Raw genomic sequence first — 53,690 nt, forward strand, 5'->3', positions numbered from 1 at the left:
ACCCGCACCGGCACCGACTTGTACGACGGCGTCCCGCTGTCCACATCGATGTAGTCCAGCGGCACCAGTTGGTTGGCTTCCGGGTAGTAGGCGCCGACCGAGCCGGGGGAGATCTTGTACTCGATGGCGGTGATCCGCTCGTAGCGCATCTTGCGGCCATGGGTGACGGTCTCGATATCCACCAGGTCGCCATGGGCCAGGCCGCGTGCCTGCAAGTCGGCCGGGTTCATGAACAGCACGTCGCGGCGACCGAACACGCCGCGGTAGCGGTCGTCCAGCGCGTAGATCGTGGTGTTGTACTGGTCATGGCTGCGCAGGGTGATCAGGCGCAGGACATCGTCGCCCTCGACCTCCTTGTCCTCGTGCAGGCCCGGGAAGACAAAGAACTCGGCCTTGCCCGAGGGGGTCATCCAGATGCGTTCGGTGGCCGGCAACGGCATGCGGAAACCACCCGGCACGCGGATGCGTGCGTTGTAGTCGTCGAAGCCCGGCAGGGTCTTCTCGATCAGGTCGCGAATCTTGTCATAGTCGGCGGCCAGCTCCAGCCAGGGTACCGGGCTGTCCGGCAAGGTCGCGTTGGCCATGCCGGCGACGATCGCCGGCTCCGAGCGCAGGAATTCCGATGCCGGCGTCAGCTTGCCCGCCGAGGCATGCACCATCGACATCGAGTCCTCGACGGTGATCGACTGCCGCGCGCCTTCCTGCACATCCAGCTCGGTGCGCCCCAGGCACGGGAACAGATAGGTCTCCTTGCCCACCAGCAGGTGGGTACGATTGAGCTTGGTGCCGATATGCACGCTCAGCTCCAGCTTGCCCATGGCGGGGAAGCACAGCCCGGGGTCGGGCAGCGCCACGGCGAAGTTGCCACCCAGGCAGATGAGCGCTTTCGAGGTGCCGGCGATCATCGCCTGCATGGCCTGCACCGAATCATGGCCATGTTCGGTCGGAGGCTTGAAGCCCAGCACCTTTTCGATCTTGTCGAGGAAGTCGGCGGAGGGTTTCTCGGTGATTCCCACCGTGCGGTTGCCTTGCACGTTGGAGTGACCGCGCAGCGGGCAGACGCCGGCGCCGGGCTTGCCGATGTTGCCGCGCAGCATCAGCAGGTCGCAGATCAGCCGGACATTGGCGGTGCCCTCGTTGTGCTGGGTGATGCCCATGCCATAGGTGACGATGGTGGCATTGGACTTGGCGTAGGCTGCCGCGACCTTTTCCATGTCGGCCTTGGCCAGGCCGCTGGCGTGTTCGATGTCGGGCCAGGCAGTGGCCAGCAGGTCGGCCTTGAGCGCCTCGAAGCCATTGGTATGCTGGGCGATGAATTCGAAGTCGAGCACCTGCCCGAGCGAATCCTCCATCTCCAGCAACGACTTCATGATCCCCTTGATCGCCGCCGCGTCACCACCGGCCTTGACCTGCAGGTAGGTCGAGGCGATCCGGGTCGAGCCGTAGGTGGCCATTTCGATCATGTCCTGCGGATCGGCGAAACGTTCCAGCGCCCGCTCGCGCAGCGGGTTGAGCACCATGATCGGCACCTTGCGCCGCGAGATCTCGTGCAGCGTGCCCATCATCCGCGGGTGGTTGGTGCCAGGGTTGTGGCCGATGGAAATCACCAGCTCGCACGAATCGAAGTCGTCCAGCGACACCGACCCCTTGCCCATGCCGATCGAGCGCGGCAGGCCCACGCTGGTGGGTTCGTGGCACATGTTCGAACAGTCGGGGAAGTTGTTGGTACCCAGCGCCCGGGCGAACAGCTGATACAGGTAGGCCGCCTCGTTGGAGGCACGCCCGGAGGTGTAGAACTCGACCTGGTTCGGCTCCAGGCCGCGAAGGATCTCACCGATGCGGGCGAAGGCTTGCTCCCACTCCACCGGTTTGTAGGTATCGCTGGCGTGGTCATAGACCATCGGGTGGGTCAGCCGCCCGAGGTCTTCCAGTTCGTAGTCGGTGCGATGCAGCAGCGTGGCCACCGGGTGGTTGGCGAAGAACTCCGGGGGCACGCGCTTGTTGGTCGCCTCCCAGGTCACCGCCTTGGCGCCGTTCTCGCAGAACTGGAAGGTCGAGCGGTGCTCCTTGTCCGGCCAGGCGCAGCCTGGGCAGTCGAAGCCATCCGGCTGGTTGGTGCGCATCAGGGTGAGCGGTGCCTGCAGCGTGTCCATCTGCTCGCGTACCGCCGTGGCGGTCGCCTTGAGCGCGCCCCAGCCACCTGCGGGGCCATCGTAGTTGCGTACACCGGGTACCTTGCGTCGAGTCGACATGGTCGCTCCTCACACGAAATATATGGATTGGATATAAATCGCTGGTGGCGTAATAAGCCGCTGTACTAGCGGGCCGCTGGTCGGAAAATTGTTAATCCTGGCTATTCAATAGCCTATTGCCTGCCCAACTTTTACTACCGTGGAAGTTGGATCCACGGCCCAAGGGTGCTCCACAGATAATATTCGATTGCCTTGGCCAATCGTGATCTAGAATCTAGCGACACGCTGTTACATGTCAAGGCAATGAGTGGATTCCCGACATCTTCTTGTTGCTTCTCGTTCGCAACAACTGGCGAACTTGCCCAACGCGCGAGGCAGAGAAAGCATGGACACGATAGATACTACAGCCCTTGATCTTGCTCGCTTTCAGTTCGCCTTCACCGTCGCCGTACATATCATCTTCCCGGCAATTACCATTGGTCTTGCCAGTTACCTCACCGTCCTCGAAGCGCTCTGGCTGAAGACTGGCCGGGGTGTATACCGCGATCTTTACGCGTTCTGGGTAAAGATCTTCGCCTTGAACTTCGGCATGGGCGTGGTTTCCGGTTTGGTCATGGCTTATCAGTTCGGCACCAACTGGTCGCAGTTCTCTTACTTCGCGGGCGGCATTACCGGGCCATTACTGACTTATGAAGTACTTACCGCGTTCTTTCTCGAGGCGGGTTTCCTCGGGGTCATGTTGTTTGGCTGGGATCGCGTAGGACGGGGCCTGCACCTGTTCGCCACCGCCATGGTGGCCATCGGCACGCTGATCTCGACCTTCTGGATCCTCTCCTCCAACAGCTGGATGCACACCCCTCAGGGTCACGAGATCATCGACGGCCGCGCGGTGCCGGTGGACTGGCTGGCGATCATCTTCAACCCCTCGTTCCCCTTCCGCCTCGCGCACATGGCGATCGCCGCCTTCCTCGCCACCGCGTTCTTCGTCGGCGCCTCCGGCGCCTGGCACCTGCTGCGCGGCAAGCACACCGAAGCGGCGCGCACGATGCTGTCGATGGCCTGCTGGATGGCCCTGGTGGTGGCGCCGATCCAGGCCGTGGTCGGCGACGCCCATGGCCTGAATACCCTGGAGCACCAGCCGGCGAAGATCGCGGCCATCGAGGGCCACTGGGAGAACATTCCCGGCGAGCCATCGCCGCTGATCCTGGCCGGCTGGCCAGACATGGAGGCCGAGAAGACCCACTTCGCCATCGAAGTGCCGTACCTGGGCAGCCTGATCCTGACCCACAGTCTCGATCGCCAGATCCCGGCGCTCAAGTCGTTCCCGCCGGAGGATCGCCCCAATTCCACGGTGATCTTCTGGACCTTCCGTCTGATGGTGTGCATGGGCCTGCTGATGATCCTCGCCGGGCTGTGGAGCCTGTGGCTGCGCCGGGGCGACCGGTTGCACAGCACGCCGCTGTTTCTCAAGTTCATGCTGTGCATGGGGCCCTCGGGGCTGATCGCCCTGCTGGCCGGCTGGGTGACCACCGAGATGGGGCGACAGCCCTGGGTGGTGTACGGCCTGATGCGCACCGAGCACGCGGTGTCGCCGCTGACCACCGCGCAGATGAGCATCAGCCTGGTGGCGTTCGTGCTGGTGTACTTCGTGCTGTTCGGCACCGGCATCGCCTACATGCTCAAGCTGGTGCACAAGGGGCCCTACCCCCACGAGGGCGAACACCCGGTCGATGGTGGCGCGGGCCAGTCCAAGACCCCCGCGCGGCCGATGTCCGCGGCGGACGATCACTGACCGTATCGAAGGCGTTTGCAACCTGAGGAGCGATTGCCATGGGCGTCGATATCACGCTGATCTGGGCATTGATCATCATCTTTGGCGTCATGATGTACGTCATCATGGACGGCTTCGACCTGGGGATCGGCATCCTCTTCCTGGCCATCAAGGACAAGGAAGAACGCGATGTGATGATGAACACCGTCGCGCCGGTCTGGGACGGCAACGAGACCTGGCTGGTGCTAGGCGGCGCGGGCCTGTTCGGCGCCTTCCCGCTGGCCTACTCGGTGATTCTCAGCGCGCTCTACCTGCCGCTGATCCTCATGCTGCTGGGGCTGATCTTCCGCGGCGTGGCCTTCGAGTTCCGCTTCAAGGCCAGTGAGCGCAACCGTCACTGGTGGGACAAGGCCTTCATCGGCGGCTCGATCGTCGCCACCTTCACCCAGGGGGTCGCCCTGGGCGCGTTCCTCGATGGCATACCGGTGGCCAACAACATGTACGCCGGTGGCCCGCTCGACTGGCTGCGGCCGTTCCCGCTGTTCTGCGGCTTCGCCCTGCTGCTGGCCTATGCGCAGCTGGGCAGCACCTGGCTGATCATGAAGACCGAAGGCCGCCTGCAGGAGGAGATGTATCGCTACTCGTCCTACTTCATCTGGGGCCTGCTGGGCGCCATCGCGGTGATCAGCGTGTGGACGCCGCTGGCCCACCCGGAGATCGCCCAGCGCTGGTTCAGCCTGCCCAACCTGTTCTACTTCTTGCCGGTGCCACTGTTGCTGCTGTTCTGCTTCATCAGCACCCTGACCACCCTGGCGCACCGGGCCACCGCTTCACCGTTCCTGCTGACCCTGCTGGTCATCTTCCTCGGCTACAGCGGCCTGGGCATCAGCATCTGGCCGAATATCATCCCGCCGTCGATCTCCATCTGGCAGGCGGCCTCCCCGGTGGCCAGCCAGCTGTTCGCCCTGATCGGCGCGCTGTTCATCCTGCCGTTCATCCTGGTGTACACCGCGTGGAGCTACTACGTGTTCCGCGGCAAGGTGAAGGTGGGCGACGGCTATCACTGAGCCGGTCAGCTGTTGAAGCTCGCAGGCCGGCGCTGGCAGAAGGCATCCACGCCTTCGGCAAAGTCGTCGCCTGCGGCCAGCGCAACGAACAGCGCCCGTTCCGCGTCCAGGCTGCTGGCCAGGTCTCGCCCCAGGGCGCTGCGCAACAGGCGCTTGGTCGCCGCCTGTGCCGTGGCCGAGCCTGCGGCCAGGTCCCTGGCCATGACCAACCCCGCCGCCTGCAGGCGCTCTCGCTCGACCACCTCGGCCAGCACACCCCACGCGTGGGCCTGATGGGCCGACAGCGGCCGGTTCAGCAGCGCCAGGGCCAGGGCCCGGTGCAGGCCGACATGCCGTGGCAGGTGCCAACTACCGCCGCCGTCGGGGGTGATGCCGATGCCGCCGTAGGCGAATATCAGGCGCGTGTCCTCGCTGGCGATCAGCAGGTCGCAAGCCAGCGCCAGCGACAGACCGAAGCCGGCGACGGCGCCATCGAGCAGGCCCAGCACTGGGCACGGCAGTTCGGTCAGCGCAAGTACCGCCTCGTTCACCGAGCCGACCAGCCTGGCCACGCCCTCATCGCGCAAGGCACGAGGTGCCTGCAGCAACTGCTGGAAATAGCGCACGTCTCCACCCACCGAAAAGTGTTCCCCGGCGCTGCGCAGCACCAACACCCTGGGCAGATCGCTCGCCAACGCGCGCACAGCATCGCGCAAGGCGACGGCCATCGCCTGATCGAAGCTGTTGCGCCGATCGGGCTGGTCCAGGGTGAGAAGCGCGATACCGTCGCTGCGCTCGACATGAACTGACATGAGGATCTTCCCCAAAAGATTGAAATACCCGTACTGGCGCGATCCCCCGTAGCGGATCGCCCAGCCCTTCGGGCTGCGCTGTCGCGCATGGGAGCATCATTCGCTCCCACCCGTGCCCTCTACAAACGTCTCACTCCGTCCTGGGCCGCAAGTTGGCGTCGAAGTCGTCCAGCGAGGCAAACACCAACGGGGGCCGCGCATCGAGCGTCAGCAAATGCTCGCGGTATTGCGCCAGGTACTGCTGTCGCGCCTGTTCGCTGATGTAAGGCACATGAAAGGCCACGAACGGCGGCAGCACGGACAGCCCGACATAGCCCAGCACGCCGCGCTGGATCGGTCGCAGCAGCGTCTCCAATTCGCCATGCACCGCGCCCGGCCCGAACATGTGCGCCTGTCCGCCCAGGGAAAACGCCAGCATCGCCCGCTTGCCCTTGAGTCCGCCGCGGTCATAGATTCGCGTGCCGCCATAGCAATAGCCGGAGACGAACACCCGGTCGATCCAGCCCTTGAGCATGGCCGGCATGCTGAACCAGTAGATGGGGAAATTGAGAATGATCAGGTCGGCCCAGCGGATCTTGTCCAGCTCCCGGGCGATGTCGGCGGCCAGGGTGCCGGTGTTGAAGGCGTTGCGCTGTTCCAGGGCGTAGACCAGGTAGTCGGGGTTGGCGCGCTGACCGAAGTCCGCGGCGCTGGCCACCGGGTTGAAGTCCATCGCGTACAGGTCGGAGACCTCCACGGCATGGCCCTGGCTGGTCAGCACCTCGCACGCGGTCCGCGCCATGGCGCTGCTGAACGATTGCGGTTCGTTGTGGGCGTGGACGATCAAGACGTTCATGGTTGCTCCGTGGCGGTTTGCGGGGTCGGCGGTTCGGCCAGCAGCCGCACGCCGTCGTACTTGAGGAAGAAGTCGTCGGCGTGGCGCACCACGTCGCGGTAACGGCCGGCGAGCGCCATGCGCATCATGTCCAGTTGCAACTGTTCCTGATCGATCATGTAGTCGAGGAAGCGGCCGGCGTCGGCAGGCCCCTGCTGACGCAAGCGCCGCAGCCAGGCCAGGTATTTCGTGGTCTCGTGATGGACCAGGCGCAGCAGCAGGCGCTGCAACGGCCGGGGCACGCTGGACACCAGCCGGGCCTTGAGGCGGGTGAGCGGCCCGGGACGTGGGTCCACGCCCCAACGACAGGCAGCGGCGTGGTAGCGCGGCTGGTTGAAGGCTTCGAGGTCGGCGTAGGCACTCCAGAAGGACTGCGCCGGCTCACTCTGCAATCGGTCCGCCATGCGCCGTACCGCCAGGTAGGCGAAGGCGCGGTTGGCGAGTTCGTGGCGAAAGCCTTTGAGGAAGGTGTGCGATGGCATCAAAGGTTCGATTTTCCTTGGCTGTGGTACATGGAGGATGGTTCCTGCGGGAGCGGGTTTATCGGGGCACCGGTGCCACTGGTCGCGGTGCCTGCTTGGCAGGTAAACCCCGCTTCCACAAGCCATCGAGTGCCGCTCAAGGGCTGGCGATGTAATCGAGCAAGGCCCGGCGTTGCTGTTCGTCGTGTAACTGCAAGGCGATCCCCCGCATCCAGATCGCCAGCTCGCTGGCGTGTTGCTCGCCGCCACGGCTGCCGTCGCTGAACGCCACCAGTTGGCGCTCCAGATAGGCGCGGTCGAGCAGGCGCAGGTTGGGGGTCTTGAGGTGAGCGAAACCTTGTGCCCTAGGCCCGTGACAAGCGGCGCAGGTGCCTTGGTAGAGTGCCTTGCCCTGGGTGTCGGGCAGGTTTGCTGGGCGCTCGGGTCCGGCGTCCAGCCCGGCGAAGTAGCTTGCCAGCAGTGCCAAGTCGCCCTCCGTCAGCCCGGCGGCGATCGCCCGCATCTGCGCCCCGTGGCTGTCTCGCGGGTCATAGCCACGGCGCCCGGCCTTGAAATCGTTCAGCTGGGTGAGCAGGTATTCGGCCTGCTGCCCCGCCAGGCGCGGCGCGCCCAGCGCCGGAATGCCCTGGCCTTGGGCGCCGTGGCAGGCCACGCAGGTGGCGACTTGGCTAGGCGCGGTTTCAGCGTGCGTCGCGAACGTCGCGGCAAGTGCCAGCAGGCCGGCACAGAGGCTTGGCTTCATCGGTCATGTGTCCCTGATCGTTGTTCTGGTGTGGCGATGCGTTGCAGCAACTGCTGGCGGGTAGCCGCCACGTCAGTGGGAATCGACCGGCGCCAGCGCCTCACCTCGGCGCCGGTATAGGGCTGCGAGTCCGTAGGCAGGTGCTCGGCGTCGAAGCGCGCCAGCATCCAGTTGAGCACCCCGGCCAGGGCGTCGTCCGACAACCCCGACAGGGCCGAACCTGGTACCTGCACCAGGTACTCACGCCCTCCGGGCACCCAGAGGAACTTGCCCAGCTGCCCAGGGAACGCTGGCACACCGCGCTGCGGGTTGCCGCCGCCGTCGGGCAGATGACAACCCTGGCAGTGGAGCATGTAGTCGAACTGGCGCGGTTCGGTGGCCCAGGCCGTGCCTGCCAACAGCACGACCAGCGTGAGCGCATGCCACGGTCGGCTGGCCATGCGCTACTCCTTGACCCCGATCACCACCGACAGCGAACAGTGATAAGGCATGTCCGCCTGGCTACCGGAGCACCAATTGAGATCGTTGGAGCTCTGCGGGCGGTACAGCGGCGTGTCGCCCTGGTCGCGCTGACACACGCAGCGACCGCAGTTGCTCTTGCCGCAACAGTCGTTGTACGAGATCACGTAGTCCTTGCCATCCGTGGGGTTGCGGCAGGTGCCGATCCAGGTGATGTCGGAGCGCACGGTACCCGGCGGGCAACTGCTGGCGGTGCCGCCGCAGCAGCCGCAGAGAAAGCCATCGATGGCGCAGTGGCGCCAGTACTCGCAGCTGTTCGGGTCGCCCGACTCCTGCAGCCCAGCACTGGACTGGGCAAAGGCGCCGCCACGGAAGACCGGCAACAGCGGCGTCGCCGCGCTACCGACCAGCAGCACGCCCAGTCCAGCGAGCAGGCTCCGGCGCGAAGTGCCACGGGCCACGCGGCGGGTGAGCAGCTGAGTGGCCTCGTCGAACCATTTGATCGTCATGCGCGTGCTCCCTGCCGCGCGGCGCTGTACGCCTGGACGCTGGCATGCCCCAGGCGCCGTGCCTCCAGCAGGCTTTCCAGATGCTCGCGGGTGTTGACCAGGCCATGGCTGGCAACGCTGCCGCGCTCATCGATCAGCACGGCGTAAGGCAGCTTGCTGATCCGGTAGGCCAACCCCATCTCCCGCGACAACAGGTAGGGAAACGCCTGCAAGCCGTGGGCGGCGATGAAGTTCAGGTGCGCGCCGCGCTCGCCATCACTGGCCAGCACGATGTGCAGGCGCTCCTGCTGGCGCAACGCAGCGAGCACCGGTAGCAGCGTCTTGCACACCGGGCACGTCTCGGACAGGAAGAACAGCAAGGTGCCCTGCCCGCTCGCGCCACCGAGGCTCACCGAGCCGCCGGTCAGGCTCGGCAGCGTGAACGGCGGCGCCGGGTCGCCGGCTTTGATCGCCTGGCCCAACGACAACGCGCCCACCGGCTGGATACGCTCATGCAGCAACCCGACCTGACGCGCGAGCGCCCACACGGCGAGGATCAGCAGCAGAGTGAAAACCCAGGACAACAGGCTGGAAATGATCAGTGCTTGGCTCATGGCTGTTGCCTCAGGGACGCACGGTTGGAAAGCAGCAGGTTCGCCAGCAGGTACAGGGCGACGCTGCTGACGAAAACGAACACCAGGGTGAAGCCGTCGAGCCAGGTCAAGGCGCGCTCGGCGGCGGGAACCAGCAGATTGCAGGCGACCAGGGCCAGCGCCAGATTGCGCCAGACCAGAGCGTGGGTCGGTGGCTGGCGACGGCTGCCGAAGTGGCAGCCACAGTCGTCGATCACCAAGCCCCGATACACGACCACGGCCAGCGCGGTGGCGTAAGACACCAGCAACGCCAAGGCCGGCAGCGCCGCCGATGGCCAGTACGGACTCAGCAATACGCCAGCGGCGGCCAGCACCTCCAACAGCGGTAGCAGATGCACCCAGACCGGCGCCGCACACCAGGGGCCCAGTACTTGCGCGTAACCGCTCAGTACTTCGGCGAACACCTGCGGCGCTTGCAGCTTGTGCAGCGCGGCGCTGCCCAGCAGCAAGACCAACCCGCCAATGCTGGCGGCATGCACCAGGGGATCGCCCAGCAGTTCGAAAATCACCATGGCATCACCACATTGAGGAAGCCCAGGGGGATGTCACCGACACTGCGCAGATGCTCGCCACTGTCGGCGTCGTACAGGTTCACGCCCTGGCGCAGCAACGGGGTCAACCCGGCCTCGCCTTCGGTGAGGTAGATCCACAGGGTGAACAGGCTCGGCATCGGCACGATCCAGTCCAGGCTGTACAGACGCGGCTGCGCGCCCTGGCTGACGCCGATGGCGGTGCTCTGCTCCTTGAGTGGCAAGCGCGCCACCCGCTGTTGCGTGGCCACGTCGAACACCCACACCTCGGTACCGGGCTTCTGGTAGTTCTCCGGCAGGTCCTTGTGCATCAGCACGAACAACCGCCCACTCTGCCGGTGCAGGGCCACGCCGTGATTACCGGCGATGCCCCAGCCATCGGCGCGCTCCTGGTCGCTGAGCAGCGACCACTGCTTGATCGGGAGCACGCCCTCGGCGTTCATGCGCAGGGCATGGGCGTGGTTGTGCTGGGAGACGAAATACCAGGTGTCGCCATCGCGCACGCCGGTGGTCAGCAGCGGATCCTGCAGGGGGTCGAACGCCGGCGCGGTGCGCGCCTGCAAGGCCACCTGCCCCTGCTCGTCCAGGCGCAGGTGAAAGAAGCCGCCGTTGCCGCAGATGGCGTGGAAATCACGCGGGCCTGCCGGGTAGATCGAGGCGCAGCCTGGGATCGGCACCTCGGTCACGAAGCGCCCGTTTTCCAGGTCCACTACCGAGATCGATTGCGCCGGGGTGAAGTTGAGCACCAGCAGGAAGCGCTCGTCATCGGACAGCACGCTGAGGCCCGTGGAAATCAGCGAGGTCATGCGCTTGGCCGGGATCTCGATCTCGCGCTTGGGGCTCAAGGTCCTGGCGTCGTACACCGTGACCACATCGCTACGCTTGCCGCGCACGCCACGGCTGAAATAGATTTCGGTGGCGTATAACTCGTCGCGGCCGCGCGCCATCTGCAGACCGTTGGACCAGATGCCGGTACTCAGCTGGCCGAGGTTGCGACCCTGATCGTCGAACAGGTAGGCGCGGCCATCGACCATGTTGGGCGCATTGCTGCCCCAGATCCAGAACCAGTGCTGGCCGCGATGCTCGCCGAGCACTTCGACAGCGGCCTGCTCCGGCACGAATCCGGCCAGCGCCGGCGAAGTTCCGGCGAGCAACGACAGGCCATACAACAGATGACGCAAGGAACGCTTGAACATAGGGGCTCCGCAACAGGCGATCGGCCTGGGCTTGAGTCTATCGAGGGGCATGTTCGCAGGATTGGCGGGCGGTGACAGTCGCCTTGGCATCCGGTGCCATGCTGAGCACCACGCCAGCGGCGCCGAACAGCAGCAGGTGTCCTGCCTGCGCGGCCAGGGCCGCCAGGTTCAGCCGGTCCTCGCGCTGCCGGCTGGTGAAGTGCGCAACCTGGCTGTCGGAAACCGCCATCAGGCCGGCGTTGCCGACCAGGGCCACGCGGCCATCATCCAGTTGCGTCAGCGCGGTGATCGCCTCACGGCTGCCGCTGTCGAGCACCTGCCAGTGCCGGCCCTGAGGATCGCCCAGCAGCACCCGTCCGCTCATGCCCGCCAGCAGTACCCGACCATCGCGCAGGCCGGTGCCGGTCCACAGCGAGCCGGTGACGCCGGTGTCCAGGGGTTGCCAGGAGGCCCCCTGGTCGGTGGAGCGATAGGCGTGTCCGGCCTCGCCGGCGATGAACAGGCTGCCATCACCACCCCTGAACACTTGGTTGAGGTGGAAGTCATCGCCCTTCTCGCCCACCTGCATCGCCTGCCAGCTGGCGCCACCGTCGGCAGTGCGCGCGGCATAGCCATAGGCACCGACGACCACGCCGTGACGGGCATCGACGAACAGCACCGACAGCAGCACCGGCTTGCCTTCCAGGGTGTGCTGCAACACCCAGTTCTGGCCGCCGTCGATGCTGCGCAGCAGCACGCCGCCGTGACCCACCGCCCAGCCGCGGCGGTCGTCGATGAAGCTCACCGAGGTCAGCAACCCGTCCACCGGCACGCTGCGAGCCTGCTGCCATTGCTTGCCATCGGCGGACACCGCCACCACACCATGGTCACCCACCGCGACCAGCCCCTGCCCCGCCCTGGCCACTGCCACCAGCGGTGCCTGGCGCACCTCGCTCAGGGCAATGGCCGGCGCGGCCCAGACCTGCCCTGCGCACATCAGCCCGATCACCCAGGGCAACACTCGAACAGTTTTCATCGGTCAGCCCTTCTCAATGGGCGACCAGGGGCACGTGTACCGGCCCCCGTCGCGGAACCAGCATTTCCAGAACCACGGCCAGGGCCGGCAGCAGGGTCACCGCCATCAGCATGTTGGCCATGAACATGAAGGTCAGCAGCAGGCCCATGTCGGCCTGGAACTTCAGCGCCGAGAACGACCAGGTGGCGACTCCCACCGACAGCGTGAGCGCGGTGAACACCGTGGCCACGCCCACCTCGCGCAGGGCCTGCTGGAACGCCGCGACGATGTCGCGCCCGGCGGCCAGGTGCAGTTGCAGGCGGTTGTAGATGTAGAAGGCGTAATCCACGCCCACGCCCACGGCCAGCACCATCACCGGCAGGGTGGCCACGGTCAGGCCGATGTCGAGGGCCTTCATGAACCAGTAGCCGAGGAAGGTCGCCAGGGTCAGCGGCAGGCAGCAGGCGAGCATGGCCCGCCAGTCGCGGTACACCAGCCCCACCAGCAGCACGATGGTCAGGTACACGTAGAGCATCATCGGCAGCTCGGAGCCCTCCACCACCGCATTGGTGGCGGCCTGTACCCCGGCGTTGCCGCTGGCCAGGCGCACGCTCACCCCGGGCAGCACATGGCGCTCGCGGTACTGCTCGACAGCCGCGGTTATCTGCTTGAGGGTGCTGGCCTTGTGGTCGGCCAGGTACAGATTGACCGGCAGCACGGTGCAGTCGGCATCGAACAGGCGCAGTGCTTCGGGCACCTGGCGCACGGTTTCGCCCAGGGACAGCTCGTCGACCGGCAGCGCCGCCCACTTCGGGTTGCCTTCATTGACCCCCGAGGCCGCCAGCTTGGCCATGGCCGGCAGCGACTGCGCCGACAGCACCCCGGGCAAGGTGCCCAGGTACCAGGTCAGACGGTCGACATAGGCCATCACGTCATGCCGGTAGCAACCACCCGCCGGGGTTTGCACGGCCACGGTGAACAGGTCCAGGCCCAGGGCGAAATGGCTGACGACCTGCTCCACATCCTGGTTGTAGCGCGAGTCGGCGTGCAGCTCGGGCGCGCCCGGCAGCACATGGCCAATGTGCCGGCCCTGGCTCTGCCACACCGCCAGCGCCATCAGGCCAACGCCGAGCACGGTCACCCGCACCGCGTTGCGCGGTTCGGCGATGCGCCCAAGGCCGGTCATCCAGCGCTCACGGCGGGCCCGCAGGCGCTCCACCTTGGCGACATAGCGCCCGTCGAAGCGGCAGTAGCTGGCGAGCACCGGCAACATCACCAGGTTGGTGACGATCTTGTAGGCCACGCCCACCGACGCGGTGATGGCCAGTTCGCGAATCATCGGGATCGGCACGAGCACCAGGGTGGCAAACCCGACGAAGGCGGTGATCAGGGCCAAGGTGCCGGGGATCATCAGACCGACGAAGCTATGCCGCGCGGCAGTCATGCCATCAGCACCGGCACAGACTTCCTTGGCGATGAAGTTGACCTGCTGCACGCCGTGAGACACGCCAATGGCGAACACCAGGAACGGCACCAGGATCGCCAGCGGATCGAGGCCAAAGCCCAGCAGTGCAAGGGTGCCGAACTGCCACACCACCGACACCAGCGAGCACGCCAGCGGCAGTACGGTAAGGCACCAGGAGCGGGTGTACCCGTAAACGGCGAGAGCGGTGAGCACAAAGGCCAGGGCGAAGAACTCGACCACGCTGCGGGCGCCGGCACCGATGTCGCCCATCTGCTTGGCGAAGCCGATGATCTGCACATCGAAGTCGGCGTCGGCATACTGCGCCCGAACCTGCTCCTCGAGCTGATGATTGAAGGCCAGGTAGTCCAGGCGCTTGCCCGTCACCGGGTCGGGGTCGGCCAGCTCGGCGACCACCATTGCCCCGCGCTGGTCGTTGGCCACCAGTGTGCCGACGAAACCACCTGCCAGCGTCCGCTCACGGATGCCGGCGATTGCCCGGGCATCGAGGTTGCCGACGGTCACATCGCCGCCGACCACGTCTTCGGCCTTCATGCCTTCTTCGGTGATCTGCACCGCACGGGTATTTGGCGTCCACAGCGAGGTGACGCTGCGCCGGTCTACGCCCGGCAGGAAGAACAGCGTCTGGGTCAGCTCGTGCAGGCGGGTCAGCGCCGCCTTGTTCCAGATATCGCCTTGACGTGACCGCAGCACCACGATGACCCGGTTGGCGCCAAACAGCACGTCACGGTACTGGTTGAATGTCTTTATGTAGGGGTGCTGCTGTGGAAGCTGCTTGTCGAAGCCGGCGGACATCTCCAGGCGCATCGCGAACAGGCCCATCACCAAGGTGACCACGGCCAACAGGCCGAGGGTTGTCAGGCGATGGCGAAATACCAGGCGCTCGAGCGCCGAAACCAGGTTGGCCAGCATGAATGTACCTCCCCGCCACGCGCCCGGCTGACGCGCGGCGGCCGGATCAGAACGAGTAGGAGAGGTTGCCGCTGACGAAGTCGCGATCGGCCATCAAGTTGTTGTCACCGCCACCCCAATAGCGCACCCACTGCAGCCCGCCCTTCCAGCGATCGCGGTAGTTGAACAGCAACGAGGCGGTCAGTGACTTGCGCCCCTCCACGAAGGGCATGGCGTTGGGCGTGGTGCCCTTGACGTCATGGCTGAAGTCCACTTGCGGGGTTACGGTCACGCCGCTGTCGAACAGGTTGGGGTAGTTGACGCCGAACTCGGTGACATAGCCCCACGAGGTGCGGTCTGGCAACGAATAGTCCGCCAGCACGTAGGGCACTTCGCCCGAGAGGTCGAGGCCCGGATAGCGCACCACCGCCACTTCGGCCAGCAGGAAGCCGTCGGATGCCCCAAGGGCGCTAGGAATGAAACCTAACGGATCGTTGGCCGAGAAGGTGTAGGTGGCGTTGACGTCGGCCTGCCACTTGCGTTCCTCGACAAAGCCCTTGTTCACCCCGGTGTCGAACACGCTGTAGCGGTTGAAGCTGCCAGTGAAGGCCTGGCCGAAGGGCACGGTAGGGTCGATGGCTACGCTGTCCCGAGGGCGCAGCGACAGCTCGCCGGCCACCGCCACCGGCCCGACCAGGGTGCTCATCGACAAACCGAACAGGTCCTTGTCCTCGCCGTAGTTGATGAAGTAGTCGTCCACTACCAGGGCATCCGGATTGCCGCGCGCCGTGTAACCGACGAAGGGCAGCTTGTCGTGGTAGCGCTGGTAGAACAGGCCGAATTCGGTGCCGATCGACTCGGCCATCCAGCGCAGGGCCACGCCATATTGGCCGCCGTTGCTGGCCTTGCGCTCCCCTCCATAAGGCACCGCCAGGCCGCTGGCGATGATCTGCTCATCGCTCAGGCCGCTGGTTGCCGGATCGCCGCAGCGGCCGCTCGGGGTGCCGGCGCAGATGTCCGGTTGCAGGCCCTCGGCGTAGTTCGTCGGGTAATAGATGGCCCGCCGACCCTCACCGGCGATATCGACCGTAGAGAAATAGCTGCCTACCGGATCCAGATCGTAGGCATTCCACTTGAACTGGTAGTACCCCTCCAGGCTCAGCGTGTCGGTCAGGCCCACGTTGAACGAAGCCATGGGCGCCGGAATGAACACCTCTTTGAGCTGGGTGCCCGGCGTATGATACTTGGGCAGGCTCAGCGCGTTGATCTGGTTGATACCGCCGCTGATGAACAACTCCGCGCCCCAGCTGATCACCTGGTTGCCGACCTTGACCTTGGCTGGCATCTCACCGATGTCAAAGCTTTTCGCCACCCACAGGTCGAGCAGGTCGAAGCGCTTGGTGGCGTCACGCCGGGCCGGGCCTTGCAGGTCGGTGCGACGGGTGTCATCCATCTTGAAGTCGCGGGCCCAGGCGACCCGTCCCAGTGCGCTCCAGCCCTCACCGAAGCGCAGGCTCAACTCATGGGTACCTTTGAGTACCTCGGAGAACACATCGTGCTTGTGGTAGTTCAGGTTGCCATCGTCGGCATTGGCGTAGTTGATGTCGGCATTGGCATAGCCGTTGCCGCGTTCGAGGTTGTAGTAACGGCCCAGCTCGTTGCCCGTGCCGGTATTGCAACCGCCATTGTTGCTACCCAACAGGTGGCAGTCGGATGACTCCAGGCGGCTGGCGAAACCGTATGACAAGGTCGAGTCGAAACTGCCCGAGAGCCCGTCCTCGCTACCGAAGGTGAACGCCTGGCAAGGCTGTGCACCGAGCAATCCGACCGCCGCCAGGGCCAGCGCCGGGCACGGGGCGGCCTTCGCCCATGCCCGCGAAGGGAGTTTGTTCATGCTGTGGTCTCCCGAAGATCAACGCTCGCCGCGACGGCGCAGTTCGTTGGCGTTGAACAGCTTGTCGCTGACCCGACCCTGCAGGCCGGCCGTGAGGTCCAGGGCTGCGCCTTCCTGGGTGAAACCGTCGGCGATGTAACGCCGGGCGATCAGGTCATAACTGACGTACTCGAAGCTGGTGCAGGCCTGGATCCCAGGATCGGCCCACAGGCTGCCCTCCTGCACACGCCAGAGATTGCCTTTGGCGTCATACATGTCCACGTGCAAGAGGCTCCAGCTGTCCTCGTCGAAATAGAACACGCGCTTGGCGAACGAGTGGCGCTTGTCGGCCTTGACCGTGGCCTCGACCACCCACACCCGGTGCTTTTCATAGCGCTGCACGTCGCGGTCCAGGTACCGCTCGCCGATCAGCTTGTCGTAGGTGTTGCGCTTGTCCACCAGACGGTAGGAGTTGTATGGCACCACCATCTCGCGCTTGCCGACCAACTTGAAGTCGTAGCGGTCCAGGGCGCCGGTGAACATGTTGATCTGGTCGACGAAGTACAGGTTGTCGGAGCCAGCAATCGGATTGTCGTAAGCGAAGGTCGGCGCCTGGCGCACGCGGCGCTGGCCGGGGAAGTAGATCCAGGCGTTCTGCGGCTGGTCCAGGCGCGCGTGCACCAGATACATTTCGCCGGCGCGAGAAGATGGCGACTGGATGTCGTAGAGCAGCTTGGCCTCGATGTTGTCGGTGTCCGCTGGTGCTTTTACCGCCGGGTCGTTGTAGGGGTAGTACTCGCTGGCCCATTGGCGGATCTCGGTAAGCCCGCCACCGGACTCGCGGCGCAGGAACGAGATCTCTGCCTTGCGGCCCTTGGCCATGTAGCGCAGCTTGTAGTTCCACAACACCTCGATGCCGCTTTTCGGTTGCGGGAACGGTACTGCCGCCCCGGCGGCGCGCTCCAGGCGCCAGCCATCGGCGCCGATGCTGGCCTGGCCGGCAAATTCCTCAGTGCGCTTGGCCACCTCGGCCGGGATCGCACAGCTGCGGCGGGTCGGGTACACGTCCAGGCGGTAGCCTGGGTATGCCTTGATCAGCGCTACCTGTCCTTCCGGCAACTGAGCCTGGTACTGAGCGACGTTGTTGGCCTCGATCGAATACAAGCGCTTGTCAGCGGCATAAGGGTCGCCATGGCCCGGCGCCCAGCCAGCCGGTGCCTGGGTGAGGCCGCCGGTCCAGGCGGGAATGCTGCCATCGGCGTTACCGGCTTTGTCGGCACCCGTAGGCGTTAGCTCAGCGAATGCCGTGAGAGAGGTGGTTGTACCGAGCAGCGCCAACAGCGCGCCACCCAACAGGGACAAGGGGCGTGGTTTCATGAACTTTTCCTTGCGGGATTCTTGTGGTTATCGAAAGGCAGTTCGTTGCAGGCAGCAGGTGAAAAAGAGGCTGCCCGGAGGCAGCCCGAAAGCGTTTCCGGCTCTGCGTGACAGACAGTATTCAATGGCGCTGGGCAGCGGCTTGACCGCGTGCGCCAAGGGATTTGTCATTCGGCGCCAGGTTTGTAGGCGCGGCCAAGCCCGCGCCCACCCGTCAGGCCTTGAGCCCGCGCTCCTCCCACCAATCCCATGCCTTGAGCGCCTGGCGCGCGGTGCGGCCGGCCCAGCACGACAAAGTGTTGCCCGGCATCGCGATGGCCTTGCGATTGACGATCCAGAAATCGGTCAGTTCGCTTTGCCGCCCCTGCAGCAGGTCGGCGATGGTCCGTCCGTTGAGGTGGCTCAGCGCGACGCCGTGGCCGAAACAGCCCCCGGCATAGACCATGCGCTCATCGCCGATGAAGCTGATCTCCGGCACCATGTCGGCGTTCACCGACACCGGTCCGCCCCAGCGGTAGGCGATGCGGACATCGCGCAGTTGCGGATAGAGCCACTTCAGGTGCGCCTCGCAGTGCGCCCAGGTGGCCGGCGACGGTTGTTCGTCCATGGCACTGGCGCTATAGGCCAGCACATCGCCGCCACCCATGACGATGCGACCGTCCACGGTCGGGCGGAAGTAGTGCAGCATCTGCCGGTTGTCGCCGAACGCCTCCCTGCCCCGCCAGCCCAGGCGTTGCCAGAGCGCCTCGTCCAGTGGCTCGGTGACCACCTGGTAGGTCCACAGCGGGAACTGCCGGCGCTGCAGCGCGCGCGAGCCGGGGACTTGGCGCGAATAGGCGTTGGTGGCGATCACCAGCTTGTCGGCGCTCACCTTCGCCACTGGCGTGCGCAGTACGATGCCGGCACCGCTGCTGTCGATATCGAGCACCGGCGTCGCTTCATGGATGCGCACTCCCGCGCTGGCCGCCAAGCCCTTGAGCCCGCGCACCTGCTTGCAGGGGTCGAGGTATCCGCTCTCGGTCTCGCGAATGCCGCCCAGCAGACGCGGCGAGTCGTACGCCTGGCGCAACGCGCCGCCATCGAGCCACTGCATGTCCGCCGCCAGGCCCAGCGAGTCATACAGCTCCAAGGTCTTGCCCAGCCGAGCCCTCTGCCTTGGCGAATAGCTGACCCGCAACAGCCCGGCATGGCGATAGTCCGCCTCGATGCCATGGCTGTCGATCACCTCGCGGGTATAGGCCACGGCCTTTTCCAGGTAATGGTGGGCATCGATCATCTGCTGCCGCCCCCAACGCAGCACCACCAGCTCCGGCTCCAGGCCGAACAGCTTGGTGCTGAAGCCGGCATTGCGACCGCTGGCGCCGAAACCGATCTGTGCCGCTTCCAGCACCACCACGCGGGCCCCTGGGTTGTCGCGCTTGAACTGCCAGGCCGCGTTCAAACCGGTAAAGCCCCCCCCGATCACCGCCACATCGACCTTGAGGTCTTCGCTCAGGCGGCCGTTGGGCGCATAAGCGCCGTAGCCGAGCTGCCAGAAAGAGCGGTGTTCATGCACTGCGTCGTTATTGTCGTTCACGCTGGATCCTCGGATTTCGCCCTTGAGAATGCGGTTGCATTCAGGGTATCGAGGGGCCAGGACAGGTGGATTGGCCGGGGGTGCCAGATTTTCAGCAAGCCATGCCAGAGGCCCGCTCGGCCTGGCGGAACTGCTGCGGCGATTGTCCGGTCCAGCGACGGAACGCGCGGGTGAACGAACCGGACTCGGCGTAGCCGAGCAGCAGCGAGATCTGCGTCATCGAATAGTCCGAATGCTTCAGATAGCCCAGGGCCAGGTCGCGCCGCACCTCCTCCACCAGTACCGAGAACTCGATGTCCTGCTCCTTGAGTCGACGCTGCAAGGTACGCCGGCTCAGGCCCAGGCGCTCGCTGATTTCGTCCAGCGCAGGCACGCCGCTGGCCATGCCCAGGGCGATCATGCGGGTGACCTGGGGCAGCAACTCGTCGCTGATGCTGCGCTGCTCGCGCTCCTGCTGCAGGTACGGTTCCAGCGCCTTGAACAGGCGTTCGTTGCCGTGCGCCACCGGCAGCGCCAGGACCTCGCTGGACAGCGTGATGCGATTGGTCGGCTGACCGAAGAACAACGGGCACATGAACAGTTGCCTGTGCATCGACACGTCCGCCGGTCGCGGGTGTTCGAAGTCCACCCGTAGCGGGCGCACCGCACTGGCGGTAATCAGTTGCAGCTGACGCAGGATCGCGGCGATGGCGAACTCGGCGTCCTGGCGCCGGTTGACCACCGTGGTGTCGGTGACCTGATAGCTGATGCGCAGTTGGCGGCCCTCGCAGCTGTAGTCGATGGACGACTCCTGAGCGAACACCACGATGTAGGTGTGCAGGGTCATCAGGGCCTTCTCCACGCTCGGCGCGCAGTGCAGGGCGTGGCCCAGGGCGCCGATATCGTCGGCTTCGGTCTGGCTGCCCAGGGTCAGGCCGACGGCGGGGTTGCGGTTGCCAGCGGCCTCCCAGAGGGCGACGTACTGGTCGCCGGGGATTTCGATATCAGCGCGGTCCAGCAATGACAGGTCGATGCCGAGGGCGTCCAGGTGTGGCGCGAAGATCGCCTTGAAGCGGCGGAAGAAGTTTTCCGAGAGCACGGTACGGACGGATTTCATGGTGTTCTTCGCAGGTGGGTTTTATGCCGAGATCCTGAACGGGCGCCGCCATGCGGCGCATCGCGGGCAGCGCCCGCTCCTACAGCATGAAGTCTACCCATGCGTGTAACCGATTGTTACTGAGATAGGGGTACATGCTCAACCTGCGAACGCCCGCACAAGATGCTCGATCACCGCTCGCACCCGTGCCGTATGGCGCAGGTCCTGGTGGGTGACCATCCACACTTCGTAGGGCTGGCTGCGCACGCACTGCGGCCAGACCCGCTGCAATCCGTCGCGCTGCCCCAGTTCCACGGGGATTTCCCCCAGGCCCAGCCCGGCGGCGATGCCCCGGCGCAGCATCATGCTGGCATTGGCCGCCAGCACCACCCTGCCCTCGCCCATGGGCACATCCACCAGGGTCGGTTCGGCGCGATCGCGCCAGTACGGCTCGTACACCACCAGGTCGTGGCCGGCGAAACTGCCCGTCTCCGGTACGCCCCGACGCGCCAGATAGTCCGCCGAGGCGAACAGGCCCATCTGCCAGCTGGCCAGCTTGCGCAGCACCAGGTCGGGGCTGTCCGGGCGCTGGTTGCGGATGGCGATGTCGGTCTCGCGCTGCGACAGGTTGACGATCTCCGAGCTGCCACTGAGCACCACGCGCACCTCCGGGTGCTCGGCGTGCAGTTGGCGCAGCGCCGGGATGACGAACTCCAGGGCCAGGGAGTCGGTGGTGGCGATACGCACTTCGCCGGCCTGCTCGTTGTCGGTGCCACGGGTACGACGGGCCAGTTCCAGCGCCGCCTGCTCCATCTTCTGCGCCAGTTCCACCGCCACCTCGCCGATGGCGGTCAGCTGATAGCCGGCCGGCGTGCGCAGGAACAGGGTCGAGCCCAGGTCCGCCTCCAGCGCCGCCACGCGCCGGCCCACGGTGGCCTGGTCGACCCGCAACACCCTGGCGGCGCGGCGCAGGGTCTGTTCGCGGCTCAAGGCCAGCAGCATGCGGGCGTCATCCCAGTTCACTCGGTGTACTCCATTGGCAAGAAACGCATTCATCGTATGGGGGAGAAACTGTCTTGCCCGCTCCCACAGGGATCGCGCCAGATTCTAAAAATTGAGCAAGGCGGTCGCTCCCATGGCCGTCGTGGCTGAAGAAAATCTGCGGCGCGGCATCGCAAAATCGCCGCGCGACCTGGCTTCGCTTGTTTCATACCCTGTGACGCAACGGCCCGAAACGGCCCTTCTTCAGAATGACAGAGGTTCGCATGCGTCACATTCCCACGCACATGACTGCCATCGACATCACCCAGCCGGGTGAACCCGAGGTGCTGCAACCGGCCATCCACGCCACACCGCAGCCCGCCCCACGAGAGCTGCTGATCCAGGTCCACGCGGCCGGCGTCAACGGCCCGGACCTGCTGCAACGCAAGGGCCTGTACGACCCACCCGCCGGCGCGCCGGACATTCCAGGCCTGGAAATCGCCGGCAAGGTCGTGGCCATCGGCGAGCAGGTCCAGGGCTTTGCCGTCGGCGACGCGGTCATCGCCCTGGTTCCAGGCGGCGGCTACGCCGAATACGCCGTTGCCGATGAACGTACCACCGCGCACCTGCCGGAAAACCTGTCGATGATCGAGGGCGCGGCCTTGCCGGAGACCTTCATGACCGTCTGGGTCAACCTGTTCCAGCGCGGCGGCTTCAAGGCCGGCGACAGCGTGCTGATCCATGGCGGCGCATCGGGCATCGGCACCACCGCCACGCAACTGGCCAGGGCCTTTGGCGCGGCGCGTATCTTCACCACGGTCAACGGCGCCGGACAACAGGCCGCCAGCCTGGAACTGGGCGCGGACGTCGCCATCGACTATACCCGCGAGGATTTCGTCGAGCAGGTGCTGCTGCACACCGAGGGCAAGGGCGTCGATGTGATCGTCGACATCATTGCCGGCGACTACGTGGCGCGGAACTTCAAGGCCGCTGCCATGGACGGGCGCATCGTGCAGATCGGCGTGGTCAAGGGCCCGGCCCGCGAAGTCGACCTGTTTCCACTGTTGACCAAGCGCCTGACCCATATCGGCTCGACCCTGCGCGCGCGCAGCGCCGACGACAAGGCGGCGATCCTCGCTGATCTGCAGGCCAAGGTCTGGCCGCATGTGCGCAGCGGTGGGGTCAAGCCGTTGATCCACGCCACCTTCCCATTGGCGGCGGCCGGTCAGGCCCATGCGTTGATGGAATCTGGCCGGCATATCGGCAAGGTGGTGCTGAGCGTGGCGCACCCGGCCTGAGGCGCTCAGTCCAGCGCACCACTGCCCAGGGCGATGCGAATCGCCTGGGCAGTGGTGGTCACGCCGAGGCGGCGCCGGGCAGCGCGCAGGTGGTTCTCCACCGTGCGCACCGACAACCCCAGGGTCGCGGCGATATCGGCCTGGCGTTGCCCGGCGGCGGTCCAGGCCAGTACTTGGCGCTCGCGTTCGGACAGCGGCCCGCCACCCTGCTCGACAGGCGCTTCCAGCAAGCGCCGGGCGTTGATGAAGGCGGCGTTGGCCAGCAAAGTCAGAGACAGGCGAGAGGCAGGCATGCCATCGATACGCACGCCGCCCAGGCTCATGGCGCCCTCCAGGCCTGCCGGGCCGAATACCGGCACCTGCAGACCATGGATGCCTGGCCCGCTCGGCTGGCGCACCACCCGGTAACGCTCGCCGCCGTCGACCACCTGCTTGCTCCAGAAGAACGGCTCGCGCGCCGCCAGCAGGTGGCGGGTCACCGGACAATGGCGCACATAGGTCTGCGCATCGACCAACTGGCCATCGCCGAACCAGTCGCCTTCCACCCAGTGGATGCGCTCGACCACTTCGTCCCGCGCAGCGCTCGCGCTGAACAAGACGAAGCGGTCGTAGCCCAACGGTCGTGCGAAATTGCGCACCGCCGCCTGGATCGGCGCCAGGGTGGTGGCCTGGTCGATCTGCTGGATCGCCTGCACCAACTTGTCGAACGTCAGCGTGCTCACCCTGCGTTGGTCGCCTTGAGCAGCGCCGCCGCGGCCAGCTTGCCCAGCGCGTTGCCGGCCAGCGGGCTGTCACCGGTGAGCAGCTTGCGGTCCTGGTGGACGGCACCGGAAATCCCTTCGTTGATGATCTCGACGCCCTGGGCCTGCAGGCGCTCGCCGAACTTCCAGGTCAGGTGGCCGGGCATGTAGCCGATGTCCGGGGTCTTGGCGTCCAGATCGTCGGGGAAGGCGCAGATCTTGTAGCCGTCGTAGAGCCTGCCACCGGCCAGCAACGCTGCCGGGCCGTGGCACAGGGTGATGACGAACTTGTCGTTGTCGGCCGCCCATTTCAGGACCTGTCCGACCTCTTCGCTCTCCGGCAGGCCGATCAAGGCGCCGTGGCCACCGGGGATGAACACGCCGATGTAGTCGGAGTCCTTGCCCAGGGCCTGCTCAAGCACATCCGCGAGCTTGCGTGGCTGCTTGAACGCCTTCCGGTAGCGCTCGAACAGGCCGAGTACCTCGGTATCCTCGCCGGGCATGGCCCAGTACTCGAACTTGACCGGATTGCCCGACAAGGTCGCCACGTCGAAGCCGAAGCCGGCCTTGTCCAGGTGGTACATGGGCAGCAGGGTTTCCACCGGGTGGTTGCCGGTGGAGAACATCGTGCCGTTGTCGGTGAGCAGGTAGCGCTCGTCGGCGCCGATCATCAGGACCTTCCAGCGCCCGCCCTGATAGGCATCGGGATAGTCGGCACCGCTGAGGTCGGACTTGCGCGAGGTGAATTGGCTGAGGGAGTACGGCGAAGGGAAGAAGGCATTGTCCTCGGCCGGGTCGGGGGTTGGGCGTTTGTCGTCGTTGCTGTTGGTCATGGCTGTGCTCCTGTGCCTGGGGGTTGACCGGATCCATGCTAGGAGGCCACCGGATGAGCGGCAATGAGGGTTTTCCCTCAATGGCTGCCCGTGGCATCGCTACATCGGACCCCGCGGTCCTTGTAGGAGCGGCCTTGCCGAGACGTCGGACCGGTCGGAAAGGGCTGCACAGCAGCCCCGGCAATTTCGAGGGTGGCGCAGAACCTGGGGCCGCTGCGCGCCCCTTTCGCGACACAAGGCCGCTCCTACAAGGGTCGCGAATGAACTCAGGGCAGTCTAGTCGAGCGCGGCGGGCGTATCGACGTCGCGTAATACCCCTGCGTCGTCTACCTCGACCAGCTGCAACTGTTGCCGATGCCGTTGCAGCACCGAACGCGCCCCCTCGTCGCCGGCCATCAGGGCCAGTTCAGGCCAGTAGTTGCGCCCGAACAGCACCGGATGCCCATTCTGTCCCTGATGACGCGGCACCACGATGAGCGAAGGGCCAGCGGTTGCGATCAGACACTGGAAGGTCGCAGGCAGGATCCACGGCATGTCCCCCAGCACAATAGCGACCGCCTGTGCCTCGCTGTCATCCAGTGACGCAGCGCCCGCCGCCAGGCTATGGCCCATGCCCAGCCCGGCATCGAGGCCATGGATGACTCGGCAGGCCGCTGGCAACCCCAGATCCGCGCCCCGCTCGCCCTCGCGCAGCACCACGCGCACCTCGTCGAACGCCGCCAGGGCGCGCTCGACGCTGTGCTGCAACAGGCTGCGACCGTCGCCCAGCAAGGCTCGGCGCTTGTCCGCGCCGAAGCGCGATCCCTGGCCAGCCGCCAACATCAGCGCGACGACGCTCACAGCGCCTCGCGGGCGATGCCGCCACGGGTGCGCAGGATATCGGCGAGCACCGCCAGGGCGATCTCGGCAGGGGTCTTGCTGCCCAGGTTCAGGCCGATCGGCGCATGGATGCGGGCCATCTCGGCCTCGCCGAGCCCGCCGATGCGGCGCAGGCGTTCACGGCGTTTTTCCGAGGTGGCCCGCGAGCCCATCACGCCGATGTAGAACGCTTCGGTATTGACTGCTTCGAGCATGGCCAGGTCGTCGATCTTCGGGTCGTGGGTAAGCGCCACCACCGCGGTGTCGCGGTGGCAACCGCCGTTGGCGATGAACAGCGAAGGCAGTTCACGACGGATTTCTATCCCGTCGAGCCGCACATTGTCCATCACCTCGTCACGGGGATCGCACAGCACCACTTCAAAGCCCAGGCCCTTGCCGAACTCGGCGCAGAAATGCGCGACGCTGGAATAGCCAGCCAGCAGCAGGCGCTGGGCGGCGCCGACACGCAAGCGCACGCTTTGACCGCCCTGCTCCACCCGCGCCCCCTGGCTCTGGTCGTCCCACAGCCGGCGCTCGCCGGTGCGCAGGTCGACCTCGCGCAGGAGCCGGCGACGGCCCTGCAAGGCCGCCTCCAGTTCCCCCAGGTGCGCCTGGGTCGCGCAGTCGCCCGGCAGGTTCTCCACCAGCACATCGAGGATGCCGCCACAGGGCAGGCGGATGTTCGCGCGGCTGTCGCTGCCGTCGCCATAGCGCACCACGGCCACCGCGTCGCTGAACTCGCCCGCGGCGACGCGCTCAAGGAAGTCTTCCTCGACGCAGCCGCCGGACAGCGATCCGACCCACTGCCCCTGCGCGTTGACCGCCAGCAACGAGCCCGGCGCGCGGGGCACCGAGCCATAGGTGCACAGCACGGTGCACAACCAGACACGCAGGCCGTCACGCGACCAGTGCGCCGCCTGCTGCACCACTTGCAGGTCCAGATGCTGCACGGCTCAGTCCGCCTTCAGCTGCGCCAGCTGCTCGGTGCTCAGATCGCCCGGCAGGCCGCCCCAGGTCTCGCGCAGGTAGTTGACCATGTCGGTCAGCTGCTGGTCGTCGAGCTTGTCGGCGAAGCCCGGCATCGGCTGCATGCGCTCGAAGCCGGTGAACTGCTGTTCGCGGATCCCGTCGACGATGGCCTTGACCAGGTTGCGCGAGTCGGCCTGGCGCAGCACGGTGTTGCCCGCCATGGCCACGGCGATGTGCGGCTTGCCCTCGCCCTCGACGCCATGACAGCCGGCGCAGACGTTGAGGTACTGCTGGCGACCACGCTTGGCGCTTTCGCCCAGGGTCTCGTGGGCCACGGTCTGGACGATCTTCGCCGCCGGCGGCTGGTCGCCGAGCAGGTAGGTGGCCATCGCCGCCAGGTCGCTGTCCTGCAGATGCTGGGTGCTGTGGTGCACCACCGGGTACATCTCGTTGAACATGCTGCCCTGGGCGCTGATGCCATGCTTGAGGAAGGTCGCCAGGTCCGCCTGGGTCCAGCCACGGTCGGCCAGGTCCTGGGCCAGCAGGCTCGGCGCCAGGTATCCCAGGAGCAGACCACCGGTCAGGCGCTTGTCCTGCTGCAGCGCGCCGATCGGGTTGCGTGGGGTATGGCACTCGCCGCAGTGGCCAAGCACTTCGACCATGTACTGCCCGCGCTTCCACGCTTCGCTGTTGCCCTTGCCCTCCTCCAGCTGCACGCTCTTGCCGTACAGCATGTTCCAGCCCATCAGCCCCGTGCGCACGTTGAACGGGAAGCTCAGGCTGGTTTGCGGCGCCGGGCGGTTGATCGGGGCGACGGTCATCAGGTAGGCGTGGATCGCATCGGAGTCCTCGCGCTTGATCAGGTGGTACGAGGTGTACGGCATGGCCGGGTACAGGTTGGCGCCGTCCTTGCGCTTGCCCTCGGTGAGGGCGGCGAAGAACTCGTCGCTGCTGTAGTTGCCGATGCCGTGCTGCTTGTCCGGGGTGATATTGGTGCCGTAGATGGTGCCGAACGGCGAATGGATCGGCAGGCCACCGGCATAGGGCGCGCCGCCTTCGGCGGTATGGCAGGCCATGCAGTCGGCGGCGCGGGCCAGGTATTCACCGCGCTTGACCAGGGCCTCGTCGGCCGCCTGGGCAGTGCAGGCGACCATCGCGCCAATGGCCAGGGCCAGGCTGCTGAGAATTCGCGTCATGCTCAACCCTCCTTGACCAGGCCGAGGTCGCCCAGCACTTCGCGGGTGGCCTCGTAGTAGCGCACGTAGCCGGTGCAACGGCACACGTGGTGACCGAGGCTGGCCTCGATGGCGTCTTCCAGCTCGCTCTTTTTCAGCGGTTTGCGCTGGGCCTTTTCCACCAGCACGGTGGCGGCATTGACGAAGCCTGGGGCGCAGTAGCTGCACTGGAAGGCGAAGCGGTCGACGAACTTCTGCTGGATCGGGTTCAGCTCACCGGGGTTGCCGGCTTCGTCCAGTTTCGCGTGGCCTTCGATGGTGCGGACCTTCTTGCCCTCGAAGTAGTGCGCGCCGGTGATGCAGGTGCGCACTTCCTCGCTGGTGCCGTCGGGGTTGTCGACGATCACCACGCAGGCATGGCAGATGCCCTGGCCGCAGCCCAGGCGCGAGCCGGTGAGGTTCTGGTATTCGTGCAGGTAGTCGATCATCGCCAGGTCATCGGGGACCACTTCGGTGACGACGGGTTGACCGTTGAGGGTCAGTTGCAGCTTGCGGTCAGCCATTGAGGGCCTCCTTGACTCGGGCGGGGGTGATGGGCAAGTCGCGCACGCGCTTGCCGATGGCGTGGGCCACGGCGTTGCCGATGGCACCGACCACCGGGATCATCACCACTTCGGCGATGCCTTTGGACGGATCGGTTGGCGACAGCGGCGGCAGGATCTCCGAGGTCTGCTTCCACACCGCCACGTGTTTGGCCATCGGCAGGCGGTAGCGGTTGAAGTTCCAGTTGCCCTCGCCCGGGCCGCCCTCGTACAGCGGCATTTCTTCCAGCAGCGCATGGCCAATGCCCATGGCGATGCCACCTTCGAGCTGGCCCTTGACCAGCTCCGGCACCAGCACCCGGCCGCACTCGACCCAACTGTGGTGGTTGAGCACGGTCACTTCGCCGCTGCCCTTGTTGACCTTGACCTCGACGATGGTCGCCACCGGGCTGTAGTAGGTGACCATGGCGTTGTTCAGCTGGGTGGCCGGATACTCGGCGTTCTGCCGATCCAGCAGGTGGAAGCCGGCGCTGTTCATCTGCGCCTTCTTGGCGTTCACCGCGCCGTCACCGTACTTCACCGCCACGGCATCGAGCGGCAGGCGCTCGCGCACGCCATCGATGACGAAGTCGGCCTCGGCCCAGCTCCAGCGGTTGAAGCCGTGCACGCTGACAGCGGTGACCAGGCCCATTTCGTGGGCCTTTTTCGCCAGCGTGGCGAACGGGATCGGCGCCAGGCCGTTGCCGGTCAGCTCACCGTTGACCCACACCGCGTTTTCGCGGCGCACCACCAGCGGGTTGGCCTGGCCGCCGAATGGGCCTTGGCTCCACAGGGCCATGGCCGCCGGCCACAGGCCGTGGTTGAACAGCACGCGCGCCGCTTCGCGGGTGGCGTGGCTGAAGTAGAACGCCGAGTTGGTCGCCGACGAAGGCGAGGCCAGCTTGCCGACCCAGCGTGGGTCGCGCAGCGCCGCGTCCTGCTCGGCCTGGCTGATCAGGTAGGGGTTGCCGCTGGTGGTCAGCGCCAGTTCCGGCCATTCGGTCTGGGCGGTCTTCACTTCGTCGGCGACGCGGCCGAGGAAGTCGCTGACCACCAGCGCCTGGGAGGTGGACATGCCGGTGCCCAGCTCGGTGCCGATATGACGCAGGATGATGTGGCCGTCAGCGCCGAACTCGACCGCCGCCATCGGTGCCTCGGAACCGGTGCCGAAGTCTTTCTGGGTGATGGCGAAGCCTACGCCGTACCAGTTGTCGTGGTCCTTGGCATCCTCGGCCTGCTTGCGCGCATGGCGCTGCTTCCACCAGTCATGTTCAGCGGCCTTGTCGAGGATCTCGTGCAGGCGCAGGGCGCCGGCGGGCACGGCGCCCTGGGTGTTCTTCATGCCCGACTTGAGCGCGTTCTTGCGGCGCAGCTCGATGGCGTCCACGCCCAGGCGGTCGGCGATCTCGTCGACCATCATCTCGGTCGCGGCCATGCTCTGCAGGGTGCCGTAGCCGCGCATGGAGCCGGCCTCCACGCCCCGGGAATGGTAGGCGGTCACCGCCAGGTCGTTCTGCGGCATGTAGTAGATCGACTGCGCCGCGGTGGCGCCCACGGCGGCCACCGACGGGCTGTAGTTGATGCGTCCGCCGCCGTCGACGGTCATGTCGGCGCGGAAGATCTGGAAGCTCATGTCCTTCTTGTCCACTGCCAGCTGGTAGCGGATGTCGAACGGGTGGCGCTTGATGCCGCTCTGGAACTGCTCGTAGCGGTCGTTGGCCAGGCGGATCGGCACGCCCGCGCCGTACAGGGCGGCGACGGCGGCGTAGAACACGAAGATGTTGTTGTCCTTGGAGCCGTAGCCGACGGTATAGCCCGGGTGCATGTTCAGGTGCTTCAGGCCGAAGCGCGACGGCTTGATCATGTGCACGCATTCCTGCGCCACTTCGAACGGGCACTGGGTGGCCACGACGAAATGCAGGGTGCCGGTGGCCGGGTCGAACCAGCCGTTACCGTTGTCCGGTTCCAGGGCCGCGGGCTCGATCGACGGGGTCTTGTAGCGTTCGTCGAACAGCAGCCAGTCCTCGGGCGGCTGCTTGAGCTGCTGGTCGATGCGCTGGGCGTAGAACATCCCCTGCTCGGTGAGGTTGCCGTGCTGCTTGGGCTCCGCGGTCCATACCGGTTTGCGGGCGAGGATGGTGGGGAACAGCATGGTGTTCTTGAGGCTGGAGTATTCGTCCTCGTCGAACGGCGTCTTGCCGCCCACGCGCACGAAACGGAAGCTGCCGTAGGGATCGCGCTGGTACAGCGGCGCCTGGGCGCCGTAGCGGATCGCCTTGTCGTTGAACTGCAGCTTGAGCTTGGCTTTGCGGAACCGTTCGAAGTCGTTCCAGATCAGGATCGCCACGGGGTGGCCGATGAACATCGGCACCTGGCCTGGCGGCAGCAGCGGGTCGGGCGAGTGGGCTTCTGGCCAGGCGATGCCGTCTTTCTTCAGGTCCTCGGCGGTGACGATGCGGTCCGGCTGCAGTTCGCTGCCCAGCAGCGACAGGTCGTAGCCCGCGTAGATGCGGTCGGCCTTGGTGGCCTTGAGCAGCATGGCGTGGCCTTGCTGCTGTGGCCAGCCGGGCATGTCCTTGGCGCGGATGTCGCGGGCGAAGACTTTGCTGCCGCAGACCTTGGACAGCGCGTCGTTACGGAAACGCGCCTTGCCATCGTGGTTCATCCACTTTTGCGGCGAGGTGGTGACCTTGCTTTCCATCAGGGCGGCGAAGGCCTGGCTGCCGAGGGGCGCCAGGGTCACGCCGACACCGGCGATCAGCCCGCCTTGCAGGAACGAACGCCGGGAAATATCACGGTTGGACATGGTTGATCCTCTGGGCAGTCAGGCGCTGCCCATGCTTTGTTCTGGTGCTGAGATACACGGAGGGCGCGCACGATCACAAAATCTGACCTTTAAGTCAAGTTGGCGATTGTGGTTTGGCTTGGTAAGTCAAGCAGACAACTTGTCGCGGGGGTTGGGGGTTGGGGTTGGGACTTGGCGTGTTGGTTTTGATTGCTGTATGCGCATTCATTGGCGATGGTGACGCACAGTCACCTTTCCGCCCTTACGGCGGATTACTTTTTGAAGGATCAAAAAGTAACCAAAAAATCCTCGCTCCATTCATCCGGCCCCTACGCTTCGCTCCGGGGTTCCCTCGCTCCGTTCTTGCTCCCGGGAGGACCGCGCTGAACGCCCCATCCTGGGGCGCAGCGCTTGACGGGCATCCATGCCCGTCACCTCCCTTCGCAAGAACTCCGCTCGGCCTCCTGAAGTCGCAATTGGCGGCGCCTGGACTATCGCGCGCTTAGAAGCAAGAACAAGAGCAGAGATTTTAAATTAGCTCTTGGCCGTTATTTATATATTGGTTGTTCTGGCCCTTTCGCGGGTAAACCCGCGAATACGGATCTGAGATCACACAGTTGCAACTAGCGCCAGCTGCGCCAGCCCAGTCGCCGCCCGTAACTTCGCGACTTCAGGAGGCCGAACGCAGGACTTGCGGAGGGAGGTGACGGGCATGGATGCCCGTCAAGCGCTGGGGCCCAGGATGGGCCCTACAGCGCGGTCCTCCCGGGAGCAAGGCCGGAGTGAGGGGACCCGGAGCGAAGCGTAGGGCCGGATGAATGGAGCGCAGCGTTTTTTGGTTACTTTTTGTCGCGTTTGACAAAAAGTGACCCGCCGTAAGGGCGGAAAGGTGACTATGCGTCAACATCGTAAATGAATGCGCATAAAAATATAAAAACAACAACAACAACAACAACAACAACAACCTCACAAACAGCCCCCAGAAAAATAAAGGCAAAGCGCCATCATTCATCATCCTGTCATATATCTGTCGCATATTTCCCAAATCCCAAGGGCCGTGGAAAACCAGCCGTGATCCGCCGTTCACTCTCCTCCGCAGGCCTGTTACCCCTGCTCCTGCTGACCCTATGTGCCGTCACCCTGACCTTCCTCTGGGCCTCGCACATCAGCCAGAAGACCGCCTCCCGCCAGGATGCCCTGGCCGCCAAGGCCACCGAGCACCTGAACCTGGCCAGCATCGTCGCCGAAAACCTGCGTCAGCTGGTGGACCGCGCCCAGGCCGTGGGCCGGGTCACCCAGGACGACATGAAGAGCCTGCGCCAGGGCAACCTGAACCTGGCCCGGCTGCTGGCCGAAGACCCCGTGTTCAAGCGCATGAGCCTGTATGACCACCACGGTCGCCTGCTCTCCTCCAGCCATGGCGACGAGCCCACGCAACTGCCACAGGCCTGGCTCGACCAACTCAAGTCCCACGTCTCGCACTACGGTTTCAAGGCCTTCATGCCCCACGCCCCGACCAGCACCAACGACGCGACGCTACCCAGCTGGCGCCTGCCGTTCCTGCTGCCACTGACCGATCTGCCTGGCCGCGAGATCGACAACATCCTGGTGGTACAACTGGACATCGGCTATCTCGCGGTCCTGTTCCAGCACATCGACCTGGGCCGCAGCGGCGTGATGCGCCTGCTCCAGGACGACGGCCAGGAGCGCCTGCGCATCGACACCAGCGGCGTGCTGGTGGCAGGCCCGACGCTGGTGCCCGGCCTGCCGCGCAACGGCGAGGACTCAGGCCAACTGACCCAGTACACACTCGAGGGCCCCTACCAGAGCCTGTACCGGCGCGTGACCGAGCGCGGCTTCAGCGTGGTGGTCAGCCAGGCCCATGACGAGATCCTCGCCCCCGCCATGCTCACCGCCAGCCGCCAGCTGTGGCTGAACCTGAGCATGACCCTGATGATCCTCGCCAGCCTGGCCTGGGGCTTGCGTCTGCTGCACAAGCGCCAAGAAGCATTTCGCGAGCTGGAACACGCCCAGCAGGTCAACCAGCAGCTGATCGAGCGCCTCGAGGACGAGCACCGCCGCAGCAGCCACGCCGCCGCCACCGACCACCTCAGCGGCCTGCACAACCGCCGCCAGTTCGTCGAGGTCGCGACCCGCACCCTTGCCCAGCAGCGTGGCAAACGCCGCCTGCTGGCGATCCTGTTCATCGACATGGATCGCTTCAAGTCGATCAACGACTCGCTCGGCCACAAGATCGGCGACTTGCTGCTGCAAGCGGTGGCAGGACGCATCCAGCGCCTGCTCGAACCAGGCGACGAGGCTTCGCGCTTTGGCGGTGACGAGTTCGTGGTGCTGCTGGCCGGCGAGCGCAGCGAGGAACAGATCGACAACTGGGTGCGCGCCCTGGTGGAGAAACTGTCCGCCACCTATGCCCTGGCCGACCAGGAGGTCAACACCAGCCCAAGCGTCGGGGTAAGCATCTGCCCACGCGATGGCCAGGACATCGACGCGCTGATCCGCTTCGCCGATGCCGCCATGTATTCGGCCAAGCAGGCAGGCCGCGCCCAGTATCGCTTCTTCGACCCGTCGCTCAACCTCACCGACATCCAGGCCTTCACCCTGGAACAGGCCTTTGGCGGCGCCCTGGCCGAACGCCAGTTCGTTCTCCACTACCAGCCGCAGATCCGCCTCGACACCCTCCAGGTGCTGGGCTACGAAGCCCTGGTGCGCTGGAATCATCCGCAATTCGGCCTGCTCTACCCCGACCGGTTCATCGATCTCGCCGAGCGCAGCGGCTTCATCGTCGACCTGGGATGGGAGGTGCTGCGCCTGGCCTGCGAGGAGCTGGCACGCTGGCATGCGCGCGAGCATGACGCACGCCTGGCGATCAACGTCTCGGCCCTGCAGCTGCGCCAGGCCGACTTCAGCACACGCCTGCTGGCCGAACTCGACTACTACGGCATCGCGCCCCAGCGTCTGGAACTGGAAATCACCGAGACCACCGTGCTCGACCCCGAAGGCACCGCGATGGCCCATCTACGCCGCCTGCGCAGCGCCGGGCTGGGCATCAGCCTGGACGATTTCGGCCGTGGCTACGCAGGCTTCGCCCACCTGCACGCGCTGCCGCTGTCCAAGCTCAAGATCGACCGAGCGTTGATCGCTCCCCTGTCCAACGCCTATGACGACAGCCCGATCGTCTCCTCGACCATCATCCTGGCCAAGCGCCTGGGCCTGGAGGTGGTCGCCGAAGGCGTCGAGACCCGCGAGCAAGTGGTGTGCCTGAAGCTCGCCGGCTGCGACATCGCCCAGGGCTATCACTTCAGCCGGCCACTGTCGCCCAGCCAGCTGCATGACTACCCCCCGTTCAACGGTTCCGAGGAAAAGGCATGGGTCTACTGAAAGGCGTCGCTCTGCTGCTGTTGGCCCAAGTGCTCGCAGGCCAGGCGCAGGCCCGTTGCGCTCCCCACAGCCTGCGCCTGGCGGTGATCCCGATCGAGGATGCAGAGGCCATGACCCGCGAGCACCAGCCGTTGCTCGACCGTCTGGGCAAAGCCGCCGGGGTGCCGGTGGAACTGGTGGTCAGCACCTCGTACGAGAGCGTGGTGGACGCCATCGTTTCCGGTGGCACCGATATCGCACGGCTGGGGCCTGCGTCCTACCTGCTCGCCCATCGTCGCGACCGGGGCATCGAAGCCTTTGCCACCTTCTCCTTGAACGCCGGCATCTACACGCCCGCAGGCAACCACTATCAGGCGCTGCTGCTGACCCGCGCCGACGGGCCCGCCCGTCTCGATGCCCTGCGCGGTACCCGGGTAGCCTTGAGCGACCCGGCCAGCACCTCCGGCAGCCTGGTGCCCAGCGTCGAGTTCGCCGCCCAGGTCGGCACGCCACTGCCGCGCTTCTTTGGCGCGCTGGTGTATGCCGGCAACCATGACAAGGCCCTGGCGGCGTTGCTCGAAGGCCGGGTCGATGCCGCGTTCGTTGCCAGCGAACGGGCCGACGCCTACCTGGCCCGCCACGGCATCGACCCAGCGCGGCTACGACTGCTCTGGCGCTCGGCGCCGATCCGCTACGATCCCTACGTGTTCAGCGCCGGCCTGTGTCCGGCGCTCAAGCAGCGCTTGCGCAAGGCAATGCTCGAAGACCCACAAGGTATGGCCGCGTTCGTGGCCTCGCAACACGCCACCGGGCTGGTGCCGGTGAGCCATGAGGACTATGCGGGGCTGGAACGCCTGATGGAGTCTCGCTGAAGCTCAGCCAGGCTGGGCGATTTGCCACAACCGGGCGATATCCGCCGCCCGCGCTTCGAGCAGAGCCCCCGCCTCGGCGCAGGCCTGCTCCAGGGTCATCGGCCCGCTGGCCAGGGCGAAGGCGGCATCGATCCCATGCTCGTACAACTGCGTGTACCCGGCACCGAGGGTGCCGGCCAACACCACCACGGGCACGCCATGGCGCTTGGCGACCCGGGCGACGCCCAGTGGCGTCTTGCCGCGCAGGGTCTGGGCATCGAAGCGCCCTTCGCCGGTGATCACCAGGTCCGCGCCCCGCACCAGCGCATCCAGCCCAGCCAGCTCGGCCACCACCTCGACGCCGGGGCAGAATCGCGCGCCCATGAACGCCTTGGCCGCGAAGCCCATGCCACCGGCCGCGCCACTGCCCGGTTGGTGGCGCAGGTCCTTGCCGAGCAAGCCGGCACAATGCTCGGCGAAGTGCCCCAGGGCCTGGTCCAGCGCCTGTACCTGCGCCGGGCTGGCGCCCTTCTGCGGGCCGAAGATCGCCGAAGCGCCGTTGTCGCCGCAGAGCGGATTGTCGACATCGGCGGCGACCTCCACCCGTACCTCGGCCAGACGCGGATCCAGGTCGCTGGCATCCAGACGGGCCAGTTGCGCCAGGGCCAGGCCGCCTGGCGCCAGGGGTTGGCCGGTAGCGTCGAACAGGCGCAGCCCCAGCGCCCGCAGCATACCGCTGCCGGCGTCGTTGGTGGCGCTGCCGCCGATGGCCAGGACAATGCGCGAGGCGCCGGCCGCCAACGCCGCGGCGATCAGCTCGCCGGTGCCCCAGGTGCAGCTGCGGCAGGCATCACGCTGGCCACTGGGCAGCAGCTGGATGCCACTGGCCTGGGCCATTTCGATCACCGCCGTCCGGCTGTCCGGCAGCCAGCCCCAGCTGGCCTCGACCGGTTCGCCCAACGGGCCTCGGACGACCTGGCGGCGCAGCTCGCCATGGCTGGCGGCAACGATCGCCTGCAAGGTGCCTTCGCCACCATCGGCCATGGGGCACTCGACCAGCTCGGCCTGCGGCCACACCTTGGCCAGCCCGCTGGCGATGGCCCGGGCGACACCGGCAGCGTCGAGGCTGTCCTTGAACGAGTCGGGGGCGATGACGATCTTCATGGGATTCTCCTGTCCTGATACCGCGCATGCTGACAGGTGCGTGGCACAGCGGCCTCGGTCGGATGCACAAAAGTCAGGGCGGGTTGTTTGGGCGGATGCCTGCAACGCGGCTCGGCAGCCCACGCGGTCAATCCGCCGGCAGCAACTGCAGGCCCAGGTACAGGCTGAGCATGCCTTCCATCCGCAGTGGGTCCACCTCGCCGACTTCGGCGATGCGTTCCAGCCGGTAGCGCAGGCTGTTGCGGTGAATCCCCAGGGCGTCGGCGCAGGCCTGGCTTTGCCCGTCGTGGGCGCACCAGGCGCGCAAGGTGGCGAGCAACTGGCCGCTGGCATCCTTGGCGCGGATGCGCTGCAGCGGCTCGAGCAACTCGTCCAGCGCATCGTCGTTGCGATGCCGCCAGAGCAGCGCCGGCAAACGGTAACGGGCCAGGCTCAGCAAGCGCTCTGCAGGCAGCACTTCACGGCCGTAGGCCAACAGGTCGCGCACCCGCCGGTAACCGCGGCGCAGCTGTTCGAGACTTTGCGCCGGGCTGCCCAGCGCCAGGCGCTCGACCTCCCAGCCATGGCGCCGCAGGCGTTCGAGCAGACGGGCTTCATCCAGCACGCCGGCAAGCGGACGGCACCATAGCAGCGACTGGCGCGCCGGGCTCACGCACCAGCTGTCCGGGTAACGGCTCATCAACCAGGCCGAAAGGGCCTCGGCGGGCGGCCCGCTGTGCAGCTCGAACAAGCAGGGAACACGCGGCAGGTTGGGCTTGAGGCCCAACTGCCGGGCCTCATCGACCAGCCGCGGCGATTCACCGCTGCCACCGAGCAGCAACGCCAGCAGATCGTCGCAGCGCTGGCGGCGCCATTGCTGCTCCACCTGCAGATGGCGCTGGGCCAGCAGCATTTCGGCGGTCATGCGCACCAGCTCGCCGTAGGTGCGCAGTTGCTGCGGATCGCCGGTCAGGCCAAGCACGCCGATCAGGCGGCCATCGAGCAGCAGTGGCAGGTTCACGCCGGGCTGCACGCCCTTGAGGCATTTGGCCGCCTCGCCATCCAGCTCGACGATGCGGCCGTTGGCCAACACCAGCTGGGCGCCTTCGTGGCGGGTGTTGATGCGTTCGGGCTCGCCACTGCCGAGGATCAACCCCTGGCTGTCCATCACGTTGACGTTGCATGGCAGGATGGCCATCGCCCGGTCGACGATGTCCTGGGCGAGGTCGTGGTCGAGCTCGAACATGAAAGGATCCTTAGGCTTTGTTCGGCGGCACAGCGACCTGCCCCTGAGGCTGTGCAAAAGCACAAAGACAGCCGCGCTACACTGCCCGAGACTTTTCCAGGCGAGCGCCGGCACAGGCGACGCGGTGACAACCATAACAACAGAGAACCCGATCATGGCACACAGCCCCGCCCCTGACCAAGGCACCGAGATCACCCGCGACGCGCTGTACCGGCGCATCACCCTGCGGCTGATCCCGTTCATTTTCATCTGCTACCTGTTCAACTACCTCGACCGCGTCAACGTCGGCTTCGCCAAGCTGCAGATGCTCGACGCCCTGAAGTTCAGCGAAACCGTGTACGGCCTCGGCGCCGGCATCTTCTTCATCGGCTACGTGCTCTGCGGCCTGCCCAGCAACCTGGCGCTCAACCGCTTCGGCCCGCGACGCTGGATCGCGTTGATGATGATCGCCTGGGGCAGTCTGTCCACCTGCCTGCTGTTCGTTACCACGCCCACCGAGTTCTATACCCTGCGCCTGCTGACCGGCGCTGCCGAGGCGGGTTTCTTCCCCGGCGTGGTGCTGTACCTCTCGCGCTGGTTCCCGGCGGACCGCCGAGGGCGCATCATGGCGCTGTTCATGTCGGCGATACCGGTGTCCGGCCTGCTCGGCGGGCCGTTCTCCGGCTGGATCCTCGACCACTTCGCCGCGGGCCAGCACGGCCTGGCCGGCTGGCAGTGGATGTTCCTGATCCAGGGCCTGCCCACCGTGGTCCTGGGCGCGCTGGCCATCGTGCTGCTCAGCGACGGCTACCACAAGGCCGCCTGGCTGAGCCCGGCCGAACGCCGCCTGATCGAGGCCGACCTCAAGGCCGATGCCGCTGGCAAACCAGCCACCAGCGGCGACAGCCTGCTCGCGGTGCTGACCAACCCGCTGATCTGGACCTTCGGTTTCGTCTACTTCTGCATCCAGAGCGGGGTCTACGCCATCAACTTCTGGCTGCCGTCGATCATCAAGAACATGGGCTTCGACAATCCGTTGCTGATCGGCTGGCTGAGCGCCATTCCGTACCTGCTGGCCGGGGTGTTCATGATCGTCGTCGGCCGTTCGGCGGACCTGCGCAACGAGCGGCGCTGGCACCTTGTGGTACCGATGCTGATGGGCGCGCTGGGCCTGCTGATTGCGGTGAATTTCGCCGGCAACCCGACCGTTGCCATCCTTGGCCTGTCCATCGCCACCATGGGCGCGCTGACCGGCCTGCCGATGTTCTGGCCGATGCCGACCGCGCTGCTCGGTGCCGGCGCCGCCGTGGCGGGCCTGGCGATCATCAACTCGGTGGGGCAGATGGCGGGCTTCCTCAGCCCGTACCTGGTGGGGTTCATCAAGGACCAGACCGGTTCGACCGACGCGGCGCTGTATGCGCTGGCGGGGTTGATCGTGTTCGGCAGCCTGGTGGCGCTGCGGGTTTCGCGCAGCGGCAGCGCTGCGTTGGCACGTGCCCGCTAGGTTGACGCTCTGTGCCGCGAAAGGGCCGCATGGCGGCCCCGGCAATTCATGCGTCGTGGATGAGATCCTGGGGCTGCTTTGCAGCCCTTTCCGGCCGGTCCGACGCCTCGGCAAGGCCGCTCCTACAGGCAGCCCGTTCCAGGTCTTTGTTGACCGAGTGAGGGCCTCAAGGTGTTCGCCGTTAGAGGTGCAGCGCCTGTGAGATCGAGCGCCGCCCGCGCGGCGCATCGCGACGCAAGGCCGCTCCTACATTTGTTTCGGGCCAGTCTCTCCTGTGCCATTACCTGGTCCGCCTTGTTGGCACGACGCGGTTTCAGCGTGGGCACCACTGCCGCTCCACCAGTCTTGAGACATGCGCCAAGGCGGGCAACCATGGCCTGACAGGTTCGGCACGTTGCAACAAATGTAGGAGCGGCCTTGCGTCGCGATGCGCCGCGCGGGCGGCGCTCGGTCTGATAGGCGCTGCACCTCTAACGGCGAACACCTTGAAAGGAACGGCTCCCACAGGGGCACACGACCCTGGCGCTAGTTGCGAGGCTTCCACCCTGCCTCATGCAGCGCCGTCAACAGCGTATCCCCATCCAGCGCTGGCACCACCACCGCGCCCCTGCCCTGCATCTCGCGTCCCGCCAGCAAGGCATTGACGATCGCCTCTTCCACCGCCTCCGCCGCCGCCAGGAACAGCCCCGAAACATGGTCGTTGTTGAGCATGCTCACCTGGGCGCACTGCTCCAGCCCCTTGCGTGCGTAGTCCGCCGCGGGCAGCCCCTGGTTCCCGGTGGAGAACGCCAGGAAGATATCGCCACTGGAATCCTCGGTACCGCCACCGGTCCGGGCGATGCCGATCGACGCCCGCTGGGCCAGGCGCTGGCACTGGTGCGGCAACAGCGGCGCGTCGGTGGCGATCACCACCACGATCGAGCCCATGCCTGGCGTGCCGCTCGCAGGTTCGGCGAACGGCGATGGCAAGTGCCGCAACTGGCGCCCGACCGGATAACCATCCACCCGCAGCTCGCGACGCTGACCATGGTTGGCCTGGACCAGGGCGCCGACCGTCCAGCCCCCCTGCTCATCGCTCAGGCGCCGGGAAGCCGTGCCGATCCCGCCCTTGAACTCGTGGCAGATCATCCCCGTGCCACCGCCCACCGCACCTTCCTCGACCACGCCCGCAGCCGCGCCATCCAGTGCCTGACGCACCAGCCCCGGCGTCACGTGCTGGCCCCAGATGTCGTTGAGCAGCCCGTCGTAGGTTTCCATCACCACCGGCATGCACCAGTACACCGAGTCATCGGCCAGGCGCTCGCGCTCGGCGGCGATCAGCGTATCGCGCACCACACCGACACTGTGGGTGTTGGTGATGGCGATCGGCGTGCTCAGCAGGCCCGCCTCGCGAATCCACTCAAGCCCGGTGGCATCGCCATTGCCGTTGAGCACATGGCAACCGGCGAAGCACGGCGACAGGCGGGCCGCCCCCGGGCGCGGCTCGATGACGGTGACCCCGGTGCGGATCGCTGCCGGTCGCTGTTCGTCGATCAGGGTGCCGTGGCCGACCCGCACCCCCGGTACATCGGTAATGGCATTGAGCGGGCCTGGATTGCCGTGGCCGAGGGTAATGCCCAGTTGACGCGCACGCATGTGTACTCCTTGGATTTCACAATTTCTGGAAGGTCGGGCTGAGCCGGCCGTGGGTGCTGTACAAGGTCACCGAAACCGCCAGCAGCCCGAGCATGATCAACAGGTCGCGCAACGACGCCTCGCGCAGCAGGGTCACCAGCAGCCAGCCGGCGCCGCTGACCGCCAGCAGTGCCGGCAATGGCCACAGCGGCATGCGGTACGGGTGTTCGCGGTCGCGGCGCAGTACCCGGCTGCACAGGGCGCAGGACGCCACCACCAGATAGATCAGCAGCAACAGCAGCACGGTGAACGAGGTCAGTTCCTCCAGGCTGCCGGACAAACTCAGCAGCGCCGACGGTATGGCCAGGAACAAAGTCGCCAGCCACGGCGACTCCCAGCGCGGATGGATCACCGTGAACGCACGGTTGAGCGCGGGGGTCCAGATCGCGTCGCGACCGCTGCTGTACACCACCCGGCCGACCTGGATGACGATCGCCACGATGGCGTTGAACACCGACAGGAAGATCCCCGCGCTGACCAGCCGTGCCAGGGTCTCGTTGCCATGGGCGGTCAGCAGGTAACCGATCGGGTCGCCACTGGCCAGCATCGCCTGCAGCGACGGCGCGCCGATCAGCAGCGCCGCCAGCGGGATCACCTCGATGGCGACCACCACCAGCAGCGACCACAGTACCGCCCGGTGCACGGTGCGCCCCCGGTCTTTCATGTCCTCGGCCAGCAGCACCGCGCCACCGTAGCCATTGAAGGCGAACAGCGCCATGCCCACCGCGCCCAGCACCAGCGCCCAGGGCGCGACCACCAGCGTGCCCTGTTCGAGCATCTGCGGTTGCAGCAGGCTGGCCACCGGCTGGCTGGCGTTGCCGAAGCCGAGCAGCACGATCACCAGCAACGCGGCGACCTCGCAGAACAGGAACAGGCCGGTGATCCAGACGTTCAGGCGGATATTGAGGATGCCCAGCGCATAGCTCGAGACCACGATCACCAACGCCACCGCCTGGGTGTCGAAGCGCGTGCCCAGGGCATTGTTGAGGTAGGTGGCGGCGCCTGCGGCGAGCACCGGTGGGATGAACAGCATCGAGGCCAGCACGGTGAGAAAGGTGGCGTAGCCGGCCAACCCACCGAACACTCGCTTGGCATACACGTACTCGCCGCCTGCCGAGCTGTGGGCCCGCCCGAGCTCGGCGTAGCACCAGGCGAACATCAGCGCCAGCACCGCGGCCATGAGAAAGGATAGGAAGGCGCCGCTGCCGGCCTGCTGGATGGCGAACGGGGCGATGACGAACACGGAGCTGGCCGGGGTAACCGCCGACACGGTGATGGCGACCACATCGAACACGCCCAGGCGCTGCTTGAGTGCGCTCGCGGGCTCTTCGCTGGAGCTCATGGCGTTTTTCCTCTGGTTGTTATGGTTGTGAGGGGAAAACCGGTCGCGCGGCCGCTGGACCTGGGCTGGACTGTAGGCTGGAGCCGCGATGGGGCCAATTACCCAAAGGGGGTACGCCTCTTGACGGGGAACGGGAAACATCCCAAGACTGCGCGAGCGCGGGTCAAATCTGCTCTTGTGGGAGCGGGCTTTGCCCGCGACGGCGTCGGGCCAGGCAACCCTGGAATATCGCGGGGCAAGCCCGCTCCCACGCCTGCGATAGACCTGACTTGCGACAGTCGCCAGCTATGGGGTCCCATGCACAACCTGTTCAGTGAAACCAGCGCCCACGCAGGCCTGGCCCGCACCATCGAGCAGATCGGCCAGCCGCGCTTCTGGCGGCAGTTGATCCTGCTGCTGCAGCACTGGCTGCCCTTCGACAACGCCCTGGCGATGCACTACCCGCGCGACGGCCTGCCTCGCGCGCTGGAGATCTTCGACGCCCGTGGCGAGGGCAATCCCGAGGCCATGGCCCTGTATCTGAGCGGCCTGTACCAGCTCGACCCGTTCTACCAGGCTTGCCAGGAGCGCATCGGCGATGGCCTGCACCGCCTGGAAGAAGTGGCTCCGGACCAGTTCCGCCAGAGCGAGTACTACCTCAAGTATTTCCACGACCATGTGCTGGAGGACGAGGTGCAGTTCATCCTGCAGCTGGGCGATGCTGGCGCGCTGTCACTGTCGCTGGGCACGCGCGAGCGCTTCGACACGGCGCGCCATGGTCTGTTGACGGTGGTCAGCCCTTGGGTCCTGGCGCTGATGGGCCAGCACTGGCAGCGCCATGGCCAGCGCCCGGCTCCGGCAATGGTGCGCGATGCCATGAGCCTGTTCGGGGCGAAGGTGTTGTCCGAGCGCGAGCTGGAGATTGCCCGGCTGATCCTGCGGGGGTATTCATCGAAAGCCATGGCCGAGCGGCTGGCCATTTCGCCGGAGACCATCAAGGTGCATCGCCGGCATCTGTACGCCAAGCTGGACATCTCGTCGCAGCCGGAGCTGTTCTCGCTGTTCCTGCAATCGCTGGGGCACGATCCGCAGGATCCTTGAGCATTGCGGGGCAAGCCCGCTCCCACGGGATTCGGTGGGAGCGGGCTTGCCCCGCGATGGGGCCTTCAGCGCTTGCCGACCATTCCCGCCACGCGATCCACCGCGATCCGCGTCTTCTCCACCAGCTCATCGAGCTCCGAGCGGCTGGCCACCAGCGCCGGCGCCATGATCATCCGCCCCAGCGTCGAGCGAATGATCACCCCCTCCTCGAACCCGAACGTGCGGCACTGCCAGGCCAGGTCGTTCTCGTTGGCGAAACGCTTGCGCATGGCCTTGTCCTCGGCGAACTGCAGCGCCGCCACCAGGCCGGTGCCCTGGACCTCGCCGATCAGCGGATGGTCGGCGAACACCTCGCGCAGGATGCGCTGCAGGTACGGCCCGGTATCGTCTTTGACCTGGCGCACGATACCCTCGTCACGCAGCGCCTTGAGGTTGGCCACGGCCACCGCCGCGGCTACCGGGTGCCCGGAGTAGGTCAGGCCATGGGCGAACACCCCGCCCCGCTCCACCAGCGCCTCGGCGATGCGCTTGCTCAGCACCAGGCCACCCATGGGCACATAGCCACTGGTCAGGCCCTTGGCGATGGACAGGGTGTCGGGCTCGAAGCCGAAATGCTGGTGGGCGAACCACTCGCCGGTGCGACCGAAACCGCCGATCACCTCGTCGGCGCACAGCAGCACGTCGTACTGGCGGCAGATGCGCTGGATCTCGGGCCAGTAGCTTTGCGGCGGGAAGATCATGCCACCCGCGCCCTGGAATGGCTCGGCGATGAAGCCGGCAACGTTCTCGGCCCCAAGCTCGAGGATCTTCTCTTCGAGCTGCAAGGCGCAGCGACGGCCGAATTCGGCCGGAGTGAGGTCGCCGCCCTCGGCGAACCAGTAAGGCTCGTCGATATGCGCCACATCCGGGATCAGCCCGCCCATCTCGTGCATGAACTTCATGCCGCCCAGCGCCGTGGCGGCCAGGGTCGAGCCGTGGTAGCCGTTCCAGCGGCCGATCATGACCTTCTTCTGCGGCTTGCCGACCACCTGCCAATAGCGGCGCACGGTGCGGATCAGCACTTCGTTGGCCTCGGACCCGGAGTTGGTGTAGATGGCGTGGCTGTAGTGCCCCGGCAGCAGGCTGAACAGCAGCTCGGACAGCTCGATCACCGCCGGGTGGGTGGTGTGGAAGAACATGTTGTAGTAGGCCAGCTGGTCCATCTGCGCGGCGGCGGCGGCGGTCAGGTCCTTGCGGCCATAGCCGAGCTGGGTGCACCACAGGCCGGACATGCCGTCCAGGTAGCGACGCCCGTCGTTGTCCCACAGGTACAGGCCCTCGCCACGGGTGATCACCCGTGGCCCCTCGGCGTTGAGCGCTTTCTGGTCGAGGAAGGCGTGGATGTGGTGGGCCGCGTCGCTGGCCTGGTAGTCGCGGGTGTCGCGCTTGGCGGTGAAAGGTGCGTTCATGGTTGTTCTCCTCGGATGAAGGTCAGCGCAGCTGGATCCAGGTGGTCTTGAGCTGGGTGTACTTGTCGAACGAATGCAGCGACAGGTCGCGGCCAAAGCCGGACTGGCGGCCACCGCCGAAGGGCACGCTCACATCGAGCGCGTCGACGGTGTTGACCGAGACGGTGCCGGCCTTCAGGCGTCGGGCCACGCGGTGGGCGCGGTTGAGGTCGTCGCTCCAGACCGACGCGGCCAGGCCGTAGACGCTGTCGTTGGCCAGCGCGATGGCCTGTTCCTCGTCATCGAAGGCGCTCACCGCCAGCACGGGGCCGAAGATCTCTTCGCGGGCCAGGGCCATGTCCGGACGCACCTCGCTGAAGATCGTCGGCGTGATGAAGTTCTGCGAGCCGTTCACGCTCAGGCGTTCGCCGCCGCACAGCAGGCGCGCGCCCTGCGCCCGGCCCTGGGCGATGGCCGCCTCGATGCGCGCGGTCTGGCTGGCATCGACGATGGCGCCGGCGCGGCTGGCCGGATCCAGCGGATCGCCCGGCAGCCATTGACGGGCCTTGTCGATCAAGCGCTCGACGAACGCGTCGTGAATCGAGCGTTGCACGTACAGCCGTGAATTGGCCGAACACACCTCGCCCTGGTTGAAGAAGATGCCGAAGGCCGCTTTCTGCGCCGCCAGGTCCAGGTCGCGGCAGTCGTCGAACACCAGGTTCGGGCTCTTGCCACCGCATTCCAGCCACACCTGCTTGAGGTTCGACTGCGCCGAGTACTGCATGAAGTACTTGCCCACCTGGGTCGAGCCGGTGAACACCAGGCAGTCCACGTCCGGGTGCAGCCCCAGGGCGCGGCCAGCGCTTTCACCCAGGCCCGGCACGACATTGAGCACGCCTTCCGGCAGCCCGGCTTCGAGGGCCAGTTCGGCCAGGCGCAGGGCCGAGAACGGCGACTGCTCGGCGGGCTTGAGCACCACGCTGTTGCCTGCGGCCAGGGCCGGCGCCACTTTCCAGGCGGCCATGTCCAGCGGGAAGTTCCACGGCACCACGGCGCCGACCACGCCCAGCGCCTCGCGGGTGATCATGGCCACGGCGCTGCCAGCGGTAGGCGCCACCTGGTCGTAGAGCTTGTCCAGCGCCTCGCCATACCAGGCGAATACCTGCGCCGCGCCGGGCACATCGATGGTGTAGGCATCCATCACCGGCTTGCCCATGTTCAGCGAATCGAGCAAGGCCAGCTCTTCGCGGTGGGACAGCATCAGCTCGGCCAGGCGCAGCAGCACGCGCTTGCGCTCGGCCGGCGCCATGCGCGCCCAGGGACCGTGTTCGAACGCCTGCCGCGCCGCCCGTACCGCCAGGTCGATCTCGCGATCGGCACAGGCGGCCACCTGGGCTAGGCGTTGCCCGGTCGCCGGGTTGATGGCGTCGAAGGTCGCGCCGTCGAAGGCCGCGACCGGGCGCCCATCGATCAACGCGGTGGTGATGAAGCTTTGCCGTGCAGCGCGCTGCTGCCAATCGCCTTTCGTATGCACGCAGGTCTCCTCGCCGGCCACACGCAGGGCCGGTCATTGTCGTTGTCGGAATGAGGTGAAGCGGTGGCTCAGCGCCTTCGCAGGTAGCTTTCCAGCGGGTCCTTGCCCAGCCCTTCCTGGGCCTGGGCCAGCGAGGCGATGAACAGCGAGAACAATTCGGCCTGGGTGGCGATGTCCAACTTGGCGTAGAGGTTCTTGCGGTGGGTCTTGACGGTGTCTTCGCTGATCCCCAGGCGCTCGGCCAGCGAGCGCGTGGAGTGGCCACGCAGCAGGTACTGGGCGATGTGGCATTCGCGCTCGGTGAGCAGCGAGGCGCCGAAGTTGTTCAGCGCCGCATTGATCTGCCGCCCCAGCACGCTCTCGAAGCGCCCGCCCAGCGCCCCGCCGCCCAGGTGTCCCCAGTGCCGACGCACCACCGCCACCACCCAGGCGGCGATGCACTTGAGCTCTGCCACCTGGCGGCTGCCCAGGCGCCGGGTGCTGCCCAGGGCCACGGCAATGGCCACCTGGTCGTCCAGCGGCACCAGGTAGTTGAGCTCATCTTCCAGGTGGGCGTGCTGGTAGAACGCGGTGTAGTACTCGCTGCGCTTGAAATGGTCGGGAGCGACGTCGCTCAGGCGATAGCAGCCTGCCGCCACGCCATCCATGCAGGCGCGGTAGAACGGGCACAGCAGGTAGTAGCCTTCGAGGTACTTCTGCACATTGCCCTCGGGCAACCACGGCCCCTCGTCGTCCTTGGCGAACAGGGCCGACGGCAGGCCCGTGCGCGGGTAGAGAAATACCGTGATGGCCTGGCATGGCGCCAGGCTGTTGAGCGCGGCGAACAGCTGGTCGACGAAGCCGGGCGTGCCAATGGCATCGACCACGCAGGCTATCCGCGCGTACCAGTCGGGTGAGTTCAGCCGGGCTCTGTTCATTGTTGTCGTCCGCGCCAGGGAAAGTACGGGGCGGATTGTTTCACGGGGGCGGCGCGTCGGCCATCACCCTTCGGGGTGAGCACCGACGCCTGGCTCGGCCCGCAGCTCCTCGATGCTGATCTCGCGCATCCTGAATTTTTGCACCTTGCCGGTGACCGTCATCGGGAACGCGTCGACGAACCGCCAATGGCGCGGCACCTTGAAATGCGCGATGCGTGCCCGCGCCCATTCGCGCAGCTCCTCCTCGCCCAGCACATGCCCGGGGTGCAGGCGGATCCAGGCGACGATTTCTTCACCGTACTTGCTGCACGGGATGCCGATCACCTGCACGTCCGCCACCGCCGGGTGGGTGAAGAAGAACTCCTCCAGCTCCCGCGGGTAGATGTTCTCGCCGCCACGGATGATCATGTCCTTGCTGCGGCCGACGATGCGCACATAGCCTTCGCCGTCCATCACCGCCAGGTCGCCGGTGTGCATCCAACCCTCGCTGTCGATGCTTTCGGCGGTGGCGTCGGGGTTGTCCCAGTAGCCGAGCATCACACTGTAGCCGAGGGTACACAGCTCGCCGATCTCACCGCGAGGCAGCGTGCGTCCTGCATGGTCGATCACCTTGTTTTCCAGCCACGGCTGGGTACGACCAACGCTGGTCACCCGACGCTCCAGGTCGTCGGCGGCGCCGGTCTGCAGCGACACCGGGCTGGTCTCGGTCATGCCGTAGGCAATCTGCACCTCGGCCATGTGCAGCTCGTCGATCACCCTACGCATCACCTCGATCGGGCAGGTGGCGCCGGCCATGATGCCGGTGCGCAAGCTGGACAGGTCGAATTCGCGGCGGCGTGGGTGATCCAGCTCGGCGATGAACATGGTCGGCACGCCGTACAGCGCGGTGGCGCGCTCCTCGGCCACGGCCTGCAGGGTGAGCAGCGGATCGAAGGCGTCGTTGGGGTAGATCAGGGTACTGCCGTGGGTCATGCAGCCGAGGTTGGCCATGACCATGCCGAAACAGTGGTACAACGGCACCGGTACCACCAGCCGGTCGTGCTCGGTCAACCCAAGGCTTTCACCGACCATGTAGCCGTTGTTGAGGATGTTGTGGTGGCTGAGGGTCGCGCCCTTGGGGAAGCCGGTGGTGCCGGAGGTGTACTGGATGTTGATCGGCTCGTGCCGCTGCAGGCTGGCCTGGCGCGCGGCCAGTTGCCCGGTGTCGGTTTCGCCGGCGCGGGTCTGCAACGCCGACCAGCCCAGGAAGCCTTTGGCTGGCGTGGCGGCCAGGCTGATGACCCCGCGCAGCTCGGGCAGGCGCGCGCTTTGCAGCTCGCCGGGCCGGCAGGCGCCAAGCTCGGGCGCCAGGTCCAGCAGCATGGCGTGGTAGTCGGAGGTCTTGAAGGCATCGGCGCAGATCACCCACTGGCAGGCCGATTGGCCCAGGGCGTACTCCAGTTCGCTGCTGCGATATGCCGGGTTGATGTTGACCAGGATCGCGCCGATCTTGGCGCTGGCGAACTGGGTGATGCACCACTCGGCGCAGTTGGGTGCCCAGATGCCCAGGCGATCGCCAGTCTGCAGGCCCAGGGCCATCAGGGCGCAGGCGTGCTGGTCGACAGCGTCTGCCAGCTGCCGCCAGGTGTAGCGCAGGTGCTGGTGGCGGACCACCAGGGCCTCGCGGTCGGGGAAGCGGGCGACGGTGGCGTCGAAGGCGTCGCCGATGCAGTGGGTGAGCAAGGGCTTGTCGGCCTTGCCCTGGCTGTAGCTGGACTGGCTCATTGGGGTTCTCTTGTTGTTGCGATCCCTGTAGGAGCGGCCTTGTGTCGCGAAAGGGCTGCGCAGCAGCCCCTGGATTTCAGCGTTGATGCAAATATTGTTGGGGCCGCTTTGCGGCCCTTTCCGACCGGTCCGACGCCTCGGCAAGGCCGCTCCTACAGGGAGATGTGTAATCCCGGGCCGCTAGCGGATGAACACCTGCGGCGTGGTGGTCGACATGTCGCCACCGGGCAGCTTGATATTCCCCACCTTCTCCAGCGTATTCGGGTCGAACACCGCCAGATCGTTGAAGGTGCCGCCCAGGTAGAGCTTGTCGCCGGCCTTGTCGAAGGTCACGCAGTAGTAGGTATGGTCGAGGTTGGCGGCCTTGACCAGCTTCTTCTGCTGGATGTCGTAGCGCGCCAGGCGGTTGAGCACGCCGTACATCTGGTTCGGGTCCTTGGGCGAGCGCAGGCCGGTGAAGTACAGCTCGGTCAGCTCGGCGAACTCCTGGGTGTGGGCCTTGCCGGTCTTCAGGTCGATGCTCAGGTAGCCGTACAGCGGCTCGGCGCTGGCTGGGTCCTGCTTGGCATCCTTGAACTTCGCAATGGTGTAGAGCATCGAGAACTCATGCAACGAACTCTGGTGCGGCCAGAAGTACAGCACGTCGGGGGCGCTGTAGCCTGGGCGGTTCCAGCTGCGCAGCGCCAGCGCGACGCTGTACTTGCCGGTGTTCACGTCCATTTTGTAGATGTCCGGCCCGGCCACGTACAGGTTGCCGTCGTCGCCGGCGCGCATCAGGTACACCTGGCGCGGCATCGGGAAGCTGCGCACGGGCTTGGCGTTAAGGCCATCGGCGGTACTGAAGACTTCCAGGCGCGGCGGCTTGACCACGTAGTGATCGTTCAGGCGCTGGGTCGGGTTGACCGTGGCGTACACCTCTTTGCCGTCGGGGCTGATGGCGAACGAGTACATCGCCTTGCCGACCTCGCCCGGCACGCTGGAGAGGCTGGCGTGGAAGGTGGTCCTGCAGCTGTCCAGGTCGATGCCGTAGATGTCCGCGTAGTGGTTGTTCAGCACATAGGCGGTGCGATTGTCCGGCGCCATCATGGCCGTGCCCGGGCCGAATGCATCGGGCAGGCGACAGGTCTTGTACAGCGTGTCGCTGGCCACCTCGACCACGTGCAGGTTGTTCGGGTAGTTGGTGGCGATCAGGTATTCATGGCCGGCCTTCAAGGCCGGGCCTGCATCATCGGCCTGGGCCGCCCAGGCGCAGGCCGTGGCGGCGACGGTGAGCGCGAGCTGCGCGCAGAATCCAGCTTTCATGCGGTTTCCCCTTGTCGTTCTATTTGTCTTTCGGGAATACGGTGCCGAGGTTGCGCCAGTCTTCGGCGGAGTTGCTCGCCTGGGCGTTCCAGTCCTGGTAGGTGCTCATCATGTCCGGCACCTGGGCCGGCCACCAGCAAGGGTCGGAGCAGCCGTACAGGTCGGCTTCCATCGGCTGGCATAGCGAGCTGACACCGCCGAAGGCGTCCACTTCCCAGCCCGGGTCGGTGGTGGCGGTGCAGCCAGCCACGGCGCTCATGGCCAGCACTTCGTCGACGCGGTCTTCGGCGGCGGCCTGTTCGAGGATGCGCGCCTTGTTGTTCAGCGGTTTGAGGTGCTTCATGTCAGTGCGCCTTCCTGGGAGTGATGTAGCGATCGATGAAGGCCGGGTTGACGGCCATGATGCGGCTGTAGACCTCGATGCCGAAGTCGACCCAGTCGCGCATCAGCTCGCAGTAGTGGTAGGTCGGGTGCTGCGGATCGCCATAGCGGGCGTAGCTCTCGTGGTAGCAGCCGCCGGAACACAGGTTGCGGATGCGGCAGCTGTCGCAGCCGGTGCCGCTGCGGTCCAGGCGCTGCGAGAGAAAATCATTGAGCTGCGCCTGCTTCACGCCCTGGTGCACGTTGCCGAAGGTCGGCAGGCTGGAGCCGGTGAAGCGGTGGCACAGGTTCAGCTCGCCCTCATGGTCCACCGCCAGCATCTTCAGCCCGGCACCGCATGGCAGGGCCTTCTTGTGGCCTTCGTGGATATCGGTGATCAGCTGGTGCAGGTTAGAGAAGCCGATGTTGCGGTGCTCCAGTGCCGCCTCCAGGTAGCGTCGGCCCAGGGCCTTCATGTTGGCGAACACCTGCACCAGCTCGTCGCCTGTGAGGTTGTAGTCGGCCATGTCGCCGGAGGTCACCGGGGCGAAGCCGACCTCGGCGAAGCCCAGTTCGTTGAACAGATGGTTCCAGATGGTCTCGATGTCGGTGATGCCGCGGGTCAGGGTGACCCGCGCGCCCACCGGCCGGCTGCGGTAGCGCGACAGCAGCATGTCGGCCTTGCGTCGCACCACGTCGTAGGTGCCCTGCCCGCCCACGGTGATGCGGTTGCGGTCGTGCACGGTCTTGGGCCCGTCGATGCTGACGGACAAGCCGAAACGGTGGGCGTCGAGCCAGTCGATGATCTCCTCGGTCAGCAAAGTGGCGTTGGTGGTCATGATGAACTCGACCTGCTTGCCCGCCTCGGCGAAACGTCGCTCGCAGTAAGCCACCATGTGCTCGATCAGCGCCCGGTTGGACAGCGGCTCGCCACCGAAGAACACCACGCTGTAACGCTGCTCGTCGGGCGACTCCTTGAGCAGCATCTCCACCGAGGCCTCGGCGGTGGCCGTGTTCATCTTGCGACCTGCCGACGGCTTGTCGAGGTCTTCCTTGTAGCAGTAGGTGCAGCTCAGGTTGCAGCCGGTGTTGACGTTGAGCACCACGGTGTTCAGCGCCGTGCGCTCGACCTGCTTCAGCGCGATCTCCGGGGTCAGCGGCGAGCCGTCGCTGACCACTTCCAGGGCGATCAGCTCGCGCAAGGTTTCCTCGATGTCCTGCCCGGAAAAGCGCTGGCCCAGGCGCTGTGTCAGCTCTTCGGCCGAACAGCCCTGCTGGCGCAGCGCGTCGATGATGCCGCCGGTCACCGCGTCGGCGGCGAACAGCGAACTGCTGGGGATATGGAACAGCATGCGGTCGGCATCCACCTGCACTTCGTGCAGGTTGCGTTCGACCAGGTTCAGTAGTGCGCCCATGGCGACCTCCCGGGATTCGATGCGTCAGGTTGATGCCTATGGCAGTGGCGGATTGTTCCAGCGTTGCACGGTGACGATCATGTGACCCTCGCCCTGCTGGCCGCCGTCGGCGAGGGTGGCGATCACCTTCAGGTTGCCGGCGTTGTTGGTCATCATCTTGCGCGCGGGGTTGGGCCCCGCCCCGCCCGGCACGAACACGCCGTCGGCCCGCATTTCCCCGGCGAACCTGACGTCCTCGTCCTCGACCGCGCGCTCGTTGAATGGCTCGACCTTCCAGCTGGCCGGCAGGTAGCCGATGCGCAGCGGCTGGCCGCTGGCGTCCCTGCCCCAGGCCTCGGCCTCGAAGCGGCCCTGGACCTTGGGCACCGAGGCGCCGTTTTCGCCGATGCGGGCAATGGCGAACGCCGGCACCACCTTGACCTCCTCGACCGTGTCGTACACCGCCAGCGTCACGCCTTTGAGTGCGCCGACCGACACCTCGCGCTGGCCGGCGGCGGCATCCCTGGCGGCACGTGCCTTGACCCGGATCAGCGTCGGCGTCGATTCCAGAACCTCGGTCACTTCGACGCCCGCACCCAGGTCGGGCTTGCCGGCCAGATCACTGCCCACCAGGGTGATCTCACTGTCGCCGCCAGTCTTGATGTACGCCGGCTGCACCGCCAGCAAACGGCCCTGGCCAGTCTTGGCGGCGCTGAAGTCCAGACCGCGCTCGTCGTGCTCTGCCTCGAACATGCGGCCCTTCATCTGGCCGTCGATGGCGGCGAACACCTGACGCAGGTTGGCCTCGCCGACCTTGACGTTGCCGCGCCACTCATAGCCGTTGTAGAGGATCGCCGAGCCGCTGCCGTTGAACGGCGTGCCGTCGGCATAGGCCCCCTTGACCTCGACCTTGAAGGTATCGCCCTGCTCGGCGCTGACGATCATCACCCCGCGCACGTCGCCCTTGGCCAGCATATGGCCGCTGAACGCCCACTGCCCGGCCAGGACCTTGGACTCGGGCCGCGCCTTGAGCCATTCGGCCCAGGCCGGGTCGTCGAGGGGGAAGCGCTTGGCCAGGTCCGGCACCATCTGCTTGAGGGCGATGTCCAGCCAGTCGCGGTCGCGGGCCTGGGCCTGGTACTCGAGGGACGGCCACTGGCCGAGGTGGAAGTTGACCAGGTGTTCCCATTCCTGGGCCGGGCGCCGCTGCAGGGCGACCCGGGCGCCGGAGTGACAGCGGCCACACATCTGGCTGAGCTGATCGTCGAAGTGTTCGACGGTGTTCAGCCGGCGCTCCATGGCGTAGCGCACACCTTCGGTCTCGCTGGGCGCCAGGCCCTGCTTGTCGGCCAGGTACTTGACCAGGGTGCGGCGGTCGTCGTCGCTGATCTGCAAGCCGTGCATCACCTGCATGCGGGCGATGCTCATCAGCCAGCCTTCGGGGGTCTTGCGCTGGTGGCTGATGCGGCTATAGCTGTCGTTGCCCTCGGGGATATGGCACCCCATGCACTTGCTCTGCAACAGGCTCGGGCCCTGTTCGGCCGCCATGGCCTGGGCGGACAACAGGGCGGTGGCGACCAGCGCCAGTGTGCCCGCCTGCCGCCGGAGTCGAGTCGTCTTCAAGATCAGACCTCCACGGTTATTGTTCTTATCGTTATTCGCACGCCAGGGAACTGCGCGGTGCATCTGACAGTGGTGATACAGGAACTGTGCCAGATGCGCTTAACCCTTTGTGCGTCAAAGGGTTGAGCTTAGACCAGGGGCCAAGGCGAGGCAGGTTGGCGGTTAAGGGGCGTGCCATTTCGCGACCAGGTGTTTCACCTTGAGACAGTGTTTTCCGGGGGCGGCGGTGGGTGTTCGCCGAAAGGGTTGCAGCGCCTATCAGATCGAGCGCCGCCCGCGCGGCGCATCGCGACGCAAGGCCGCTCCTACATTTGTTTCGGGCCAGTCTCTCCAGTGCCATTACCTGGTCCGCCTTGTTGGCACGACGCGGTATCAAGGCGGGCACTGCTGGCGCCTCGCCTGACTTGAGGCATGCACCAAGGCGGGCAACCATGGCCT

At 66.2% G+C, this 53,690-nt stretch carries 43 protein-coding genes; 7 read left to right on the top strand and 36 right to left on the bottom strand.

Annotation, left to right across the window (positions count from 1 at the left end; all coding sequences use genetic code 11):
* Positions 1–2,252, bottom strand: a 2,252-nt coding sequence (locus tag N5D48_RS09770; protein ID WP_279883576.1) for an FdhF/YdeP family oxidoreductase, incomplete at its 3' end; no start/stop codon positions are given.
* Positions 2,253–2,577: 325 nt separating this feature from the next.
* Here N5D48_RS09770 and N5D48_RS09775 point away from each other — a divergent pair.
* Both N5D48_RS09775 and cydB read left to right on the top strand, forming a co-directional pair.
* Positions 2,578–3,984 carry a cytochrome ubiquinol oxidase subunit I gene (locus N5D48_RS09775; protein ID WP_279883577.1) on the top strand — a complete coding sequence of 469 codons (1,407 nt, stop codon included), beginning with the start codon at positions 2,578–2,580 and terminating at the stop codon, positions 3,982–3,984.
* 38 nt (positions 3,985–4,022) lie between these two features.
* Positions 4,023–5,030, top strand: a complete 1,008-nt coding sequence (gene cydB / locus N5D48_RS09780) for a cytochrome d ubiquinol oxidase subunit II (RefSeq protein WP_279805925.1) — start codon at positions 4,023–4,025, stop codon at positions 5,028–5,030.
* A gap of 5 nt (positions 5,031–5,035) precedes the next feature.
* Here cydB and N5D48_RS09785 read toward each other — a convergent pair whose 3' ends face one another.
* From N5D48_RS09785 to N5D48_RS09860, 16 genes are all read right to left on the bottom strand, one after another.
* Positions 5,036–5,821 carry an enoyl-CoA hydratase-related protein gene (locus tag N5D48_RS09785; protein WP_279883578.1) on the bottom strand — a complete coding sequence of 262 codons (786 nt, stop codon included), beginning with the start codon at positions 5,819–5,821 and terminating at the stop codon, positions 5,036–5,038.
* 130 nt (positions 5,822–5,951) lie between these two features.
* A complete protein-coding gene (locus N5D48_RS09790) occupies positions 5,952–6,656 on the bottom strand; it encodes an NAD(P)H-dependent oxidoreductase (RefSeq protein ID WP_279883579.1) in 705 nt (234 codons plus the stop codon).
* Complete coding sequence (locus tag N5D48_RS09795) at positions 6,653–7,177, bottom strand: hypothetical protein (protein ID WP_279883580.1); 525 nt, start codon at positions 7,175–7,177, stop codon at positions 6,653–6,655. Before N5D48_RS09795 ends, N5D48_RS09790 begins: the two co-directional genes overlap by 4 nt.
* Positions 7,178–7,313: 136 nt before the next feature.
* Positions 7,314–7,919, bottom strand: a complete 606-nt coding sequence (locus N5D48_RS09800) for a c-type cytochrome (protein ID WP_279883581.1) — start codon at positions 7,917–7,919, stop codon at positions 7,314–7,316.
* Positions 7,916–8,359: a hypothetical protein gene (locus N5D48_RS09805; protein WP_279883583.1), complete on the bottom strand. Its 444-nt coding sequence runs from the start codon at positions 8,357–8,359 to the stop codon at positions 7,916–7,918. Before N5D48_RS09805 ends, N5D48_RS09800 begins: the two co-directional genes overlap by 4 nt.
* Before the next feature lie 3 nt (positions 8,360–8,362).
* Entirely contained in the window at positions 8,363–8,887 is a 525-nt protein-coding gene (locus N5D48_RS09810; RefSeq protein WP_279883585.1) for a methylamine dehydrogenase light chain, read from the bottom strand.
* Positions 8,884–9,480: a redoxin domain-containing protein gene (locus N5D48_RS09815; protein WP_279883587.1), complete on the bottom strand. Its 597-nt coding sequence runs from the start codon at positions 9,478–9,480 to the stop codon at positions 8,884–8,886. The genes N5D48_RS09810 and N5D48_RS09815 overlap by 4 nt, the downstream gene beginning before the upstream one ends.
* Positions 9,477–10,031: a MauE/DoxX family redox-associated membrane protein gene (locus N5D48_RS09820; RefSeq protein WP_279883589.1), complete on the bottom strand. Its 555-nt coding sequence runs from the start codon at positions 10,029–10,031 to the stop codon at positions 9,477–9,479. The genes N5D48_RS09815 and N5D48_RS09820 overlap by 4 nt, the downstream gene beginning before the upstream one ends.
* Positions 10,025–11,245: an amine dehydrogenase large subunit gene (locus N5D48_RS09825; protein ID WP_279883591.1), complete on the bottom strand. Its 1,221-nt coding sequence runs from the start codon at positions 11,243–11,245 to the stop codon at positions 10,025–10,027. The genes N5D48_RS09820 and N5D48_RS09825 overlap by 7 nt, the downstream gene beginning before the upstream one ends.
* A gap of 37 nt (positions 11,246–11,282) precedes the next feature.
* Complete coding sequence (locus N5D48_RS09830) at positions 11,283–12,260, bottom strand: YCF48-related protein (protein ID WP_279883593.1); 978 nt, start codon at positions 12,258–12,260, stop codon at positions 11,283–11,285.
* A gap of 13 nt (positions 12,261–12,273) precedes the next feature.
* Positions 12,274–14,634 (bottom strand): efflux RND transporter permease subunit, encoded by a 2,361-nt coding sequence (locus N5D48_RS09835; protein ID WP_279883595.1) that lies wholly within the window; start codon positions 14,632–14,634, stop codon positions 12,274–12,276.
* A gap of 46 nt (positions 14,635–14,680) precedes the next feature.
* Positions 14,681–16,507 (bottom strand): DUF1302 domain-containing protein, encoded by a 1,827-nt coding sequence (locus tag N5D48_RS09840; RefSeq protein ID WP_279883597.1) that lies wholly within the window; start codon positions 16,505–16,507, stop codon positions 14,681–14,683.
* Between the two features lie 18 nt (positions 16,508–16,525).
* Entirely contained in the window at positions 16,526–17,863 is a 1,338-nt protein-coding gene (locus tag N5D48_RS09845) for a DUF1329 domain-containing protein (protein ID WP_279883599.1), read from the bottom strand.
* A gap of 214 nt (positions 17,864–18,077) precedes the next feature.
* A complete protein-coding gene (locus N5D48_RS09850; RefSeq protein WP_279883600.1) occupies positions 18,078–19,439 on the bottom strand; it encodes an FAD-binding oxidoreductase in 1,362 nt (453 codons plus the stop codon).
* A gap of 91 nt (positions 19,440–19,530) precedes the next feature.
* Positions 19,531–20,535: an AraC family transcriptional regulator gene (locus tag N5D48_RS09855; protein WP_279883603.1), complete on the bottom strand. Its 1,005-nt coding sequence runs from the start codon at positions 20,533–20,535 to the stop codon at positions 19,531–19,533.
* Between the two features lie 138 nt (positions 20,536–20,673).
* Positions 20,674–21,537 carry a LysR family transcriptional regulator gene (locus tag N5D48_RS09860; RefSeq protein WP_279883605.1) on the bottom strand — a complete coding sequence of 288 codons (864 nt, stop codon included), beginning with the start codon at positions 21,535–21,537 and terminating at the stop codon, positions 20,674–20,676.
* A 263-nt stretch (positions 21,538–21,800) separates the two neighbouring features.
* Here N5D48_RS09860 and N5D48_RS09865 point away from each other — a divergent pair, with 263 nt between their 5' ends.
* The gene (locus N5D48_RS09865; protein WP_279883655.1) at positions 21,801–22,793 is read left to right on the top strand and encodes an NAD(P)H-quinone oxidoreductase; all 993 of its coding nucleotides are present in this window, start codon (positions 21,801–21,803) and stop codon (positions 22,791–22,793) included.
* Positions 22,794–22,798: 5 nt separating this feature from the next.
* Here N5D48_RS09865 and N5D48_RS09870 read toward each other — a convergent pair whose 3' ends face one another.
* The 7 genes from N5D48_RS09870 to N5D48_RS09900 form a co-directional block, all read right to left on the bottom strand.
* Positions 22,799–23,515, bottom strand: coding sequence for a PA1136 family autoinducer-binding transcriptional regulator (locus N5D48_RS09870; RefSeq protein WP_279883607.1), 717 nt, complete (start codon positions 23,513–23,515; stop codon positions 22,799–22,801).
* Positions 23,512–24,366, bottom strand: coding sequence for a glyoxalase III HchA (hchA, locus tag N5D48_RS09875; RefSeq protein WP_279883609.1), 855 nt, complete (start codon positions 24,364–24,366; stop codon positions 23,512–23,514). Before hchA ends, N5D48_RS09870 begins: the two co-directional genes overlap by 4 nt.
* Positions 24,367–24,642: 276 nt before the next feature.
* Entirely contained in the window at positions 24,643–25,206 is a 564-nt protein-coding gene (locus tag N5D48_RS09880; RefSeq protein ID WP_279883611.1) for a nucleotidyltransferase family protein, read from the bottom strand.
* Positions 25,203–26,174 (bottom strand): XdhC family protein, encoded by a 972-nt coding sequence (locus N5D48_RS09885; protein ID WP_279883612.1) that lies wholly within the window; start codon positions 26,172–26,174, stop codon positions 25,203–25,205. The genes N5D48_RS09880 and N5D48_RS09885 overlap by 4 nt, the downstream gene beginning before the upstream one ends.
* Positions 26,175–26,177: 3 nt before the next feature.
* The gene (locus N5D48_RS09890) at positions 26,178–27,389 is read right to left on the bottom strand and encodes a cytochrome c (protein WP_279883614.1); all 1,212 of its coding nucleotides are present in this window, start codon (positions 27,387–27,389) and stop codon (positions 26,178–26,180) included.
* 2 nt (positions 27,390–27,391) lie between these two features.
* Positions 27,392–27,931: a (2Fe-2S)-binding protein gene (locus N5D48_RS09895; protein ID WP_240062945.1), complete on the bottom strand. Its 540-nt coding sequence runs from the start codon at positions 27,929–27,931 to the stop codon at positions 27,392–27,394.
* Positions 27,924–30,755, bottom strand: coding sequence for a xanthine dehydrogenase family protein molybdopterin-binding subunit (locus tag N5D48_RS09900; RefSeq protein ID WP_279883618.1), 2,832 nt, complete (start codon positions 30,753–30,755; stop codon positions 27,924–27,926). The genes N5D48_RS09895 and N5D48_RS09900 overlap by 8 nt, the downstream gene beginning before the upstream one ends.
* 1,050 nt (positions 30,756–31,805) lie before the next feature.
* On the opposite strand from N5D48_RS09900, the gene N5D48_RS09905 reads away from it, so the two are divergent.
* Complete coding sequence (locus tag N5D48_RS09905) at positions 31,806–34,133, top strand: EAL domain-containing protein (RefSeq protein WP_279883620.1); 2,328 nt, start codon at positions 31,806–31,808, stop codon at positions 34,131–34,133.
* Positions 34,121–34,984, top strand: a complete 864-nt coding sequence (locus N5D48_RS09910; protein WP_279883621.1) for a phosphate/phosphite/phosphonate ABC transporter substrate-binding protein — start codon at positions 34,121–34,123, stop codon at positions 34,982–34,984. Before N5D48_RS09905 ends, N5D48_RS09910 begins: the two co-directional genes overlap by 13 nt.
* A 3-nt stretch (positions 34,985–34,987) precedes the next feature.
* Here the strand turns inward: N5D48_RS09910 and N5D48_RS09915 are convergent, their stop codons facing one another.
* Together N5D48_RS09915 and N5D48_RS09920 are read right to left on the bottom strand one after the other, a co-directional pair.
* Complete coding sequence (locus tag N5D48_RS09915; protein ID WP_279883623.1) at positions 34,988–36,127, bottom strand: glycerate kinase; 1,140 nt, start codon at positions 36,125–36,127, stop codon at positions 34,988–34,990.
* A 127-nt stretch (positions 36,128–36,254) separates the two neighbouring features.
* Entirely contained in the window at positions 36,255–37,352 is a 1,098-nt protein-coding gene (locus tag N5D48_RS09920; protein ID WP_279883625.1) for a sugar diacid recognition domain-containing protein, read from the bottom strand.
* A gap of 154 nt (positions 37,353–37,506) precedes the next feature.
* Between N5D48_RS09920 and N5D48_RS09925 the strand changes: the two genes are divergently transcribed.
* Positions 37,507–38,835, top strand: a complete 1,329-nt coding sequence (locus N5D48_RS09925; RefSeq protein WP_279883627.1) for an MFS transporter — start codon at positions 37,507–37,509, stop codon at positions 38,833–38,835.
* 525 nt (positions 38,836–39,360) lie between these two features.
* Here the strand turns inward: N5D48_RS09925 and N5D48_RS09930 are convergent.
* Together N5D48_RS09930 and N5D48_RS09935 are read right to left on the bottom strand one after the other, a co-directional pair.
* Positions 39,361–40,470 carry a P1 family peptidase gene (locus N5D48_RS09930; protein WP_279883629.1) on the bottom strand — a complete coding sequence of 370 codons (1,110 nt, stop codon included), beginning with the start codon at positions 40,468–40,470 and terminating at the stop codon, positions 39,361–39,363.
* Between the two features lie 16 nt (positions 40,471–40,486).
* Positions 40,487–41,851, bottom strand: a complete 1,365-nt coding sequence (locus tag N5D48_RS09935) for an APC family permease (protein ID WP_279883631.1) — start codon at positions 41,849–41,851, stop codon at positions 40,487–40,489.
* A 297-nt stretch (positions 41,852–42,148) separates the two neighbouring features.
* On the opposite strand from N5D48_RS09935, the gene N5D48_RS09940 reads away from it, so the two are divergent.
* Positions 42,149–42,931, top strand: a complete 783-nt coding sequence (locus N5D48_RS09940; protein WP_279883633.1) for a helix-turn-helix transcriptional regulator — start codon at positions 42,149–42,151, stop codon at positions 42,929–42,931.
* Positions 42,932–42,996: 65 nt separating this feature from the next.
* Here N5D48_RS09940 and N5D48_RS09945 read toward each other — a convergent pair whose 3' ends face one another.
* The 8 genes from N5D48_RS09945 to peaA form a co-directional block, all read right to left on the bottom strand.
* Positions 42,997–44,379, bottom strand: a complete 1,383-nt coding sequence (locus N5D48_RS09945; RefSeq protein ID WP_279883635.1) for an aspartate aminotransferase family protein — start codon at positions 44,377–44,379, stop codon at positions 42,997–42,999.
* 22 nt (positions 44,380–44,401) lie between these two features.
* On the bottom strand, positions 44,402–45,892 hold the full coding sequence (locus N5D48_RS09950; RefSeq protein WP_279883637.1) for an aldehyde dehydrogenase: 1,491 nt from the start codon (positions 45,890–45,892) through the stop codon (positions 44,402–44,404).
* Between the two features lie 68 nt (positions 45,893–45,960).
* Entirely contained in the window at positions 45,961–46,809 is an 849-nt protein-coding gene (locus N5D48_RS09955; RefSeq protein ID WP_279883639.1) for a helix-turn-helix transcriptional regulator, read from the bottom strand.
* 63 nt (positions 46,810–46,872) lie between these two features.
* Complete coding sequence (locus tag N5D48_RS09960) at positions 46,873–48,573, bottom strand: AMP-binding protein (RefSeq protein ID WP_279883641.1); 1,701 nt, start codon at positions 48,571–48,573, stop codon at positions 46,873–46,875.
* 180 nt (positions 48,574–48,753) lie between these two features.
* The gene (gene peaD, locus N5D48_RS09965) at positions 48,754–49,875 is read right to left on the bottom strand and encodes a quinohemoprotein amine dehydrogenase subunit beta (RefSeq protein WP_279883643.1); all 1,122 of its coding nucleotides are present in this window, start codon (positions 49,873–49,875) and stop codon (positions 48,754–48,756) included.
* 19 nt (positions 49,876–49,894) lie between these two features.
* Positions 49,895–50,218 carry a quinohemoprotein amine dehydrogenase subunit gamma gene (qhpC, locus tag N5D48_RS09970; protein WP_028692088.1) on the bottom strand — a complete coding sequence of 108 codons (324 nt, stop codon included), beginning with the start codon at positions 50,216–50,218 and terminating at the stop codon, positions 49,895–49,897.
* A 1-nt stretch (position 50,219) separates the two neighbouring features.
* A complete protein-coding gene (gene peaB / locus N5D48_RS09975) occupies positions 50,220–51,650 on the bottom strand; it encodes a quinohemoprotein amine dehydrogenase maturation protein (RefSeq protein ID WP_279883651.1) in 1,431 nt (476 codons plus the stop codon).
* Between the two features lie 36 nt (positions 51,651–51,686).
* The gene (peaA, locus tag N5D48_RS09980) at positions 51,687–53,252 is read right to left on the bottom strand and encodes a quinohemoprotein amine dehydrogenase subunit alpha (RefSeq protein WP_279883653.1); all 1,566 of its coding nucleotides are present in this window, start codon (positions 53,250–53,252) and stop codon (positions 51,687–51,689) included.
* Positions 53,253–53,690: the final 438 nt, after the last annotated feature.

The organism is Pseudomonas sp. GD03858, assembly GCF_029840925.1.
Classification (GTDB): domain Bacteria; phylum Pseudomonadota; class Gammaproteobacteria; order Pseudomonadales; family Pseudomonadaceae; genus Aquipseudomonas.

Bases quoted from the DNA above. Each gene is read 5' to 3' on its own strand.
- N5D48_RS09775 (WP_279883577.1), top strand. From the start codon at position 2,578: ATGGACACGATAGATACTACAGCCCTTGATCTTGCTCGCTTTCAGTTC.
- cydB (WP_279805925.1), top strand. From the start codon at position 4,023: ATGGGCGTCGATATCACGCTGATCTGGGCATTGATCATCATCTTTGGC.
- N5D48_RS09785 (WP_279883578.1), bottom strand. From the start codon at position 5,821: ATGTCAGTTCATGTCGAGCGCAGCGACGGTATCGCGCTTCTCACCCTG.
- N5D48_RS09790 (WP_279883579.1), bottom strand. From the start codon at position 6,656: ATGAACGTCTTGATCGTCCACGCCCACAACGAACCGCAATCGTTCAGC.
- N5D48_RS09795 (WP_279883580.1), bottom strand. From the start codon at position 7,177: ATGCCATCGCACACCTTCCTCAAAGGCTTTCGCCACGAACTCGCCAAC.
- N5D48_RS09800 (WP_279883581.1), bottom strand. From the start codon at position 7,919: ATGAAGCCAAGCCTCTGTGCCGGCCTGCTGGCACTTGCCGCGACGTTC.
- N5D48_RS09805 (WP_279883583.1), bottom strand. From the start codon at position 8,359: ATGGCCAGCCGACCGTGGCATGCGCTCACGCTGGTCGTGCTGTTGGCA.
- N5D48_RS09810 (WP_279883585.1), bottom strand. From the start codon at position 8,887: ATGACGATCAAATGGTTCGACGAGGCCACTCAGCTGCTCACCCGCCGC.
- N5D48_RS09815 (WP_279883587.1), bottom strand. From the start codon at position 9,480: ATGAGCCAAGCACTGATCATTTCCAGCCTGTTGTCCTGGGTTTTCACT.
- N5D48_RS09820 (WP_279883589.1), bottom strand. From the start codon at position 10,031: ATGGTGATTTTCGAACTGCTGGGCGATCCCCTGGTGCATGCCGCCAGC.
- N5D48_RS09825 (WP_279883591.1), bottom strand. From the start codon at position 11,245: ATGTTCAAGCGTTCCTTGCGTCATCTGTTGTATGGCCTGTCGTTGCTC.
- N5D48_RS09830 (WP_279883593.1), bottom strand. From the start codon at position 12,260: ATGAAAACTGTTCGAGTGTTGCCCTGGGTGATCGGGCTGATGTGCGCA.
- N5D48_RS09835 (WP_279883595.1), bottom strand. From the start codon at position 14,634: ATGCTGGCCAACCTGGTTTCGGCGCTCGAGCGCCTGGTATTTCGCCAT.
- N5D48_RS09840 (WP_279883597.1), bottom strand. From the start codon at position 16,507: ATGAACAAACTCCCTTCGCGGGCATGGGCGAAGGCCGCCCCGTGCCCG.
- N5D48_RS09845 (WP_279883599.1), bottom strand. From the start codon at position 17,863: ATGAAACCACGCCCCTTGTCCCTGTTGGGTGGCGCGCTGTTGGCGCTG.
- N5D48_RS09855 (WP_279883603.1), bottom strand. From the start codon at position 20,535: ATGAAATCCGTCCGTACCGTGCTCTCGGAAAACTTCTTCCGCCGCTTC.
- N5D48_RS09865 (WP_279883655.1), top strand. From the start codon at position 21,801: ATGACTGCCATCGACATCACCCAGCCGGGTGAACCCGAGGTGCTGCAA.
- hchA (WP_279883609.1), bottom strand. From the start codon at position 24,366: ATGACCAACAGCAACGACGACAAACGCCCAACCCCCGACCCGGCCGAG.
- N5D48_RS09890 (WP_279883614.1), bottom strand. From the start codon at position 27,389: ATGACGCGAATTCTCAGCAGCCTGGCCCTGGCCATTGGCGCGATGGTC.
- N5D48_RS09895 (WP_240062945.1), bottom strand. From the start codon at position 27,931: ATGGCTGACCGCAAGCTGCAACTGACCCTCAACGGTCAACCCGTCGTC.
- N5D48_RS09900 (WP_279883618.1), bottom strand. From the start codon at position 30,755: ATGTCCAACCGTGATATTTCCCGGCGTTCGTTCCTGCAAGGCGGGCTG.
- N5D48_RS09910 (WP_279883621.1), top strand. From the start codon at position 34,121: ATGGGTCTACTGAAAGGCGTCGCTCTGCTGCTGTTGGCCCAAGTGCTC.
- N5D48_RS09915 (WP_279883623.1), bottom strand. From the start codon at position 36,127: ATGAAGATCGTCATCGCCCCCGACTCGTTCAAGGACAGCCTCGACGCT.
- N5D48_RS09920 (WP_279883625.1), bottom strand. From the start codon at position 37,352: ATGTTCGAGCTCGACCACGACCTCGCCCAGGACATCGTCGACCGGGCG.
- N5D48_RS09925 (WP_279883627.1), top strand. From the start codon at position 37,507: ATGGCACACAGCCCCGCCCCTGACCAAGGCACCGAGATCACCCGCGAC.
- N5D48_RS09930 (WP_279883629.1), bottom strand. From the start codon at position 40,470: ATGCGTGCGCGTCAACTGGGCATTACCCTCGGCCACGGCAATCCAGGC.
- N5D48_RS09935 (WP_279883631.1), bottom strand. From the start codon at position 41,851: ATGAGCTCCAGCGAAGAGCCCGCGAGCGCACTCAAGCAGCGCCTGGGC.
- N5D48_RS09940 (WP_279883633.1), top strand. From the start codon at position 42,149: ATGCACAACCTGTTCAGTGAAACCAGCGCCCACGCAGGCCTGGCCCGC.
- N5D48_RS09945 (WP_279883635.1), bottom strand. From the start codon at position 44,379: ATGAACGCACCTTTCACCGCCAAGCGCGACACCCGCGACTACCAGGCC.
- N5D48_RS09955 (WP_279883639.1), bottom strand. From the start codon at position 46,809: ATGAACAGAGCCCGGCTGAACTCACCCGACTGGTACGCGCGGATAGCC.
- N5D48_RS09960 (WP_279883641.1), bottom strand. From the start codon at position 48,573: ATGAGCCAGTCCAGCTACAGCCAGGGCAAGGCCGACAAGCCCTTGCTC.
- peaD (WP_279883643.1), bottom strand. From the start codon at position 49,875: ATGAAAGCTGGATTCTGCGCGCAGCTCGCGCTCACCGTCGCCGCCACG.
- qhpC (WP_028692088.1), bottom strand. From the start codon at position 50,218: ATGAAGCACCTCAAACCGCTGAACAACAAGGCGCGCATCCTCGAACAG.
- peaB (WP_279883651.1), bottom strand. From the start codon at position 51,650: ATGGGCGCACTACTGAACCTGGTCGAACGCAACCTGCACGAAGTGCAG.